Raw genomic sequence first — 56,299 nt, 5'->3', positions numbered from 1 at the left:
CATGTTCCTGCGACCCCAGCATTTTCAGCAGTTGGAGCGGTTCGTCGGTTCACAGCTGGAAGCGCGCGTGGCGGCGCTGGTCCCTCATGGCTATGGTCTGGCGGAGCTGCAGTTGGACCAGGGCCAGCTCAAGGCCGGCAAGCTGGTGCTCACCCGCTGCGCCGGCGTATTCGACGACGGCACGCCATTCCGCGTCCCCGAAGAGGCGGCGCCTCCGCTTCCGCTCGAGGCGATGCGCGACACGCGTGACACGGAGGTCCATCTCTGCATCCCGCAGGCGCGCGCCGGCACCGCCGATGTCGCCCTCGACGCCAGCGCCCAGGCCGAGACTCGGTTCCTTGCGGCGGAATTCGAAGCCGCCGACACTGTTTATGGCGGTGCGTCACGCGTGCCGCTGAACGTCGGCCGGCTGCAGCTCTCTCTCCGCCGCGCCGACGAAGGCCTGGAAGGCTATACGACGCTGCCGATCGCGCGGATCGTCGAGCGCCGCGCGGACGACTCGGTGTCACTCGATCAGGGCTACATCCCGTGCGCGCTGACGATCGCCGCCAGCCCGATCCTGCACGGCTTTGTGTCGGAACTGGAAGGCATGCTGCATCAGCGTGGCGAAGCGATCGCCGGCCGGTTGGGCACGCCGGGCGCCAAGGCGGTCGCGGACGTCACCGATTTCCTGATGTTGATGGCGGTCAATCGCGCTGAAGCGATGATCAAGCACATCGCTGCGATGCCGTTGTTCCACCCGGCCGCGCTGTACGGCGCGCTCTGCGAACTTGCCGCGGAACTGTCGACCTTCTCTGCAAGCTCGAACCGGCCCCAGTTCATGCCGCTCTATTCGCACCGTGAGCAGCGGCTCTGCTTCGACGCGGTGATGGACGATCTCAGGCGGTCGCTCAGCAAGGTCTTTGAACAGACTGCCGTCGCTATCCCGCTGGAGCAACGCGCCTACGGAATCTCGGTCGGGCAGATCAAGGACCGCTCGCTGTTCACTTCCGCCTCGTTCGTGCTCGCGGTTCGCGGCGCCGTCGACAGCGAGCAACTGCGCGCCAATATGCCACGGCGGACCAAGATCGGGTCGGTCGAGCATATTCGCGACTTGGTGATGCGCCAGCTGCCGGGTGCGGACATCTATCCGATGCCGGCGGAACCGCGGCAGATCCCGTTCCGCGCGAACACTGTCTATTTCAGCATCAACACCCGTCACGAACAGTGGAGCGCGGTTCGCACTTCTGGCGCAGTGGCGCTCCATGTCGCCGGCGAGATACCGGGGCTGGAGCTTGAGATGTGGGCGATAAGGGGAACCCAGTCATGACCGGGGCGAACGGCTCGGGCGACGACGAACGGACCGTCTTTCGCCCCGCGGGCGGCATGCAGCCGGGCGGCCAGAGCCCGCAGTCGCTTCCGCCGTCTGGCAGCGCGCCCTACGTCCCACCGCGGCCGCAGCCCGTTTCCGGCATGGCGCCTCCACCGGAACCGGCAAAGGGTCGCCTCGATTTTGCGACCGCCGAGCCGGATCTTTACGGGCCGGAGCCGCTGGTCGCAGCCGCCGGCCGTCTGGTCTACCTCGCAAGCCAGATCAGGTCGATGCCGGTCGGACCGGACCTCGGCGCGCTCAGGCGGCTCGCGATCGAGGAACTGGAAGCATTCGGGCGGCGTGCGCGCAATCTCGGGCTCGAAGACAAGTCGATCCAGCTCGCCCATTACATCCTGTGTGCATTCATCGACGATGCCGTAATGTCGACCCCCTGGGGTGCGAACAGCCCCTGGTCGCAACAGAGCCTGCTCGCCGCCTACCACAACGACACGCAGGGTGGCGACCGCATGTTCCAGTTCGCCGAGCGGATGGAGCAGGATCCGAACCGGGAACCGCGGCTGATGGAGCTGCTGTACCAGTGCCTGTCGCTCGGCTTCGAAGGCCGGGCGGCGCTGGACCCGCGCGGCCAGTCGCTGCTGCATCAACGCCGCGCCAGGCTGGCTGGCGCGATCGCTGGGCGGACCGGCTTTCCATCGGCCGAGTTGTCGCCGCACTGGAGGGGAGTGACCGCCGCGGCGGGGCCCTTCGCGCCGCGCATTCCGCTCTGGGCAGTGCTTAGCGGCATCGCCGCGATTGCCGTGCTGATTTTCGCGGCCTCGCTATTCAGGCTGAGCACACAATCGGACGCCGCGATCGCGCTGCTCGACCAAGCGGTGGGCGGGGCGCAGATCGTGCCGCCGCCGCCTCCGCCCCAGAGCGAGACGCCGACGTTCGACAAGATGAGGGAGATCCTGGCACCGGATATCCGCGCCGGGCGGCTCGACCTGGAGCGCGAAGGGACCGAAATCGTGATCCGGCTCCACAATCAAGGTCTCTTCGGGTCGGGTGAAGCGGACCCCGCCAGTAGCTGGAGCGACGTCTTCGGACGGCTGGCCCAGGCCGCGAACCTGTCCAAGGGCCCAATCCGTATCGAAGGACACACGGACAATCAGGCGATACGGTCGCTGAGCTTCCCCTCAAATCAGGAGCTCTCGCTCGCCCGTGCCAGGTCCGTCGCGAACGCCATCGCCGGGGCTGGGCTGGCCGACTCCTCACGTCTCAGCACGGCAGGTTTCGGCGACACGCGGCCGATCGGCGACAACAAGACCGACGACGGGCGGCGACAGAACCGCCGTGTCGAACTCCGCGTCGCCAACGATATCGCCTGGCGCTAGCGAAGGGGAGGCGTAGCAGTGGAGAAGCTGAAGGCCCTGTTCCGCAATCGCTGGTTCTGGCGCTTCGCCGCCGCGATCCTGCTCGGCTTCATCATCTGGTTCATCGGCCCGCTGATTGCGATCGCTGACGTGCGCCCGCTGGGGAATCGGATCGTTCGCCTCCTCGTCTCGCTGTTGCCGATCATCGCGGTCACGTGTCGCTGGTGGTGGGTCAGGCGAAGCGAAAAGCGCGCCAACGCGGCAATGGTCGATGCCTTGAAGCCGCCGCGAGGGCCTGCCGATCATGACGAGATCTCGGAGAAGCTGTCCGAAGCGCTCGACATGCTCAAGTCCGCGCGGCTCGGCTCGCGGCAAAGCTATGTCTATCAGCTGCCCTGGTACGCGATCATCGGCCCGTCCGGCGCGGGCAAGACGACGGCGCTGCTCAACTCCGGCCTCAATTTCCCCACCGCGGTCGCCGGTGAATACCGGGCGCTGCGGGGGCAGCCGAACACGCCCAACTGCGACTGGTGGTTCACCGACGAAGCTGTGCTGATCGACACGGCGGGCCGGTACGTCACCCAGGATATCGATGCCGACAAGGATGCGGAAGGCTGGCGCAGCTTCCTTGGGCTGCTCAAGCAATACCGGCCGCTGCAGCCGCTGAACGGTATCATTGTCGCGATCCCCGCTCCCGATTTCGCCGACGCAGCCAAAATGTCGTCGCACGCCGCCAACATCCGGGTGCGCCTTGCTGAAATCAGCGGTACGCTGGGCCAGGATTTGCCGGTCTATCTGCTGATCACCAAAGCTGACCTGCTGACCGGTTTTCGCGAGTTCTTCGCCCGCAGCACCGATGCGGAGGCCGACCAGGTGTTCGGTACAACGGCCCCGGGAGACGGCGCAGAGAATTCCGCAGTGCTTGTCGGGTTCGACGAGCTGGTCGCCAGTGTCTCGTCTCGTGTGGTGGACCGGATGCAGGCGGAGCCGCAGCTGCCCCTGCGCGCCAAGATCGCCGCTTTTCCGGCGCAATTGGCGTCGTTGCGAGCGCCGCTCGGCTCGTTGCTTGCGGCCCTCGGCCAGAAGAGCCGGTTCGACGAGCCAGCGCGTGTGCGCGGTGTCTATTTCGCCTCCGGCACCCAGACCGGCAATCCAGTCGATCGCATTTTGCTGAGCGCGGGCATGCCCGCCACGGCTTCCTCGCACGCGGTCGGGCAGGGGCGCAGCTACTTCCTGAAGCGATTCTTTTCCGACCTGGTCTTTCCGGAACAGGGGCTGGCGGGGCGCAACCCGGTCGCGGAGCGCCGTGCGCGCCAGACCTATATGGCCGGGATCGCGGCCGGTGCCGCGGCCCTCGTGTTGGCGGCAGGAATCTGGACCTGGGGGTATTTTCGCAACATGACGCTGATCCGCAGCGTCTATGAGACGGCCTCCGCCTATTCCAACGCTGCAGGCCAGTCGCAGGGCGGCAGCGCATCGGTCGAGCAGGACCTCGCCGCCCTGGGCGTGTTGGGCAAGGCCAGCAGCGACATGCGCGAGGACAGCGATTTTGCGCTCGGATTGGGGCAAGGCGGTCGTCTCGCGGGCGAACTTAACGGCATCTACGGCCGCGATCTGCAACGGCGATTGACCCCGATCCTGGCCGGGCTTGCCGAAGAACGGATGAGTGCGAACACGAATGCCCCGACGGCGCTTTACGACGACCTCAAATCCTATCTGATCCTGGGCGCGCGCGGCCCTGCGCTGGCGGAACAGCTGCTGTCGTGGGTCCAGCCGGCCTGGATTGCGCGGGGCGGGCCCGACGCGGAGACTCAGGCTGGCGAATTGGCCCGGCACACCGCCGCCTTGTTCGACGGCAATTTCAAGCCGGTCGCGCTGGACGACAACCGGATCGAGGCGGCACGCGCGATCCTGCGCGCCCAGCCGGCCGCGGTCCGCGTCTATGGCCGGCTGAAGAGCAAGGCGATGGAAAAGGGCAAGCCGATGTGGACGGCGCGCGAGAATGCCGGTCCGCGCCCCGAATTGTTCTTCGCAAGCGGCGGCGCATTCGCGCCCGGCGCAGGCATCCCGGCCTTGTTCACACGCACCGGCTATACCCGGACGTTTCTGCCGATCGTCGCCAGCGGTCCGGAGTTGCTTCAGGAAGAACAATGGGTGGTCGGCGATACCGGCAGCAGCATTGCTCCTTCCGAGCTTGGGGCTCTGAAGGGCGATTTGGAGCGGCTCTACTTCGCCGAATTCCTCAGTCGCTGGCAAGCCTATCTGGCATCGATCCAGCCGCGTCAGGTCAGCTCGCTCGGCGATAATGTGCAGCGCTTGCGGGACGGCAGCGGCCCGCTCTCGCCGATCGGTCCGCTGCTCCGCGCCGTCGCCAAGGCCACCGACGTGCGCACCGGCCCCGGTGCGCCGAAACCGACCGGCGGCTTCGCCGGCGCCGCGATCAAGCTGGCCGGCGCGGCCGGCGTCGGCACCGGCGGAGGCAATAACGGCAGGCAAAACGTGATCGACGCGTTCGTGCCGCTGCGCATATTTGTAGGCGCGAACGATGCAGCGCCGGCCGCCGCGGGCGCGCCGCCGGCCCCGGCACCTGTCGACGCGCTGATGCAGACGATGGGCCAGCTCGCCGACAAGCTGAACGTGATCGCGGTGCTGCCGGGAGGCGGCGGAGAGACGGGCTCGCAACAGAGCACGGAAGCGAAGGCCATGATCCTGCAGCTGGATCAATCCGCCAACTCGATGCCGCCGCCGGCCGGTCTCTGGGCCAAGGCGGTGGCGAGCGACGCGAGCGTTGCGCTGGGCGGCGCGCGGCTTGCCCAGATGGACCAGGCGCTCAACGCCAGCTTCGGCGATCAATGCACCCAGCTTCTGTCGCGGGCCTTTCCGATCCAGCCGGCCGCCACGGCCGACCTGCCGCTGGACGTCTTCACCCGCTTTTTTGCGCCGGGCGGCCAGTTCGCCACATTCGTGAACAAGGAGCTGGCGGGCTATATCGATACGACCACGCCCGATTGGCAGGCCAGGTCCAATGCGGGCGAGGTCGGGCTGACCGAGGCCAATGTCCGTGCGCTGCAGGCCGCTAATCTGGTCACTCGCACTTTCTTCGGCAGCGACCCCAACGCGCCGCGACTGTCCTACCAGATCGAGCCGGTGGCGCTTACCGGTGCGACCTCGGTCACGCTGAAGATTGACGGCCAGACCCTCAGCTATGACGGCAAGTCGGCCATTCCCGTTGTCTTCGACTGGCCTGGAGCAGGAGGCGCCTCCGTCGAGTTTGCGGTCGCTGGCAGCACCGCGCCCCAAACGCGCGCCTGGCCGGGGCCCTGGGCCGCGTTCCGCCTGATGAAAGTCGCCGCGATCAAGGCCGGCGCCTCGCCCGCAATCGGCGAAGGCAGCCTGACGCAAGCCGGCGCGCGCCTCAATTTCCGCGTGCGGACCTTCGCCGGCACCAACCCCTTCGTGGTAGACCCGTTCGTAAAGATTGCATGCCCGAGCAGTCCGTCTGGCGTCTCTACTGCCTAGAAATCATTTGAGCTGGAGTCGAAGGCGACAGGTAGAATGGAACAGTGCGGCGGAGGACATGAACCGCAAAAATGTGACGAGTGACAGCGCGAAAAGTCCGTCCAATAAACTGCCGACTGCGTTTCCGTAAACTAGCTGGAGGGTCAGGGGAGGAGAGGATAATGCGCGAAGAGTGGCGGAAGGAAGCCGAAGAAGCAGTTCGGCGCGAGGATTGGGCGCTGAATGGCCCGAAGCGCATTGTTAAAGTAACGCCTTTGGATCGCGGCATTGTCGGCGCGGCAGGCGGCTACATAACTTTGGCGAAATTTTTGAACGGCAAGACCCCTCAGGAGGTCGAGAAGGAGCTTGGTTTACCGCTCGGATTTCTGGCTTCGGGAATGGTCGTATCGACATTTGCGCGCTTGCCCATGTCATCTGAGTATGAGTACGAGCTCACGGCCAAGTTTCCTGGGGGGTTGTATTACAACAAGGCCTACAGTGACGAAAATTATCCGCCAGGCTCTAACTCTATTCATCAGTGGAAGATTCGTGAAGGAGTGCAAATCCCTATAGATAAGACTAAGACGGTGTCCGTGTTGCCCCGAACGATTGCTTCACTCTAAATGCACATTGTGTTCGAGGTCGATGAGTGTAAAGATTAACTCCTCACGCATCGCTGCACGACCGTGGCTGTGGCCACTGCGTCGCCCTTAGTACGTCAGCGTCCCAGCATGCGCCACCTGTCTTAATGCTTCGTCCACCGACACTTGATCCCCATAACCTGACGCCGCCCAGTCCGCCGCCAGCTGCGCCCGGTCGCGTGTGCCGTCGAGCAGGGCCAGGAAAGCGCGGGGACCCGGTTCGACAAAGGCCAGCATGCGGTGATCGAGCGTGTACAGAGTGACGTCGCCGCGCACGAGCTGGGCGCGGGCGAGCGGGCTGGCGCACGGCCGCTCGCCGGGATCGAGCGCGGCCGGCAGCGGTGCCGCGTGCAGCGCCACGATCTCGCGCTGGTAGAGCCGGATCAGGGCATCGCAACGTTCAGCTGAGGACGCGAAGCCGGAAAGCGCCAGGCGCCGCGGCCACGCCTCGCCCAGCGCGCCGAGAAAGTCGGCCAGCCAAGCATCCTCGACCTCGAACTCCCTCTCGTCGAAGACGAAGCTGATCTCTCCAGTGCGCTTTGCCGTGGAACTGGCAAAAAGGTTCGCGAAACAGGCCGGGTCGATCCGCCGCCGCGGCCCGCGTCCCGATCGAACCAGCAGCGTCTGATGAAAGAATGTCACGACGTCATAGTCATCCGCCTGCGCCGCATGGACGGTCTCCGCATCGGACAGGTCGCGGCCCGGCAAGCCGTCATAGACCATCGCCGGCAGGGCGTCGGCGAGGAAGCCTAGGCCGTGCGGCGCTGCGGCCGCTACGAACTCGGCCAGCGAGACCGGCGCGTAGCAGTCGCTCAGTTCGTCGTGATAGAGAGAGCCGTTGTTCTTCCTGAGCATCGGTTCGGCGATCTGGCGAAGCGCCGAGATGGCGGGGCGATCCGTCGGACGCGGGGCCGAGAAATCTCTCAACACTTCGCGCGCGCGGGCGACTCGTGCGGCCGGGTCGGCGATGTCGCGGACGTGATGCATCAGCATTTCGCGGATCGCGGTGCGAAGGTGGCCGCCGGGCTGGGCATTGTAGCTCACGAAGGCGACGCCGTTCGGGGAAAGCAGCCGTCCGATCAGCTTTAGCGTGGCGACGCGCACCGGCTCCGGAACCCAGGCATATAGCCCGTGCACGATGATGTAATCGAACGGACCCGCCATCGACTTCGCCGCCTCGATCACGTCGCCCACTTCGACGCGCACGTTACTAAGGCCCGCGGCCTCCGCCAGCGCGCCGCCCCGTGCGACGGCGGCGGCGGAAAGGTCGAAGCTCAGGAACCGCGCGGCGGGCCAGGCAGCGGCCATCGCGATCACGTTGACCCCATCGCCGCCCGCCACCTCCAGCACGTGCGCGGTGGCGGGGTCCGGCGCGGCGAGGCCGTGAATCCGGGCGATCGCCGCCAGCCGGTCGGGCAGCGTCGTCGGATACAGGCCCGCCGGATACTGCACCCGATCGTAGCGCGTGCCTCCGTCCATCGCCGAATCCCCCTGCTGCCGGTTGCACCGTTTTGAAGCCTTGTTAGACATGCGGCAACGCCAGGCTGGAGGTTGGATGCCGCTCGTTCTCACGCCTCGCAGCTCTTCCGTGGCGTCGGGGCAATTGCCGCCGCCGCTCACCATCGACTCCGGCCGTGCGCTGATCGGCCGCGCCAATGGCGTCGACATTCTCCTGTCGCATCCGTTGGTGTCTGCGCAGCACTGCGCGATCACCGGTCAGGGCGGGACGTGGCAGGTGCAGGACATGAGCACCAACGGTACGCTGGTGAACGGCCGCCGCGTATCCGGATCGCAAGCCTTGAACGACGGCGATGTAATCGGCGTCGCGGACATGGAGTTTGCCGTCTCGATCGATGGAGGGCGGGGGAGTGCCCGCTCCCCGGCACCACGCATGAGCCTCGACGATTGGGGGCGCGCGCCCCCAGCCGGCGCGCAGCCTGGGCCTGCTCCGGCGGGGTCCGCGCCTTCGGCATGGCCCGCAGCCGCGGCCGCGGATCCGGTCGGCCAACTGCTTCAGGCAGCCGGGCTCTCCCGGTCGGGGGTCCATGACGGGGACGCCCAGGTAGCCGCGGCCGGCGCGATATTGCGCGCAGGCATCACCGGGCTTGCAATGCTCGCCCAGGCACGCCGGTCCGCGCGACAGGAGCTGAAGGTTTCTCCGGCGGCGGCCGCGAACAATCCGATCACCGACGGGCCTGCTGACGCCGCTCTGTCGCGGCTGATGGCCATGGCGCCGGAACAGGCGGGAGAGGCGGTCGCCGCCGCCTGCCGCGAACTCGACGCGCACCAGCGGGCCGCGCTCGCCGCGATGCAGGCGGCATTCAAGACCGCGCTCGACCAGTTCGCGCCCGCCGCGATCAAGCTTCGTGCAAAGGACGATATCGCCGCCTGGCGCAGCTACGAAAAGGCCTTTGCCGCGAACGACGGCTTCGTTGAGGTGTTCGCGCAGGAATTTGCCAAAGCCTATCAGCGGCTTGCAGGCAGCTGACGCTCAGTTCGGCAGCTCATCCACGAATTTGAACCAAACCATTTCCGCCTTCCAGCCGTTTGCCTTGGCGGCTTGATTGAAGTGCTCGGCCCAATTGGGCGTATTTGAGTTTTCGAGCAGCCCCTGCTCCACGCCACGGCCGGTGATCAGCAGAAAGCTCGACCAGCCCGGGCCGCGCGGCCCGTCAGCGGCAATGCGATACTGCTCTTGTCCGGGCAGCCGCTCGATTTTCCGCGCTGCGGCAGCTTGCTCGAGTTGCGCGCGCGATGCGATCAGCTGCGAAATCTCGCCCGTATCCTCGACACTGTAGAGCGCGAAATCGTCCTTGAGTCCTTCGAGACTCAGCTGGACGATGACCTTGGCGCCGAGCTGCCCGGCATATTCGCCTCCCGTGAACCGCTCGATTTCAAACTTGGGCTGCGGCAGCACGAGTCGTGCGGGACCGGTGGCGCGGATCGGCCGGATGCTGTCCAGCACGGTGCAGAACGAAGGGCTGATGGGCGCAACGCCGGAAAAGTCGATCGCGGCGACCGACGCGCCCGCTGCCTTCGCGGATTTGAACACGCTCGCTTCGGCATCGGCGGGCCGTCCGGCGACTCCGGTGAATGCCAGCTGCGCGCCCGAAGGCGTCTGCGTCGCTCCGGTGAGCGTCAGCCAGGTACAGGCGACGTTCGGCAATTCGGACTGAACGGCCCGGCGCACCGATTCGCTCGTAACCGGTCCCGCGGTCTTGTTGGCGGCGGGCGCGGCGGGTTGCGGGGACCGCTCCGGTCCGCCGCCGAACGCGATCCAGCCGGCAGCGCCCACCACGGCCAGAAGCGACGCCGCGACGCCGCCGATCAGAACCGGCTTGGGCAGCTTTCCTCCGCCGGAGGTCGCTGTCGCCGCGGTCGTGCCTGCGCGACCCGGCAGCGGGGCGTGGCCAATGCGGATCTTGGCGAGCTCTCCGATTACGGCGTCCATGGAGCGCAGCCGCTGTTCGGGGTCGGCGACCAGCATATGGTCAAGCAGCGGGCGAAGTTCGGCTGGGGCGCCGCCGGTATCGATCCCAGCGCGGCGCTTGTTGATGGCATCGACGAATGATCCGCCGATATCGACGCTGCGGCCCTGGGCCACCGCAAGGATTACCAGCGCCAGGCTGTACACGTCGGTCCAGGGGCCGACCTGGCGATTGAAGTCGCCCAGCTGCTCGGGCGCGACGTAGTTCAATTTGCCGGCAAAGCCGTCGCCGATGATCGTGTGCGATCCCGGCTCCACGTTCTTGGCAATGCCGAAATCGATGATCCGCGCGCGCTCCAGCTTGCCGTCCTGCAGCAGCACATTGTCCGGCGAGATGTCGCGATGGATCGCGCCCAGCCCGTGCGCCGCCGCGAGTCCCTCGGCAAGCCGTCGCGTCAGGCCGATCAGTTGCTCGGTCGTGGGGCTGAGCTTGTCGAGCACATCGGACAGGTTCGCCCCGTCGATGAACTCAGTGACGATGTAAAACGTGCCGAGCCGCGGCTCCTGCGCGAGCACGCGATATTGGACAAGCGCCGGATGCGACATGCGCGTCAAGGTCTGCGCTTCCTTGCGGAACATCGCCGTCACGTTCGGGTCCGCGGCGAGTGCGGGTAGGATGACCTTGATCGCTACCCGTTCGTCGGTGTTGACATTGATGCCTTCGAACACTTCGCCCATGCCGCCGCGGGCCAGGAAGCGCTTCACTTCGAAGATGTGATTGAGCAGATCGCCGACCTGCACACCTGCGGCCGAACGCTGCGGCTGTGGCGATATCGCCCCACCGCTCGGCGCCACGGTCACGATGGTGGGGTCGGCCGGCGTCGACGATCCGTTGGCGGGCGGGATCGACGCCGATCCTGCCGGCCGGATCACTGTCTTGTCGTCTTCGTCGCTCACCCGGTGATCCTCGAATTGATCTCGCCGAAGTGAACCAGTGTCGGTTCCGTCGCGGTGATCGCGACCATCGTGATGTTGTCCGGAGCGCCCAGTTCGTGACAGCGGGCGATCATCGCTTCTCCGGCCTCCTCGATGGCTGCGGCATTGATGATCGCCTCCATCTCCGCTTCGCCGAGCACGCCATAAAGGCCATCGCTGCACAGCAGCAGCAGGTCGTCGGGCCGCAGCGTGTCGCTCACCATGTCCAGGTCCAGCGGCGCGCTGATCCCGACCGCCCGCGTCAGCACATTACGCAACGGATGCGTGGCTGCTGCCGCTTCCTCCAGCAGGCCGTGATCGACCAATTCCTGCACTTGGCTGTGATCGCGCGTGAGACGATGGAGTCGACGGTCACGGACCAGATAGGCGCGGCTGTCGCCCACCCAGATGACGCCGAAGCTGTCGTCGCGGACCACGGCGACCACTGCGGTGGTGCCCATTTGCTCCCCCCGCGCTTCGGACTCATCGATGATTGCGCGGTTCGCCTTTTCAAGGGCGGCGGCAGCGCTCGCTACCATCGTGTTCAGGTCGTCGGAGCGCTCGATCGCCGCCAGCGCATCGATGACGCGCGCTGCTGCCCAGTCGCCGCACGACATGCCCCCCATGCCGTCCGCTACCGCCCAGAGCCGCAGAGTCTCGGAAGCCAGATAGCGGTCTTCGTTGACTTCGCGGACCGCGCCGACGTCGGTCATCGCATGCCACTCGGTTTTGAGCGGTATCACCTGCGCTCCCCCTAGCTTGCATATGGTGTAGCTCAAAATCCTTGCCCTGCAACGCTCTGTCTGCGTTGCGTCCCGTCACCGCGGGCGGCATGATTGCAAGACGATCGAAACGAGGGGGCGGAACGTGGCCGGCGTCGTCGAAGACTCCTGGGATCCCCGCGAGTGGGCAAGGAGCTGGACGCCGTCCTCCGAGCGCGGGCGGGTGCAGCACGGCGGTTTTCCGCCAGGTCTGGCCGGTCTTCATGCCGGCCTTGGCGCAGCGGTGCTCATCCTGTTGATCGGCGCCGCATTTGCCTGGTTTTCCCGCGTGCCTCAGGGGCAGCCGCTCGCCTCGTCGAGCGTGGTCACTCCCGCGCGGGCCAGCACCGGCCCGACCCAGGTGCGGCGTACGCTTGTGCTGCCGCAGCGCTCCGACCTGGCCCGGGCCCTGGCCGTCTCAGGGGTGCCGGCCGAGGTTGCCCGGGAGGTCGCCACGGCCGCCCTCCCTGCGCTTGCCCAGAGCGGTGATATCCGGGCGGTGCTCACGCTCACTCAGCTGGCTGACGGGCTGCGGCTCGACCGGCTCGAGGCGTCGAACGGGGACAGCTCGGGCGTGGTTGTTGAGCGCACCCACGACGGGGCGCTGTCGGTGTCCCATGTCGCCGCGCAGTTAAGCCGGCGCATCATGGTCAAGCACGGGACCATGGACGGCGACAGCTTCTATTCCTCGGCCGTGGCCGTCGGCGTTCCGAACAGCCTCATCTCGGATTTCGCCAAGGCCCTCGCGTTCGACTTTAACTTCCAGAGCGAGGTGGCGGCTGGCGATGCGTTTGAGGTTGCCTACGCCCAGTCGGTCAACGCGTCCGGCGAGGCGGTCGGCGCTCCGATCCTGCTCTACGCTTCGCTCACCACCGAAAGCAAATCGGCGTCAGTCTATCGCTTCGCCCCGGACGGGGGCGCCGACGAATGGTTCGATTCGAGCGGGCGGAGCATCGTGCGGGCGTTGATGCGGACGCCGGTCGACGGTGCGCGGGTGACCTCGAAATTCGGCCTGCGCTTCCACCCGATCCTGCATTTCATGAAGTTGCATGGCGGCATCGACTTCGCCGCCCCGATCGGAACGCCCATTTACGCGTCGGGCAGCGGCGTTATCGAATGGGCCGCCTTCAAGGGGGCGAATGGCAACCTTGTCGTGCTCCGGCATGATAATGGCTGGCAGACCCTGTATCTGCACATGAACCGCTTCGCTCCTGGGATCGCGCCGGGCGCGCGGGTCTCGCAAGGCCAGCAGATCGGCGAGATCGGCACGACGGGGCGTTCGACCGGTCCGCATCTTCATTATGAAGTTCATATCAACGGCGAACGAGTCGATCCGCTTGGCATCCAGACCGAAGCGGGAAAGACGCTCGAAGGCGCGCAACTGATCGCGTTCGAAAAGCTCCGCGACCGGATCGACGTCAGCCGCGCCGCGCAGACAAATTAGGGGACGGCCGCCAGCCGAGCGTTGCGGCAATCAGCGCGGCCAGGGCGAAACTTGCCGAAACGCTCGAATTCAATCCTTCGGCGGAGCCACCCCACAATGGCGATCCTCCCAATTCCCAATCAAGCAGAGAGCCGAAGCTGCCCGATCCGGGATTCGGGGCGACCCCGAACAGCATCTCCTCTGCCCAGTTCCACCCGAAGTGCGCGCCGATCGGCAGCAACAGTCCGCCCGACTTGTCGGCGAGGAGGCCAAACCAGAGGCCGCCCAGGAACAGGTTGAGCAGGCTGATCGGATGAAAGTCCCCGCTGACGAAATGCAAGGCCGCAAAGGCAATCGCTGTTGCTGCCAGTCCCGGCCATCGGCCCCAGCCGGATTGTAGCACCGGTTGCAGCCATCCTCGGAAATAGAGTTCCTCGACACTTGTCTGAAATAGAGTGACGATTGTCCCTCCGATCAGCAAAAGGCTTGCGCCGCTCTGCTGGGTCCCGCCGCCCAATGCGCCCGCGATTGCCGACAATTCGATCGACAGCCATAGGCCGAGGATTCCAAGCGCCGCGCCGGCAGGGAAGCCGAGGGAAGGCATCCGGCCCGCAGCGACGCGTCCGTCGTTCAGCCATAGTCCGAGCCCCGCAGCGAGCGCCAGCAGTCCGAACAGTGTTCCGGTAAAGGCACTTTCCTGCGCCGCGGCTGACCAGAGTGCGAACGAAGGTGACTGGACAAGTCGGCCGAAGCCCCATTGCACGATGAAGATGATCACGGCCGCGACGAGCACGGCCACAGGGAGAATGGCCGCCGCTTTGGTCGCGGGGTTTCGCGCCTCTGCCATCCTGCCCTCCCACCGACTATCGTGCGAGTCTTGTCCATTTTCCTGATGCGGGCAAGTTCGGCCAAGTCTTTTTTTCATCCTGTGACAATCGTCACTACGAATCCTCTCGAAGCAGATTAGACGAAGAGACAGGTTGGTCGGCCAGCGACTCTCGCCGGAGTCCCGGATTTGGACGCGAGATACGCAAAACCGGTCGGCAAGCTTGTTGTTCGAGTGGCTTAGCTGTAGAGTTGGCGTTCGCGACTCGGCATAGTCTTCAAGGCAGGGTGGAACATGAAGACGCTCATCACCGTTTCGATCGCTCTCAGTGCGATGGCGCTTCCTGCGAACGCATTTGCGCAGAGCGGAGAGAAAGTCACGGAAGACGAAGCGCGCTGCTTCATTTCCGGTGTTTGCAAGGTCGAAGCCGAGAAGAAGTTCTCGCTCGCCAATATCAACACATCTGCGCATAGGGCGGCCGCGACGGATACCCCGGCTTCCTTGCCGGTCAGCCGACAGGCTGCTCCGGAGCCCCGTCGTGGCAAGGCGGTGCGCACGGCGAGCAGCGACGTTCGTTCGCCGCATGCGGTGGCAAGGCCGGCCCGCCGATCGCTCGATATGCGGCTGACGTTCGACCTTAACTCCGCGGAGTTGACGCCAGAGGCGATGGCGCAGGCGGATATCTTCGCCAAGACGCTGCAGGAAAGCACCGCGGCGGCAGGCACCTTCGTGATCGAGGGCCATACCGACTCCATCGGCTCGCGAGCCAGCAACCTCGATCTGTCGCGTCGTCGGGCGCAGAGCGTGGTCGCTTATTTGACCGAGCATGGCGTGCCCCCCTCGCGTCTCAAGGCTATCGGTTACGGTTTCGATCATCCGCGCGATGGCCTGCCTGCCTCCGACCCGAGCAATCGCCGGGTCGAGATTGTCAAATACTGATCAGAGCGGGGCGGGCACATCATGAGCGCGGCAAACGCCCAGGGCGCCCAGCTTCGGACCGCCCAGGCGCGGTTCGTCCAATGGTTCAGTGCGGCGATGGACGTTTCGCGCGAGGTTGCGCTTCAGCTGTGGTGCAAGGTCAACGGGATATTGGCCTCGAACACTGCCCTTGCGCGGGTTCAGCTAGGCTCGGGATCGGGGGCTGAGGCGGAACGCTCGTTCGATTCCGTCCAGCGCGGCATCGGGCCCTATGTAAAGGACATTCTGGTACCGGTGCTGGGCGCGCTTGCTGCCGGGACAATCTTTCTCGCGCTCGATTTTGCGGCGCTGCCGGCCGCGATCGCTGCACTTGTCGTATTTGTGGTGTTGTTGTTCCGTCGCGGCGGCTCGATCGACGGCTTTCGAACGTGGATCGACGACAAGCTCGAAGGACTCAAGAAATTCGGGTTCTAGGCGACTCGCGGAAATAGAGCAGGCGTTCCGCGCCGAAACTGTCGGTTATCGTCCAGGCGACCGGTCTAACGCGGCGCAAGATGGGAGACTGTCAGTCTAGCCGGGGGAGGTAAAGAGCTGAAACGGGCAAGCGCTCTTGCATCAAAGGATCGATCAATGGCTATGCCGGCAAGGCGGAACACGCGGCGTGACCTTGACCGTCGTTTGTGGGCGCCAAGTGCATTTGCAGGCGGATTTGACCTTTTCGATGCCTGTAGTCCGTAGACGTTTGGCCGATCACGCCGGCGGATCGGTTCGGAGGGGGGAGAATGGACGACGCTCTGGATTTTGGCGCGGACTTGGTCGAAGCAAAGAGGTCAGTCCGGGCGAGCAACCCGGTACTCAAGCGGATGGACAAAAGGGACCCGCTCATTCGGTTTGGGCCGACGGGAACGGAAACCCGCCGTGCAATCACGGCGCTGTCCGTTTGCCGGATCGGTCGCGACGCGGGAAACGACGTCGTCCTGTCGGATGCCGGCATTTCCCGGACACATGCGATGATCCGGCGCGACATTTCGGGCATCTGCTTCCTCTCCGATGTCGGAAGCCGCAACGGCACGCAGTTGAACGGGCTGCCGATCAGCGCGCCGGTGGCGCTTTCGCATGGCGACCTGATCAAGATTGGCGGAGAGCTGCTGACGTTTGAGCAGGAAGCTCCGCCGGTTCCGGTTGTGGAACCGAACCGGGGCGGCGAAACCCAGGCCTATATGACGACCAGCTTCGTCACGGTCCTGGTGATCGACATTCGAGGCTATACGGCGCTGGCGCGAGAAATCGGCGAAGAAAAGATCTCGAAGCTGCTCTCCACTTTTTTCGGAGGCGTCGCGGATCTGTTGAGACGCCGCCGCGCCTGGTACCACAAATATATCGGCGACTGTTTCATGGCATTATGGGTTCACGACCGCCGCGAAGTGGATCATGCTGTTTTTGCCGCCGTTCTCGACGTGATATTGGCTACGCAAGAACTGGTCGCCCCGCTGCAAAGTCGATTCGGCCTGTCGGGGCCGGTGCGGTTTGGGGTGGGCATGAACTCCGGTCTGGCGGCGATCGGAAATCTCGGGAGCATCGGTGCCGCCGATTTCACAGCGGTCGGAGACACGGTCAACAAGGCGTTCCGCCTGGAATCGGCCACGCGGACCTGTGGTCACAGCGTCCTCATCGGTCGCGAAAGCATCGACATGTTGCGGCCTGCCGTTGCCGTGCCCGCAAGCATCGAATGCTTGGCGTTGGCACTCAAGGGCTATGATTCGCCGCAAGAAGCATACAGCCTGGATTTCGGCGACATAGCGGCCCTGGCTGGCGAGATGATGGTCGCCGCTCACGCGAATTCTGCGCGACCCTGATCATTCGGCGCGCTTGAGCGGGACATCGGGGGCAGCTGCGCCGATCCGGCCGGGATCGTAGCGCGCAAGCCATTCCGGGCCGGTTGGTGATCGCTGCCAAGGCGCGATCGCAGCCATGGTTATTTCTTTGTTTACCTTAGCTCTCGATAACCCCGGCCGAACTCGCACGGTGGATCGAAGAATCATGCGGCAGCTGCCGGACAATCCGTTTCATTCCGTTCTCGCGCCCTGAGCTGCCCAAGATGCGCATCCTCTTCTATCTCCCCGTCGTCACGCCCTGGTGGTTCGAACATATCCTGGTGCCGATGATCGATGCGGCCGGCCGCGCGGCCGAGGTCCACATACTGGCCCCGGAACCCTGGTCGGGAACCGGGATCGGAAACGAGCAGCTGGCGCGAGCCTCGAACCTTCCCGACGTGCATTGGCATATCATCGGCGGCCCGGATCATCAGAGCCTGCGCACCGCGCCGCGAAATCCTCAGCCGCTGATCGACTTCGTTGGCCAGATCGCGCCGGATCACGTCATTTGCCGCAGCGCCGACCGCGAGACCCCGCGACATTTCCCGGGTCGGGTGCATTATCTGATGGAGGGGGGAGTTGCGCCCTTCCAGTTGCCCGCGACCCTGGTGTGGCTCGCCGACGACCTGTTCGACCACGGCGTGATGCCGACACTTGAAGCAGGGCATCGGGACGAGCTTGCCGCCTGGCTGGCGCCCGCCTGGGAGCGGCATCGCTCATCGAACGCGGCCGAGCCTGCGGTTGATCCGGCCGGCGGCGGCGAGCCGCGGATCACGATCCTGATGCCTCTGGAATATGAGCATCCCGAGAATTTCTTCCTGATGCACCGGCCCGGGCCGACGCCGAACAGCCGGCTTGTGGCCGAGCTGGCGGCGCAGCTGCCCGATCACGTCCGCCTTATGGTGACGGACCATCCGCTGAACCATCTGCACGTCGACCGGCGGGAACTGCACGAGACGGTTGCCGGGCTTCAGGGACGGGTCAGCCTGCTGGACAAGGGCCTGTCCACCATGGCCGTGGCGCGGAGCTGCGATGGCATGATCGTGGGTGATTCGAAGGCGTTCGGGATTGCCGCCTTCTGGGGCAAGCCGCTCTGCCGCTCGACCCGCTTCCGCTCAGCCGGCTGGCTCGACGCCTATGGCGATGTCGGCGCGTTCGTGGACGATCTCGGCGCCGGCCGCGCGCGCGCGCCGTGCCCCGACGATGCGCTGTTCTTCGCCGCCTACCACCTCGCGAACAATGCGTTCGATCCGCAGGCGCCGGATTTTGACGCCGAAACGCTGTTCGAAAGGCTGGAGCGCGCCGTCGATTCGAGCCGCTGGCAGGCCGGCATGGCCCGCGCCGAGCGCGCGATGGGAGGCTTGCAATGACGTCCGCTGCGATCCGTGCGATCAAGCCGGCTCTTGCCCGCGAGCCGCGGTCCGAGGAGGTCGTCGCGAACGTCCTCCGGGCCGAAAGCGAGGCCATTGCCGAGGCCCAGCTCTCCGTGGCGCCCGCCGCGGCGCGGGCAGCCGAGCTGATCGCCGCGCACGACCAGCCGGTCTTCTGCGTCGGAGTCGGCAAGTCCGGGCTTGTCGCGGCCAAGGTCGCGGCGACCCTGTCGAGCCTCGCGATTCCCGCCTTTTTCGTCCATGCCGGGGAGGCCGCGCATGGCGATCTCGGCGCCGTCGGCTCGGGTTCGATCGTGCTGCTCTTTTCCAACAGCGGATCGACCGAGGAGATTCTCCGCATCCTGCCGTCGCTGGCGGAACGCGGCTGCCGCCTCGTCGGCATCGTCGGCCGGCTCGACTCGCCGATCGCCGCACGCGCGGAGATCGTGGTGCCGGCGACGGTGCGCGCCGAAGCTGACGGGCTCGGCCTCGCCCCGACCGCCAGCACCACGCTGCAGATGGCGATCGGCGACGCGATCGCGGTCGCCGCAAGCCGGATTCGAGGCGCCTCGCGCGAGGATTTCCTGAGGCAGCATCCGGCGGGCCTGCTGGGCCGGCAGCTTGTGCCGATTTCCGGCATCATGCGCATGGGCGCGGACCTGCCGGTGGTGCTCGCCTCGGCATCGATCGCCGAGCTGCTCGCCGTGATGTCGGCCAAAAGGATGGGTGCGGTCTGCGTCACCGACCATGGCGGGAATCTGCTCGGCCTGATCGTCGACGGAGACATTCGCCGCCATATCCAGGCCCGCCGCGATCTCTACAGCGCGGCGGCCGGCGAGATCATGCGCGCCGATCCCGTGACCGTACGCCCGGGCGCGACGCTCGGCGACGTGCTCGGGATCGTGCGCGAGACCGGCGGGCTGCTGGTCATGCCGGTCACGGACGAAGACGGCCGGCTTCTCGGCCTCGTCCATGTCAACGACCTCCTGACAATATGAGACAAAGATGAAGATCGTGGCTTTCATTCCCGCCAAAGGGCAGAGCGAGCGGGTTCCCGACAAGAACCTGCGCGTCTTCGACGGGGAGCATCTGTTCAAGCGCAAGCTTCGCCAGGCGCTGGCCTGCCCGGCGATCGGCGAGGTGTGCCTGGATACCGAGTCCGACGCGCTCGCCGGGCTGGCCGCGGACCTGCCGGTGACGCGTCTCGCGCGCCCGGCCGAACTCGCGTCCAACGCGACGGACGGCCATGCCCTGTTCGCTTGGGAATGCGCGCAGCGGCCCGACGCCGATATCTGGGTCCAACTGCTGTGCACCGCGCCGTTCGTCTCCGCCGACACGATCCGCCGCGCGGTCGAGCGCCTGCTCGCCGACCCGGACGCGGACAGCCTGGTCGGCGTCTATTCGACCAAGCAATATGGCTGGTCGGCCGGCGAGCCGCTCTATGGCCGCGGGCGCATCCCGAACAGCGTCGACCTGCCGCCGACCGTCATCGAGGCGATGAGCCTTTACATGGTGCGTCGCCCCGCCGAGGGCGGACTTCCTGATCAGCGCTTCGGCACGCGGCCGATCCTGTTCGAGCTCGATCCGCTGGAGCAGATCGACGTCAACACGCCCGCCGATCTCGCCCTTGCCGAAGCCGTCGCGGCCGGCCAGCGCGCGACCGAGGTGGCCCGCTTCCGCGCCATGCGCGCCCATCTTTCGTCGACCATCCTCGCCGACATCATGAAGGAGCGCGGGCACCGCGCCGTGGTCCGGCCGAAGCTTCGTCCGACCAGCCCGGGCACGATTTTCGGGCGGGCCAAGACGCTGCAGCTCGGGCGCCTTCCGGATGCGTCCGCCCGCCGCCCCGACGACTGGAAGGGCATTTATGGCGCGCTCGCGTCCTACAGTTTCGTCCGGCCCGGCGACGTGATCATGGTCGGCACGGAGCTTCCCGAATATGCCTATTTCGGGGACCTCAACGCGAACCTCGCGGTGCGCGCGGGCGCCGTCGGCGTGGTCGTCGACGGCTGCACGCGCGACGTGCGCGACGTGCGCGCGCTCGACCTGCCGGTTTATGCGCGGGAAGCAAATTGCGACGACATCAAGTTCGAAGGCACGCTGGTCGCGATGAACCAGCCGACTGTGATCGGCGGCGTCACCGTCTGCAACGACGACGTCGTGTTCGCGGACGAGGATGGGATCGTGGTCGTCCCCGCGACCATGTGGCCGGAGGTCGAGGCGGCTGCCTGGCAGCTCATGTCGAACGAGGCGCGGATTCGCCTCTACGCCGCGCAAGGGCGCGACGTGCACGAGATCCTCGCCGAATGCGGGGCGTTCTGATGGCGGGCGCGCGCTCCGTGGCGATTGGCGAACTCGTCGTCGGCAACGATCGCCCGTTCACGCTGATCGCCGGCCCCTGCGCGATGGAGAGCCGCGACCACGCGCTCGAGACGGCCGCCGCGCTTGTCGAGATGTGCGGGCGGCTCGGCATCGGCCTCATCTACAAATCGTCGTTCGACAAAGGGAACCGCACGTCCGGCGATGCGCCGCGCGGGCTCGGCCTCGATCGCGCGCTGCCGATCTTCGCCGAGATAAGGAGCCGGTTCGGCTGTCCGGTGGTGACCGACGTGCATGAGGCGTCGCAGTGCGAACCGGTCGCCGAAGCGGTGGACGTGCTGCAGATTCCCGCGTTCCTCTGCCGCCAGACGGACCTCCTCGTCGCGGCGGCGCGGACAGGCCGGGCGGTCAACGTGAAGAAGGGGCAGTTTCTCGCACCCTGGGACATGAAGCAGGTCGCGGCCAAGCTTGTCGCCGCCGGCAACGAGCGCATCCTGCTGTGCGAGCGGGGCGCGAGCTTCGGCTACAACACGCTGGTCAGCGACATGCGCGCGCTTCCGATCATGGCCGAAACCGGCTTTCCGATCGTGTTCGACGCCACCCACTCGGTCCAGCAGCCGGGAGGGCAGGGGACGCATTCCGGCGGGCAGCGGCAGTTCGTGGCGCCGCTCGCCAGGGCGGCGGTCGCGGTCGGCGTCGCCGCGGTCTTCATCGAAACCCATGAGGACCCCGATCGGGCGCCGAGCGACGGTCCCAACATGGTGCCCCTGTCCGAAATGCCGGCCCTGCTGGCGGAGCTCCAGGCCTTCGACGCGCTCGCCAAGGCACGGGTGAAGGCCGTCTAGCGCAGTCGCAACAACTCGTCGGCGATGTCCGGCGAGCGCGCCAGCATCAATCCCACGCCCGGCCGTACCGGCGAATAGTCCGTTCCGTCGAGGCGGCAGACGATCCCGCCGGCTTCCCGTAGCAGCAGGGAGCCCGGGGCATGATCCCACACCAGGGTGCGCCAATAGATCGCGAAGTCGCACGCGCCTTTCGCGACCATGGGATATTCGGCGCCGGCGCAGCGACGCGTCGGCGTCACCCGCGCGGCTTCCTGCTCGACCCGCTTCACGAACGGCGCGCGCTCTTCCGGCAGGCAGAACCGGCTGACGATGCCGGAAAGCTTTTCGCCGCCATATGCGCTTGCCGCCAGGCGCTCGCCGTCGAGCCAGGCGCCGGAGCCCCGTTCCGCGCAGGCGGTCCCGCCGGTCAGCGGATCGTGGATCCAGCTCATCACCACCTCGCCGTCCTGCAACAGCGCGACCATGGTGGCGAAGGGCGGGCGGCCGGCCACGAAATTGCCGGTGCCGTCGATCGGATCGACGACCCACACCGCGCCTGTGTGAAGCCGGTCCAGGAAGCGAGGGTCGACGCTGCAGGCCTCCTCCCCGACCACGCAGGAGCCGGGCATCAGATCCAGCAGATGCGCAGCGATCGCCTGCTCCGCCTCGCGATCGGCGATCGTCACCAGGTCGGCCGGCCCCTTCTCCTCGATCTCCTCGGTTCTGAGCCGTCGATAGCGGGGAAGAATGATCGAGGCGCCGACGTTACGCAGAAACGACGTGACTTCCTCAATCATCGCGAGCCCCACAGGACGACTTCGCTGCTTCCACCCGGGCCATCTTCGGCTCGCTGCCGACCCTGTCGCCGATAGTCAACGCTGGGGCGCCTTTTCCGGCCTGGCATTCGTCTCGCCGTCAGGCGGCGTGGCGGAAGTCCGTCAGCTTGGCGACGAAAGCGTCCGAGCCCATCGGCTTGCCGATCAGATAGCCCTGCACCGTGTCGCATCCGGCCGCGGCGAGGAAGTCGAGGCACGGCTGATCCTCGACTCCTTCGGCGACGACTTTCAGCTTCAGCTGGTGCGCCATGTCGATCGTCGAGCGGACCAGCACGGCGTCTGCCGCCTGCAGATGGGCGTGCTGGACGAAGCGCCGGTCGATCTTCAGCTCATCCAGCGGCAGCTGCTGCAGATAGGAGAGCGTCGACTGGCCGGTGCCGTAATCATCGAGCGATACCTTGATCCCCATTGCGCGAAAGGCGTGCAGCGCCTGCACCGCGCTTTCAGGGTCGCTGAGCGCTGCCGACTCCGTGACTTCGAAGATCAGCCCGCCGGGAACGAAGTCGTCCCTCTTCGTGGCGGCGACCACCGCCTCGAAAAAGTCCGGGGATGCGACCAGCAGCGAGGAGATATTGACGGCGACCGACACGGAATGGCCGCGCGCGCGCCATTCGGCGGCATCGGCGAGCGCACGGTCCAGCACATAAGCGGTCAGCGGACGGATGCGGTCGTGGCGTTCGGCCAGCGGCACGAAGCTGTCCGGGCTGAGCGGGCCCAGCACCGGGTGATGCCAGCGGACCAGCGCTTCGGCGCTGACGATCCGGCCGGATTTCAGGTCGAGCTTGGGCTGGTAGGCGACTTTCAATGTGCCATCGCGGGCAGCCTCGTCCAGCTCGCCCAGCAGCGACAGCTCGCGGTCCAGCTGGGCGTGGTCGTCCTGGTGATGGATGTACCAGCCGGAATGGGTCTCGCGCGCCTGCTCGGAGGCGAGGCCGGCAAGGGCGATCAGCTGCGCGGGCGTGCCATGATGGGCGTCGGCGATGCCGAAATGCAGCGTCACGTCGGCGCGCCGGCCGCGAACCTCGATCGGATTCAGCATCGTCGCCCGAAGGGCTGCCAGCCGCTCGTCGAGGACGGTGCGGTGCTCCGTGGTCGCCGGCCAGGCGAGCGCCGCCTGCTCGATGCGGAACACCGGCGCCCCGTCGACGGCCAGGCCGACTCGGTCGTTCAGGCGGCGGATGGTCTCGCCCATCTGGTCCGCGCCCAGCGCCGCCGCGAGCCGCTCGAACTCGGCGATGCGGGCGACCACCACGGCGTCGAACGGGTTGCGCTGCAGCCAGCGCAGCATCGCCGCCTTGTTCGGCAGGCCCGATTCCGCGTCGAACAGCTGGCGCCGCTCCGCTTCTGCCGCTGCTCGGACGATCGCCGAGGCGATGGCGGCGAGGGCAATCACCGACAAGGCGGGCGCAAGCGGTACGATCGCGCGCAGCCACTGCTCGGCGGCCAGCGAGGCGCCGAACAGCAGCGCGACGCTTGCCGTGGCACCGAGCGCCAGCAGCCTGGCGGACCGAAGACGGAGCAGGCCGGCCGCGAGCAGAACGGCGGCGAGGAAAGGGATCGACCAGGATACCGGCCGCAACACGCCTGCGGTCAGGGTTTCGGCGGCAAGTGCCTGGATCACGACGCCGGGGATCACGCCGTAACGCGGCACCGCGTAATTATCGCCAAGCTCGATCGCCGTCGCGCCGATGATGACGCGCTTGCCCTTGAGCGCGCCCGGCGTAACGCGGCCTTCGAGTATGTCGATGACGCTGTGGCGCGGGATGGTCTGCGGATCGATCGAATAGTCGACACGGAAGCTCTCGCCGGCGCGGCCGCTCGTCTGTGCGACCATCGCCGAGAGGGACGGGCGCGGCAGGCCGCGCGTGATCGTCGCAACCGGCATCTGGCGCACATAGCCATCCGGGTCGGGCCGCACGCTGACGGCGGCCAGCACCGACTGCTCGCGCGCCTCCGGAAAGGGCAGGGAGTCGATCCAGCCGGCCTGCCCCGCACCCGAACGCTGGCGAAAGGTCGGCAGCACGACGCCGCCGCCGGCGCGGGCGAGCGCGTCGACCAGGGCGGCATCTTCGGCCGGGCGCGAGCGGGCGGAAAAGTCGACGTCGAACGCGATCGTGGCCGCGCCGGCGCGATGCAGATTGTCGATCAGGCGGGCATGGATGCTGCGCGGCCAGGGCCAGCGCGCGATCGCGGCGACGCTGCGGGCATCGATCTCGACGATCTGGATCTGGCCGCTGGCGCCATGGCTGCGCAGCGCCCACCGCTGCTGCTGCAGCAGCACGTCCAGGCCGTGGCCGGTGCCGGACAGGCCGCACAGGATTCCCGCGCATGCCGCCACGGCAACGACGACCAGGCGCCAGCGCTGACGGATCCTTGAAACCAATTCGGGGCGCTCCTCGAAACCTTCCGTCCCTTAGCGCCGATCCGCTAATGAATGGTTGGCTTCGTCAGGCGCCGTCGGCCGCGACGATCGTCGCCAGCTCCGATTGAACCAGTGGCTTGTCGAAGCGGATTCCGAAGCGGCGCGCATCGACCCAGCGCACCGTGCCCGATGCCGAGACCGAAGCGCAGTCGAGCGTGATGCGGATGCCAAGGTCCGGCGCCTGGCTTGCGTGAAGCCGGGCGCCGAGTTTTGACACATCGAGTATATGAACCTTGAACGGCACGCCGTCGGCCCGGGCCCGGCCGAGCCTGAACACCTTCAGCCGGGGTTCGGCGCGGCCGTCACGGTCCAGCCCCTGCGAGGCCATTCGCCGGGCTCCGGCGCGCTCAGTTCTTGCCTTTGCCCTTGCCGGCCTGATCGAGCAGGTTCTTCAGCACCTCGATCGGGCCCTTGTCCTTGCCGCTGTTGCCGCGGTCGTCCGGGCCATGATTGCCATTCCCGGAACCCGAGTTGCCGGAGCCCTGGCCTTTCCCGGAACCGGAGGAGTCGGCGACGTCGACGATGTCGCCCGCCTTGGTCGCATCCTTGGCGGCCTTGTCGGCCTCGCGTGCGGCGCGTTCCGCGTCCTTGGCGGCCTGGTTCGCCGCGTCCCTGGCGGCCTTCTCGGCTGCCTTGGCGGCATCGGCGGCCTGTTTCGCCTGTTCGCGAGCGGCATCGTCGGCGGCCTTGGCCGCGTCGCGCGCCGCCTTTTCCGCAGCCTTGTCGGCTGCTTCCTGAGCCGCCTTCGCGGCGTCCCTGGCGGCCTTTTCTGCCTCCTTGTCGGCGTCCATCCGCGCCGCCTCTCGCGCCGCGCGGTCAGCCTGCGCCCGTGCCGCTTCGTCGGCAGCGCGCTGCGCTTCGCGAGCCGCCGCCTCGGCCGCCTTGTTGGCGGCCTCCATCGCGGCCGCGTCGGTGGCGTTCTTCTCGGCGGCCTCGGCCGCCTTCTGCGCCTCCATCGCCGCGGCGGCCTGCGCCTGCCGGCTCGATTCTTCCGCGGCCGCGCGTTCGGCCTCCGCAGCCGCCACACGGGCCATCTCAGCCGCCTGGGCGGCCTTGGCCTGGGCCTCGGCCGCGGCCGCGTCGCTTGCCGCCTTCGCTGCCGCGGCTTGAGCCGCCGCAGCCGCCGACTGGTCGGCTGCATTCGATGTCTGCTCGACGGTCTTCGCGGCCTCGGCTGCATCCGCCTTGACGGCGCTGGCCTGCGCCCGTGCCGCCTCGGCATCGCGCGCCGCCTCGGCAGCCTTGGCGGAAGCGGCGGCGGCCTCGATTGTATCGACGGCGGCGCGCGAGCTCTCGCTGACCATCGCAAACTGCGTTTGCACCTCGCCGCCGATCGTGCCTTTCACCAGCCCGTTCGTCGTCTCGGCCAGCGAGACCGGCTTCTCGACGATCGTCGTGGTGATGGTATTCTCGGGCGCCGATACGGCGACGGCGGCGGCCGCGGGAGCGGGGGCCGGCGTCACCGTAGCCGGCGGCGGCGCTGCCGGGCTCTGTGCCGGCGCAGCGGGCGAGGTGAGGGTGCGCGCGACGCCGTCGCCTTCGATGCGCAAGCGGTAGCGGTCGCCGGCCGCCACCATCGCCACGGCGCCAGGCTTCAAGAGGTCGTGCGCACCGCCGTCCACGGTCGCCACGTCCACGGCGCCTTCGATCACCTGCACCGAGGTGCCGGTGTCGGTGACGGATACGCTGAACGTCGTCCCCTTCACCACCGCCGCCAGATAGGGCGTCGTCACCTGGAAATGCGGTGTCAGCTTCTTCTTGATCATGAAGACGACGTTGCCGACGTCCTGGAAGATCTTGGTTACGGTGCCGGACTGTTCCTCGGCGGGCAGCCGCAGCTGCGACGAGGGCGCGACCATCAGATATTCCTCGCCACGCGTGATGACGGCGCGGGAGCCGCGGCCGGTCACGATCGTGTCGCCGGGCGCGACGATGCCGCCGCGCACCGCGGCCTTGCTCAGGCCGGCATGCAGCAGCTGCACGTTCCCGCTGGATTCGCTGATCTGCCAGTTCAGCTCGGCGGCCATCAGGGGCGACCAGGCCACCGCGCCAAGCGCCAGAGCCATGAAACGGATCTTCGTCATCGGAGCAACTCCGCCTACAGGTGAACAAGCGATTAGGGCGAATGTCGTTACCGAAGCTTCAGCAGGCGCGGTTAAGCGCTCCGCAACCATGATCTAAACCAAATCTCAAGGAACGAGAGATAGTTGCGGCCTGAATAGAGGACGCACGCCGCCCATGAGATTGCGAATAAATGCCGTTCTGCTGATCGCGTCCGCGCTCGCTTCCCCCGCGCTGGCCCAGGTGAAGCTGGACCGTGCCGATCCGGCCGTCATCGAGCGCGATCTCCGGCGCGCGGAGGATGCCCGCCCGCAACAGGTGGGTCCACGGCCGACCACGGAAACGCAGGCGGCGGGCGGCGAAAATGTCAGCGTCACCGCAGGCGCGATCATCGTCGACAGCAGCGTCTTTTCCAACGACGCCTTCGCGCAGGTCATAGCGCCCTATCTCGGACGCACGCTGGACGCCGACGCGCTCAAGGAACTGCTGTCGCAGATCGCCGGTGTCGCCCGCGCGAAAGGCTATCTCTTCGCCACTGCCTCGATCGCGCCGCAGGCCGTCTCGGCCGGCGTCTTGCGCATCAGCCTGGACGAAGGCCGGATCGACGCCGTCCGCAGCCTGGGTGCGCCCAACGCGCAGGTTGATGCCATCCTGCATCGGCTGGTCGGCAAGGGCCCGGTGCGCGCCGTCGACTTCGAGCGTGCGCTGCTGCTGGCGGGTGACGTCGCCGGCGTGCGGGTCACGGACGCCCGCTACGTGCGCGAGAACGGGTTCGGCATCCTGCTGGTGACCCTGGCCGACGATCGCACCAGCTTCTTCGTCCAGATCGACAATCGCGGCACCGATATCGTAGGGCCCGTACGTGCGACCGCGCTGGCGAGCGTGCGGGGCATCGCGGGCAAGGGCGACGAAGCGTCACTGCTGGTCGCCAGCACGCCGTTCGACCCGCAGGAGCTGGTCTTCGCCCAGTTGAAATATGGCGCTCCCCTCAACGATCGCGGCGACGTGATCTGGTCGAGCGCGGCGTTCGGCCATACCCGGCCCGGCGCCAGCCTCAAGCAGTTCGACGTGAGGGGCGACAGCTATTCGCTGGCCACCGGCCTGTCGCATCCGCTGGTCCGCTCCCGCAGCGCCAGCCTGTGGGGCACGGTCGAGCTGCGCGGCCTGTGGCTGGACCAGGAGATACTGGGCGTGCGCGTGCGGCGCGACCGCGTCGTCACTCTCTCCGCTGGCCTCGAAGGCGCGGCGAAATGGGCCGGAGGGGTGGTTCGCGGTAACGGCGCGATCGTGGCCGGCCTGCCGTTCGACGGCGTCACGCGCATGGGCGACCCGCTCGCCTCGCGCGGCGACGGTGACGCGCGCTTCGCGCGGGCAGAGCTTTATGGCGACTGGACACGCAGCATCGCGACCGACGTCAGCATCCGGGTCGCCGGCGCTGCACAGCTGGCAACACGGCCGCTGCTCGCCAGCCAGGAGCTGGGCTTGGGCGGGCGGCTGTTCGGCCGCGCCTATGACGACAATGAGCGCAGCGGCGAAAACGGCATCGCCGGCTCGTTCGAGGGCCGTCTGGACGTGCCGACGGCGTCGGGCCTGATCCGGCGCGTCCAGCTCTACGGTTTTGCCGACGCCGGTTATGTCGACAATGCACGACGGGGCCTGGGCAGCGGCGGCCTGTATTCGGCCGGTGCCGGGCTCCGCTTCGGGCTCGGGCCCAATCTCAACGGCGAGGCGGAAATCGCCGCGCCGATCGGCGCCGACCGGATCTCCACCGGCAACCGTCACCCGCGGCTATCGCTTCGCCTCAGCGCGGCTTGGTAGCGGGGCTTGCCTCCGCCGCAATTCGCGGGGAAGGGGGGGCATGTCGAGCGCGCGGGACATCGGTCCCCATATCCAGCGGTTGCGCAAGGAGCGTCGGATGACGCTCGACGATCTCGCGCGCGCGTCGGGCGTCTCGCGCTCGATGCTCTCGCAAGTGGAGCGCGGCCAGGCCAATCCCACGCTCGCGACGGTCTGGGCGCTCGCGGACGCTTTCGGCGTCGGCGTTTCCGAGCTGATCGACCAGGTCGGGCCCGAGCGGGCGATCCAGGTCAGCCCGGCCGCGCAGATCCCGGAAATGCGCAGCGACGATGGCGGCTGCGTGATCCGCGTGCTGAGCCCCGGCGACAGCGTCGGCCGGCTCGAATGGTATGAGCTGGCGTTCCAGCCGGGCAGCGTGCTCGCGTCCGAAGCGCATGCCCGCGGCAGCCGCGAGCACCTGACCGTGCTCGACGGCACGCTGACCGTCCATCTGGAAGGGCATCACCAGCAAGTCGGCGCCGGCGCGACGGCGCGCTATCCGGTCGACAGCGCCCATGCGATCGAGAACGCCACCGACCGTCCGGCGCGCGCGTTGCTGATCGTCGCCTTTTGAGATTTCCAATATACTGGACTTCGCGTCCAATATAGCGCAACGGCGTCCACGCAATCGAGGGACGAATCCGTGCCGAATCCATTCTACGACCGCATGTCTGCCGAGCTGTCGGCGATCGAAGCCGAGGGGCTGTGGAAGCCCGAACGGGTGATCCAGTCGCGTCAGGGACCGGCGGTCCAGGTCGGCGGCAAGGAAGTGCTGAATTTCTGCGCCAATAATTATCTCGGCCTGGGCGGCGACGAGCGGATCGTCGAGGCGGCGATCGAAGCGACCCGGCGCTGGGGCGCCGGCCTCGCTTCGGTGCGCTTCATCTGCGGCACGCAGGAGATCCACAAGGAACTGGAAGCGTCGATCGCATCCTATCTCGGCAAGGAAGACGCGATCCTGTTCGCGGCCGCGTTCGACGCCAATGGCGGCGTGTTCGAGCCGCTGCTGGGCGAGCAGGACTGCATCGTCTCCGACGCGCTGAACCACGCCTCGATCATCGACGGCGTCCGGCTGTGCAAGGCGGTGCGGAAGCGCTTCGCCAATGGCGACATGGATGAGCTGGAAGCGCGGCTGAAGGAAGCGCGGGCCGAGGGCGCGCGCACGATCATGATCGCGACCGATGGCGTCTTCTCGATGGACGGCCATGTCGCAAAGCTGGACCGCATCACCGAACTGGCCGGCCGCTACGAGGCGCTGGTGATGGTCGACGACGCCCACGCGACCGGCGTGATCGGCCCCGGCGGCCGCGGCGCGGCGGCGTTCCACGGTGTCGAGGACAAGGTCGACATCCTGACCGGCACGTTCGGCAAGGCGCTGAGCGGCGCGATGGGCGGCTATATTGCCGGCAGGAAGGTCGTGATCGACCTGCTGCGCCAGCGCGCCAGGCCCTATCTCTTCTCCAATTCGCTGGCGCCCGCCGTCTGCGGCGCGGCGCTGAAGGCGATCGAGATTTCGAAAGGCCCCGACGGCGAGGTGCTGCGCGATAAGCTGGCGCACAACGCGAAGCGGTTCCGGTCGGGCATGGCCGCGGCCGGCTTCGACCTGATCGAGGGCGGTCACCCGATTATCCCGGTGATGCTCTACGACGCGCGGCTGGCGCAGCAGCTCGCCGCAAAATTGCTGGAAACCGGCGTCTATGTGACCGGATTCTCGTTCCCGGTCGTTCCGAAGGGACAGGCCCGCATCCGCACCCAGATGTCGGCGGCGCACGACGACACCCATATCGACCGCGCGCTCGCCGCTTTCGCAGAGGCGGGCCGCGCCATTGGAGCCGTAAAATGAGCACCTCCCCGCGCCTGATCGACAGCGCCGCGCACACGATGAAGGGCCTCGCCAAGCTGGAAGCGCGCGAAGGCATCTGGATGACCCAGGCGCCGGTGCCGGAGCCGGGCCCGAACGACGTGTTGATCAAGGTCAAGCGCACCGCCATCTGCGGCACCGACATCCACATCTACAATTGGGACGCCTGGGCGTCGAAGACGATCCCGGTGCCGATGATCGTCGGCCACGAATTCTCGGGCGAGATCGTCGCGATCGGCTCCGAGGTCACGCGGCCGCTGACAATCGGCGAGCGCGTGTCGGGCGAAGGCCATATCATCGACATGAACTCGGCCGCCGCGCGCGCCGGCCGCTTTCACCTCGATCCGGGCACGCGCGGCGTCGGCGTCAACCGGCAGGGCGCGTTCGCCGAATATCTGTGCATCCCGGCGTTCAACGTCGTGCCATTGCCGGACGAAGTCAGCGACGATGTCGGCGCGATCCTCGATCCGTTCGGTAACGCGGTCCACACCGCCCAGCAGTTCGACTTGCTGGGCGAAGACGTGCTGGTGACGGGCGCAGGCCCGATCGGCATCATGGCGGCCGCGGTCGCACGCCATGCCGGCGCGCGCTCGGTCGTGCTGACCGACGTCAACCCCACACGGCTCGACCTCGCGACCAAGCTCGCCGACGTGCGGCCGGTCAACGTCGCGGAAGAAAACCTTCGCGACGTGATGGCCGCCGAGAAGATCGCCGACGGCTTCGGCGTTGCGCTCGAAATGTCTGGCGCGCAGCCGGCGATCCGACAGGCGATCGACGCGCTGACGATGGGCGGCAAGCTCGCGATGCTCGGCATCCCTTCGGGCGCGATGGACGTGGTCTGGTCGGACGTCATCATGAAGGCGCTGACGATCAAGGGCGTCTATGGCCGCGAGATGTTCGAGACCTGGCGCAAGATGTTCGGCCTGATCAAGGGCGGTCTGAACCTTGAGCCGCTGATCACGCATCGCCTCCCGGTCGAGAAGTTCCAGCAAGGCTTCGACGCGATGCGCTCGGGCCAGTCCGGCAAGGTGGTGCTCAGCTGGTAGTGATCACGCGCTCCGCTCCGACCGCGGCCAGGAATGCCGTGTCGTGGCTGACGACGATCAGCGCGCCGTCATAGGCCTGCAGCGCCCGCTCCAGCTCCTCGATGCTGGCGAGATCGAGGTGATTGGTCGGCTCGTCGAGCAGCAGCAGCTGCGGCGGGGCGGCTGACGACATCACGCAGGCGAGCCCGGCGCGCAGCCGCTCGCCGCCGCTGAGCTCGCCGGCAACGCGCAGCGCGTCACTGTTGCGAAAGCCGTAGCGCGCCAGCGCGGCATAGGCCTGGTTGGCGGTCAGCTCGGGCTGGCGCCGCCGCAGGTTGTCGAGCAGCGACAAACGGTCGTCCAGCAGCCCGACCTGCTGGTCGAGATAGGCGCAATCGACGCCGCGCTCGACCGTCCCGCCGGTTGAAGCCAACTGGCCGGTGACGAGCTTCAGCAGGCTGGTCTTGCCCGAACCGTTCGGGCCGGCGATCGCGATGCGTTCGGGACCACGAACCGTAAAGCTGAGCGGCCCGAACAGCCGTCGGCCGCCGCGATCGAGCACGACGTTGTCGAACCTGAGCACGATGCGGTTCGCAGGCAAGCCTGTCGCCGGCAGCGTCATGGTGAGCGGCGTCACGCGCTCGACATCGGCGCGGGCCTCGTCCAGCGCTTCCTGCGCTTCCTCGACCAACCGGGTGGACAGCCGCTCGCTTTTGCCTGCGGTCGCTTCGGCACGCCGCTTGGCCATGCCGAGCACGATGCGCGGGGCGCTGCCGCTTGCCGCATAGGCCCGGCCGCCCGAATCCCGCCGCCCTTGGCGCTCGCGTGCGGCCTGGGCGCTCCGCGCGGCGGTTCGGGCGGTGGCTTGGCTCCGTTCGAGCGCCTGCTCTGCCCGTGCCCGCTCTGCCTCTTGCGCCTCGGCAAAGGCCGACCAGCCGCCGCCGAACACGGTCACGCAGACCGGCGAGAGCGCGACGATCCGGTCGACCTGCTCCAGCAATTCGCGGTCATGGCTCGCGATCAGCGCGCCGCCTTTCCAGCCGCCGATCAGCCGCGCCACCGCGTCACGGCCGTCGCGATCGAGATTGTTGGTCGGCTCGTCGAGCAGGATCAGGTCCGGCTCCTCGATCAGCAGCCGCGCCAGCGCGAGGCGCATGCGTTCGCCGCCGCTGAAGCTCGCGGCGGCCCGCTCAAGGTCGATTCCGTTCGGCCCCAGATCGGCCAGTGCCGTCTCGATCCTGCCGGGCAGCGACCAGTCGGCCGCGTCGAAATCCGCCTCGGTTCCTTCACCTGTTTCGATGCGCGCCAGCCGCGCATGTGCTTCGGCCACGCCGAGCAGATCGAGCGCGGATGCTGCGTCGCCGGGATCCTGCCGCAGGGTGGTGAGCCGGCCGGAGACGGTGATCGTGCCTGAGGCAGGCGCCAACTCGCCTGCGATCGCGCGCAGCAGCGTCGATTTGCCGGAGCCGTTGCGGCCGACGAGGCCGACCCGTTCGCGACCGACCGCGAGCGTCAGATCGGAAAAGAGAAGCCGCCCCTCAGGAGTGGCGAGCGAAATGCGGTCGAGGGTGAGAAGCGCGGACATGATGAACCCGGACAAGGGAGAAGGGACTGGGCGTGCGGTTCCGGTCCTGGTCCATCTCGTCCTCCGCGTTTGGGTGCACCGGCGATCTAAGGCCTGCGTGCCGCGACGGCAAGGCGCTGCCGCAGGTTGGGAAATTTTGCCAATCCTTGGCGAGCGCCTGGTGCCACTCGCTGGCCCTTCAAGCTCCGTTAAGTTCCGCTCCTCTATAAAACAGCCACTTACCGACATTGGCACGGCGTCTGCATTGCATCCCGCGACACAGCGGGGCGCTCGGCCTCGCCTCGCCAAGGAGTTTACCGATGCAAGCGACCCGTTTCTCGTTCATCACTCGCGAAGACACGCTGCTCGGCGTCTGCGCCGCGCTCGGCGAGGATTTCGGCTTCAATCCGCTGTGGCCGCGCATGGTCTTTGCGGTGCTGCTGCTCTGGAACCCGGTCGTGGTGCTGAGCACCTATTTCGGCCTGTTCGCGCTGGTCGTCGCATCCCGGCTCGTCTTCCCGAACGCGCGCCGTGCGGAACAGCCCAAGGTCGAGGCGGCGGCGCCCGTCCAGGACAATGACACGCCGGTCGAGCTGCCGCTCGCCGCCTGAGCTCCCTCTGCCCCGCTCGGCCTCATGCCGGGCGGGGATTTTTCATTCAGCGCCGGACGGTGCGGATCTCGAACAAATAGGGCCAGTTCTTCCCGGTCACGAACAGCCGGTCGCCCTTGGCGTCATAGGCGATGCCGTTCGGCACGTCGTCGATGCCGCGCCGCGGGACTTTGGCAGTCAGCGGCGACAGGTCGATCCATGCCTTCACCCGGCCGGTGGCGGGATCGATCCGCGCGATCCGGTCGGTCTGCCAGACATTCGCAAGCACCTCGCCTTTCACCCATTCCAGCTCGTTCAGGCGCGCCACGCGGCTGCCGTTGGCAGTCACGGTCAACCGGCGCAGCTCCTTCAGCGTGTCAGGATCGAGAAAGCGCAGCTGCGGCGTGCCGTCGCTCATCACGATCTCACGCCCGTTCTGCGTCATGCCCCAGCCTTCGCCGGGATAGCGCCACTCGCCGGTCCGCTTGAGCGTTGCGCGATCCCAGATGAAGCCGAGGCCGTGCTGCCAGGTGACGCTGATCAGCTTGGTGCCCCAATTGACGATTCCCTCGCCGAAATATTGCGGCGGGATCGCGGCCTGGCGGATCACCTTGCCGTCCTCCAGCCGCACCTCACGGATGAAGGAGCGGCCTTCCATGCCCGTGCTCTCGTAAAGCTTGCCGTCGAGATAGAGCAAACCTTCGGTGAAGGCGCCGGTGTCGTGCGGGAAGGCGCGCACGATCTGGGCGCGTTCGACCGGCACGCGTTCCGGCTGCGCCGCGCCGACCAGGAGCAGCGGGAGAAGGGAAAGGAGCGCTTTCACGCCAGCGCCTCTGCCAGCCAGGCCGGAACGATCGGCGCGCCCCAGGCAAGCGGCTTGCCGAGATCCTCGACCCGCAGCCGCGCGACGGCGAGCCCCAGCTCCGGATACCAGCCGTTCGCCGCCTCGCCGGGATCGCCGTCCGTCTTCACCACCACCAGCCTCCGGTTCACTTTCTGCCGCCAATTCATGCGGGCGGTGTTTTCCTGCCCGACATAGCAGCCCTTGTCGAAGCTGACCCCGTTCAGCTCCGCCGCATTGCATTCGAGCCACAGCGTCGCGTTTTCGCCGAGCTCCGCGCGTCCCTCGGCGACGCCCAGCCGCAGCCGGTGCTCGCGCCATCCGACCGCCGGCGCGTCCGCCGCCGCCAGCCAGCGCAGTCCGAGTTCCGGCAGCCGCGGGTCCCGCGGACCGTCGCCGTCCGCCAGCCAATGAACCGCGAGGCTGTCGTCCTGCGCGATCGTGATCGGACGGCGCAGCCGGTACATGGTCAGCCGTCTGGCGAGCGCGTCGGCCGCTTCGGCTTCGCAGTCGATCAGCAGGTCGTCGCCGTCGGCCCAGACGATGAAGTCGAACAGCGCCTTGCCTTGCGGGCTCAGCAGGCCGGCCCAGACGGGGAGAGCGCCCGACACGTCGTTGGTGACAAGGCCCTGCAGGAAGCCGCGCACGTCCTCGCCGGAGAGCCGCAACAGGGCTCGATCGCTAAGGGTGGTCCCGCTCATGCAGCTCAGTTAAGGCCGCGCGCATGGAATCCCAAGCCCGACTGACGATCCGCCGCCCCGACGACTGGCACGTCCACCTGCGTGACGGCGACATGCTGACGGCGGTCGCCCCCTACACCGCCCGCCAATTCGCCCGCGCGATCGTGATGCCGAACCTGGTGCCGCCGGTGACCAGCGTGACCGCGGCTGAAGCCTATCGCGACCGTATCCTCGCGGCGGTGCCGGAAGGGAGCGGCTTCACGCCGCTTATGACCTGCTACCTGACCGACAATGCCGATCCGGCCGAGATCGCGCGCGGGCATGAAACGGGCGTGTTCACCGCCGCCAAGCTCTATCCGGCGAACGCCACGACCAATTCGGCCTTCGGCGTCACCGATATCCGCAACATCCATCCGGCGCTGGAGACGATGCAGCGGATCGGCATGCCGCTGCTGGTGCATGGCGAAGTGACTGACCGCGACGTCGACGTGTTCGACCGCGAGGCGGTGTTCATCGACCGCGTGCTGGTGGGCCTGGTCCGCGACTTTCCCGGGCTGAAGATCGTGTTGGAGCATATCACCACCGCCGAAGCGGCGTCGTTTGTGGCCGAAAGCGGACCCCTGATCGGTGCCACGATCACGCCGCAGCATCTGATCATCAACCGCAATGCGATCTTCGAGGGGGGCATTCGCCCGCACGCCTATTGCCTGCCGGTCGCCAAGCGCGAGGCGCACCGGCTGGCCGTCCGCCGCGCCGCCGTGTCGGGCTCGCCCAAATTCTTCCTGGGCACCGACAGCGCACCGCACGCGATCTCCGCCAAGGAATCCGCCTGCGGCTGCGCCGGCATCTTCAATGCCCCGTTCGCCCTGGAAAGCTATGCGACCGTGTTCGAGGAGGAAGGGGCGCTCGACCGCTTCGAGGCGTTCGCCAGCGAGAACGGCCCGCGCTTCTACGGCTTGCCGCTGAACCAGGGCACAGTGACGCTGGCGCGCGCCGAGGTTGAGGTCCCCGACGCGATCACCGCCGCCGGCACGTCGCTCGTGCCGTTCCACGCCGGGCAGGTGATGCGGTGGCGGCTAGAAGGGTAGCCAGCGCGCCTTCTCAGTGAACTTCATATAGCCGACGTTCGCGCCCAGCCGCAGCCCGGCGCCGACGCGGATCGGGATCAGCACCACGTCGCCGGAGCGCATATAGCTCGCGGTCAGGCCGCCGATGAAATAGGCGTTGCCTTCGCCGGCCGGGAAGCGCTGGTACAGCTCGTGCGCGTCGTGGAGATTGTAGACGAGCACGAAGGTGCTGCCGGCATTGGCCCCCGCGTCGAAGCCGACGGACGGGCCGGTCCAATAGACGGGCAGCTTGCCTTCGACCTTGTGATACAGCGTGCCGGAGCCATAGCGCAGGCCGACGACGAACGCGCCGCCTGCCTCGCGCCCGGCGATGTAGCCGGTCGGCTCGCCTTGGTCCTTCAGGATTTTCTCGATCAGCTCGGCCAAGCCCTTCGCGCCCTTGCCGAACACGCCCTCGGCGGCCGCGATCAGGTCGTCCTTCTTGTAGGTTTGCGGCGCGCCGGGCACGGGTGCGGCGGCCGTCGCGGTCGCCGGAGCATCGGCCGGCGCTGCGGGCGCGGGCGGCGGGGCGGGAGCGGGAGCCGTCGTGTCGCCATAATAGACCGGATCGGACGGGGCGGGACCCGTCTGGGCAGGGGCGGCCGCTGCCGGCCCGAGATCGGCATCGATGGCCGTGTTGGGATCGATCGACTGGATCTGGGCGATCGTCGGCGCGGAAAGGGCCGCCAGCCCGAGCACCGCGCCCTGCCGAATCCACTTCATCCTGTTGCTCCCCGCGCTCTATCCGTCTGGAACCTTAGCGGGAACCGGCCTTTCGCCACAATGAACGCGCGGCAGGGCGAATCGAAATCGCGCCGGATCGAATCGTCCCGCCCCCCGTTGATCGCCGCCCAAGCCCCTGCTATCGCCGCGCTTCGCCGCAGCCGGAGACGTGGGTGAGTGGCTGAAACCAGCGGTTTGCTAAACCGCCGTAGGGGGACTACTCCTACCGAGGGTTCGAATCCCTCCGTCTCCGCCAGTTCCACCGTGCCGAAGGCTTTCCGATCTAGCGGTGATCGGCCGTGATCAGCGGCAGCGTCTCGAACTGGTGGAATGGCGGCGGGCTGGGCAGCGTCCATTCCAGTGTCGTCGCGCCTTCGCCCCACGGATTGGCTTCCGCCTTCCTGCCGGCGAACAGCGACCAGAACAGGTTGACGAAGAAGACCAGCACGCCGGTCGCCATCACCACGAAGCCGAGCGACGCAATGTGGTTCCAGAACGCGAAGCCGTCGGGGTAGTCGGGAATGCGGCGCGGCATCGCCTGCATGCCGAGGAAATGCATCGGGAAGAACACCAGGTTCACGCCGACGAAGAAGATCCAGAAATGGATTTTCCCCAACGTCTCGTTCATCATCCGGCCGAACATCTTCGGGAACCAGTAATAGAAGCCGGCAAACAGGCTGAACACCGCGCCCAGCGACAGCACATAGTGGAAGTGGGCGACGACGTAGTAGGTATCCTGCAGCAGGTCGTCGATCCCGCCGTTCGCCAGCACCACGCCGGTGACGCCGCCGATCGTGAACATGAAGATGAAGCCCATCGCCCAGAGCAGCGGCGTGTCGAAGCGCAGCGAGCCGCCCCACATGGTCGCGATCCAGGAAAAGACCTTGATGCCGGTCGGCACCGCGATCACCATCGACGCGGCCGAGAAATAGAGCTTCACGTTGACCGACAGGCCGACGGTGAACATGTGGTGCGCCCACACGATGAAGCCGATCAGCCCGATCGCGATCAGCGCGAACACCATGCCCAGATAGCCGAACACCGGCTTGCGGCTGAACGTCGACACGACCTGACTGACGATGCCGAAGCCGGGCAGGATCATGATGTACACTTCCGGGTGGCCGAAGAACCAGAACAGGTGCTGGTAGAGGACGGGATCACCGCCGCCCGAGGGATCGAAGAAGGTGGTGCCGAAATTCCGGTCGACCAGCAGCATCGTGATCGCGGCCGCGAGCACCGGCAGCGCGAACAACAGCATGAATGCGGTGACGAGGATCGACCAGACGAACAGGGGCATGCGGAACAGGCTCATGCCCGGCGCGCGCATGTTGAAGATGGTGGTGATGAAGTTGATCGCGCCCAGGATCGAGCTCGCCCCGGCCAGGTGCATCGACAGGATCACCATGTCGACCGCGGGTCCCTGGCTGCCGGTCGTCGACAGCGGCGGATAGAGCGTCCAGCCGGTGCCGGCGCCATTCCCCGTTCCGCCCGGCACCATCGTCGAGGTGATGAACAGAATGAACGCCGCGACCAGCAGCCAGAACGAAATGTTGTTCATCCGCGGGAAGGCCATGTCGGGCGCCCCGATCATGATCGGCACGAACCAATTGCCGAACGCCCCGACCATCGCCGGCATGATCACGAAGAAGATCATGATCAAGCCGTGCGCGGTGACGAGGACGTTCCAGAGGTGGAGCGCGGCCGCCGGATCGCCGCCGCCGGCCCAGAGCGGCAGATACTGGATGCCCGGCTGGGCGAGCTCGAGCCGCATCAGACCGGAGACGGTCGCGCCGATAATGCCCGCCGCCATCGAGAAGATCAGGTAGAGAGTGCCGATGTCCTTGTGATTGGTCGACAGGAACCAGCGCGGGAAGAAGCCCGGACGGTGGTCGCTGTCATGATGCGGGGCGGCCTCCGGCCCCTGGAACGCGCTCGCCCCTGCCGCCGTGTCCGTCATCGCCGCCTCCAGCTAAAGACTGGCGAACGCGCTCCGATGGCTTGTCGTGTGTGCGTCCCGAAAGGCTCTACCGAGCTCTTGCTTTTCGCGTTCGTCGTTTCGTGTCCGAATTATCAGCACCGGACAATTTCTGAAAACGAATATTATTGCGAATATCAAGCAACGATTCTGCTTGATCTACATCGACGCGGCCGCCGCGGCGCGAAGCCCGGCGCGGATGCGCGCCATGACCCCGGTATCCGCCTGCGTGGAATGCACGGCATAAGCGGGATAGGAGAATTCCGGACTGTCCGGCACCAGTTCGAGCCGCCCGTCGTCGAGATAGGGCCGGACGGCGGTCATACGGAAATAGCCGCTGCCGCCGTGCGCCAGCAGATAGTCAAGCGCGAGCGGGCCGTAGCTGATCGAGACCACGGCGTTGCCCGCATCCGGGAAGGCGGCATGATAGCTGGCCGCGAAAGGCTCGCCCCAGTCGACATGGATATGGTCGTCGGGACCGAGCGGCGTGGCGGCAGGCGGCGTGCGGACCAGCACCAGCTTTTCCTCGAACAGCAGCTCGGACACGACGCCCGGCCGCACCGGCGCGGCATAGAGGATCGCGATGTCCAGCGTGCCTTCCTGGACCTGCGCCATCAGCCGCTCGGCCGTGTCGATCGTGGCGCTGATCGCGATTTCCGGGCACTCGCGCCGCATCCAGAGCAGCCAGTTGCGCATCAGCGGATTCCATTGGCTCAGCTCCGCCCCGATCGTCACGACCGTTTCGTGTCCCGGCGCCAGCGCGACGGAGCGGCGCGCCCGGTCCCAGACCTGCACGAGCGAGGTGGCGAAGCGGAGGAACTGGTCGCCCGCAGGCGTCAGCCGGGCGCCCGCCTTGTTGCGGATGAACACTTTGCGGTCGAGCTGCTCCTCGAGCACGCGGATCCTGGCGCTGACCGCCGTCTGCGTGACGTTCAGGTTCGCGGCCGCATTCACGAAGCTGCCGGTCTTCACGATCTCAAGGAACGTGCGCGCGACGTTGATGTCCATGGTTCTTCCCGTAAAGATGCAATAATTGATGCGTTATCGTGCAATACTATTCCTTTGCGTAATCTCAAGCCAATCACCATTCTCCATTCGGGCGTATCGCATGGCGAATGCGCCAGGAGCCGCGGATCAGATCGCGGCGGGATGGAGGAGATATGTCGTACGCGCAGAAGCCGACATGGTCTGAAGAGCTGCAGGGTCGCCTGGGCGATGCGGTCGGGCGATGGGCCAGGGGCCTTGTTTCCAGTGTCAGTCTCACGTGGAAGCTCAGCGCCGACGTGCTGCGCCGGGCGCTGCTGAAGCCACGCACGGTCAGGATTCTGGAAATTCCCGCGGGAAAGGATGGAATGCGGCCGGCCCGCATGAGCGTCATCCCGAAAGCCGATGCGTGGCTGCGCGAAAACGAGGCTGGCCGCGTGCCGCCGCTGCCGCTGCCGTGAAGCCGAGACGGTTCCGCCCCGCGGGGCTTTCGCTCGCCGGGCTGTGGCGCGCGGAAGGCCCGGCGCGCCTCGGCTCGCGGGAAGCCGCGGATCTCAATGCCGTGGCAGACCTGTGCGACGGCGCGATCGGGCCGAGCCGCGAGATTGACACGCGCATCGCCCTGGCCGTTTCGCCGCATTTGCGGCTGCTCGCGAGCGTCGCGCCCGGCCTGTGGGCGAATCCTGACGGATCGCGCGTCCGGGCGCCGCGTTACTCGTCGCTGAGCGCGGCGGCGCTGACTCTCGTGCCCGACAGCCATTCGGTGGAATTCAATCCGCGCGCCGGCGGGCAGGTGGAAATCCTGGGGCCGGACGGCCGGCGGGAGATCGGCTGGGGGCGGAACCGCCATTTCCCGCTCGCCGCAGCGGCCGCCGCGCTGCGTGCCCGTGCATGGCTGGCGAGCGCGCGCACGCAAGATGGCCGTTCGAACGAAGGGCCGATCCAGGCCGGGGCAGGCGTGATCGCGACAGCTCAAGCCGGCCCCTAGCCGCTACCCGTCGGAGCCTGTTCCATGGCGAACGATATCCCGGCCGCGAACGTCCGTTTGAAGCGCGCCTATGAGCCTGTCGAGGCAGGCGACGGCTTTCGCGTGCTCGTCGATCGGCTATGGCCGCGCGGCGTCAGCAAGAAGGACGCCCGCATCGACGAATGGGTCAAGGATATCGCGCCCAGCGCCAGGCTGCGGACCTGGTTCGGGCACGATCCCGCGCGATGGACGGAATTCCAGCACCGGTATCTTGACGAGATCCGGGCCGATCCGGACCGGCTGGCGCATTTGCGCGCATTGGCCCGGAAAGGGCCGATTACGCTGGTTTATGGCGCGCGCGACGAAACCCATAACGATGCGGTCGTGCTGCGGCGGGCGCTGCTGGGCCGGATGCGGGTCACGCCCGGCTGAGCGCGGTCGTCGGTCTGTCCTGCTCCGTCACCCGGATCGATTCTTGCGGGTGCTCCAGATGAGGAAGGTCGCGACGAAGGCCAGGCAGCCGCAATCGCGGTCCGTCCATTCCCTCTCCTTTTTCGACTGTTTTCGCACGATCCGGACGGGCGCGGATTTCCGGCCAGAGGGTGCAATCCGGCCGGAGACGCGCAGCAGCATCACGCCGCGCATCTTGCGCGCGCGATCTGCTCGTACAGCGCGAACAGGTCGCGGAAATGGCCATCCATCGTTCTGGGACGCGCGCATTTGGTCGGTCGCTGCCGGTCGGCAAACAGGCGCAGGATCGCGGCGGCGGCATCGGCGGCCGATCCCGAGCGGAACCGGATGTCCCCGGATCCCCGGGCGTGATCGGACGCCCCGCCGCGATCCGGCGCGATCAGCCTCAGTCCCGACGCCTTTGCCTCGGCCGCGACCATGCAGAAGGTTTCGGCCTCGCAGCCGTGGATAAGCGCGTCGGCACTCGCCATCAGCCGGGCGAAGCGCGGGCGGTCCGCGACCGCGTCCAGCAGACGGATGTGCGGGTTGCCGCCGATCTGCCGAAGAAGCCTGGTGCGCTCACGGCCCGCGCCGACGATCATCAGCCCCACGCGGGCCTGGCAACCGGCCGCCGATGCCGCCTCGATAATCATGGGCCATCTTTTTTCGGGAGCGAGGCGCCCGGCGCCCAGGAGCAGCATGGCGTCCGGTCCGAGACCGCATCGGGCAAGCAGGGCCCTGCGCAAGGCTTCGTCGCGCAGCTTCGGCGAGAAAATGCCTGGGTCGACCCCCATCGGGATCGTCACGACCTTGCAAAGGCCGCCGTCGGTCAGCCTGCGCGACAGGTCGCCGCTCGCGCTGACCACGCACGCGACCCGCTCGTCCACCCGCCGCAGGTGTCGCCAGAACCAGCCGAAATGGCGATCGATCGTCTCCCGCGACGCGACACCGTCGAACCAGCGATAGGCATAGGCCGACAGCGGATCGGAGTGCATGATCAGCGCGCTGGGCGCCCGGCCGCGCCATTCCGCGACCATCGCCGCGCTGCGCCACGGAGAGGAGACCTCGACCATGTCGGGCCGTTCGGCATCGAGTGCGTCGTGCAGCGCGACCGGATCGCCGAAATAGCGGTAATTGCGGTCGAGCGGGAACGCCGGCGACGCGATCCATCGGATCGAGGCTCCCGGCCCGCGCCGCTCCAGTTCGTCGCAGGGACCCGGCGCGATCACCGTCAGTTCGTGACCGAACCCAGGCGCTGCGGCGAGCTTGCGGTCGATATAGGTGCGCACGCCACCGCCCTTCGGCGCGTAGAAGGCGCAGACGTCGACGATCTTCACGAGCGGCCGTCCCTGACCGGTCCGAAGGAGAACAGGCCGCGACGATAGTTCATCCGCACGCTGAGCCGCCTGATTCCGGTGCCCACTTCGGCGCTCGCCTGCGCCGCGTGCGGCTTGCCCAGGCCGATGCGCGGATTGCCTGGAAAGCCCACGCCATCGGTCGACAGGCCGAATTTGCGGTTGCCGTCGCGGTCGTGGAGCAGCGACAGCGCATAGCTCCCCGGCGCGGGAGCACGGATGCACAGCTCGACCGGCCCGCTCTGCGGCACCGGCCGCTCGACCCGCGCGAACGGCTTGCCGGCCGCGATCAGCACATTGTCGTCGGCCAGGAAATCGCGATCGTCGGCCGGATACAGCTCGACCCGGATCAGGCCCTTGCGGTCCTTAAGCCCGGTCACGTCGATGATGAAGGCCGGGCCCGGCTCGTCCCGGCGGCAGCGGCCTTCGGCGAGGCCGAGGTCGGGCGTGGAGCGCGGCAGCGTCGCCGAGGCGAGGGCGGCCGCCAGCATCATTTGCGCCCCCAGCTCGCGATCTCGGAGCCGACCAGCGCAGCGCCGACCGCGACATGGGCGGTCAGCATCAGCGTCGCGATCATCGTCATCATCGTGCCGATCTCGACGTCATGGCCCAGCAGCAGGACAGCAATGCCGGCGAACACCAGGTCCTTGTTCGGGAGCAGCGGCAGGCGGGAGATCAGCAGCCGGACGGTGGCGAGCAGCAGCCACAGCCCGACCGGCTGGCCCGGCAGCACCACATGCCACATCAGCGCGGCCAGCGCGGTCTTCAGCGCCAGCCGCGCGAAATGCACGGCCGAGACGAACAGCAGGTCGCCCCGCGACAGGCCGAACAGCCGATTGCGAAGCAGCATCATCGCCAGCGACGTGACCAGCACGATGCCGACGGAAACGGCGAAGGTCCGCCCGCTGACCCCCAGGTGCAGCGAGCCGAATGCCGGCCAGGCTAGCGCCAGCATCGCCAGGGTGACGGCGTTGCCGACCAGCGCCGACAGGATCGCGACGTCCTTGATCGCGCCGAACGGCGCCCCGGGCAGGTCCGCCCGCGATCGTGCCCAACTGTAGAAATAGAGTTCGCCCGAATAGCCGAGCAGCAGCTCGTTGCCGATCATTTTGCGCGTCAGCGCCGCGAATCCGGCCGCCGGGATGCGCCAGAGCCGGCGGAAAATGACCCAATCGGCCAAAGGGGCGGTGCAATAGGAAACGACGAACAGCAGCCAGAACAACGGGCTGGCGGGAATGTCGTCGATCACGTCGCGCAGGTTAAGCGTACGCAACTGCCACAAGACCGCGGCGAGGACGCCGAGCGTGACCGCGGCGCCGATCCAGGCGATCGGGCCGCCCGCCTTCAGCCGGTCGAGCGGGCCGGACCGTTCCGCGCCGCCCAGGGAGATGATCGTCGGAGGAGCCGTCAGAGTGGCTTCGGGCAGGTACACGCGCACCCTCGCTATTGCTGTCGGGCAAGAGACGCCGCGGGCTCCGCGGACCCGCACATCGGCTGAGATGCCGCGAGCGTGACGGCGCGGAACAGGCCCAGATATTCGGCCGCCCCGCGCTCGACCGTAAAGCGCGCGGCGCGTGCGCGCGCCTCGGCCGGGCGTGCCGCCGGCGCCGCGTCCATCGCGGCCGCGAGGGCCGCTTCGTCGCGCACCGGCACGATCGACCCGAGCCGTCCGTCGTCGAGCAGCGACCGGATCGACACACCGCAATCGGTGGTGACGATCGGAACCGCGGCGGCCAGCGCCTCGACCAGCACCGCCGGCACGCCTTCATAGTCGGAGGAGAGGACGAAGCAGTCGCTCCCGACCAGCCACGGCCCCACCGGCTCGACGTGGCCGGGCAAGTCGACGCGGTCCCAGATCCCGAGAGTCTGGGCGAGGGTTTCGAGCCGGGCGCGCTCGGGGCCATCGCCCAGGATCGCCAGCCGGTCGCCGGCGCGGCCGATCCGCGCGAATGCGCCGAGCAGCAGGTCGAAGCGCTTCTGCGGCACGAGCCGCCCCACCGCGAGGAACCGCCGCCCCGCGCCCGAGCGCTCGATTGCGTCGCGCTGGGCGGCAAGCCGGTCCAGCTCGGCGCGTGACAGCACGGGATTGTCGACGATTGCGATCCGGTCCGGCGCGACCCGCATCGCGCGCGCGATCTCGTCGCGCATCGGCTCGGCCAGCCCGACGAAGCGGTCGATCAGCCGGCCCTGCAGGCGGAGCCACTGGCGATAGAAGGGGCGCACCAGCGGGTGCAGGTCCGCCCGGGCAAGATCGTTGCTGACCTTTAGCACGATCGGCGGGCAGCGGCGGCCGAGCAGCAGCTTCACCACCGCGCCGACCACCGCATAGCTGTTGCCGGCGCAGAACAGCACATCGGGCCGGGTGGCGCGGATGCGGCCCGGCAGGCGCGCGATCATCCACAGCGTCTCGAACGCGGCGGTGGAGATCGCGCCGCGCTCGAGCACGTCATAGGCAAGCGGCGGCGCGGCGGATCGCGCGATGCCGTCGCTGCGGCCGAGCACGATGTGCGGCTGGCTGCCGGCAGGAGCCCAGGCCGCGGCAAGGCGAAGCGCGACGCGCTCGACCCCGCCGGGTTCGAAGCTGTGCAGGGGAACGAGGATACGCATGCCGCGCTAGACGGCGGCGCGCGCTCCTTCCCGCACCAGGTCGGCATAGCCGGCCGGACGATGCGTGCGGGCAAAGCGGCGAAGCGTGCGGTCGATGCTCCGCAGCAGCGCCGGGACGCCGGTGTCGCCGGGGTGGAGGGCGACCCGCACCACCCTCTGCGGCCCGAGCGCCGCCCGCGCCAGCCCGGCGAAGGCGAGGGAGCTGGCGATCCGTGCCGGGCTGCGGCTCGCCCAGCTGATCACCGGCCCGCGCGCGAGCACGGCATTGTCGGCCGGCCGCCAAACGCGGAAATGATCCTCCGCCAGCGGAAAGCTGAGCGCGGTCAGCGCCGTCCGCGCCGCGTCCCCGTACAGCCAGGCCGGCGCGATGAAGCCGGTCAGCGGCCGGCCGATCACGTCCTCCAGCAGCTTGCGCCCCTCGACCAGCCGCCGCTCCGCCTCGGCCTGGCCGAGGTGCAGGAACTCGCCTTCGCCGGCGGTCAGGTGGCGCGCCCTGAAGCCGGATGGGCGATCGTCGCGGTGCCGCCAGCCGTGCAGGAACATCTCCACGCCGGCGTCGGCCCAGTCGCGCAGCCGGCGCTGGAAGGCCGGATCGGCGGCGATCGGCGCCCTGTCCCAATGGTCGGGGACGACCAGCATCGCGAAACGGGCGCTGCCGGTGGCGCGCTCGATCCGCTCCGTCAGCCTGTCCACCTCGCGCTCGAAGCGCGGGCTCACGTCATGGATGGAGCTGAGCAGCAGCTTTTCAGAACCGGCCATCGATCGCGATCCTGAAGGTGCGCGGGCGCAGCGGCGTGACCTGGTCGCGCGCTTCGATCGCAAAGGGGTTGCCGAACGCGAAGCGGTTGCCGCGCACATTGGTGAGGTTGGCGACCGACAGCGACAGTCCGGCGCGGTCGCTGCCGATCCGGGCGCTCAGCGTCGCCTCGGCGAAACCGCCCTGGCGCACGTCCACCGGCGCGCCGATGCCGAGTCTCGAATGGCCGACATAGCGGACCGATCCGCTCGCGCTCAGCGCCAGTCGATCCGAGAGGCGGTGCCGGTACACGATCCCGAGCCGCCCGCCCGCTTCGGCGACGTTGGGCAGATCGCGCTCCTCGGCATCGGCAAAGGCCGGGCTCGGCTCGTCCAGCGCGGAGGTGTTGAGGAACAGCGCCGCCTGCAGGCTTACGGCATCGGTCGGCCGCCAGTCCGCTTGCGCTTCCAGGCCCAGCACATGGCCGTCGCCGATATTGGTGGTGAAGGGCAGGCCATTGGGGCGGATCAGATCGGCCTGGATGCGCTTCCACCACGAACCTGAGGCCGTCACGGAGGCGGCGAACCGGTCGATATCCGCGTCCCCGAAGCGAAAGCCGGCTTCGACCATGGCGATGGAATCGGAGCGGAATTTGTCGGCCGTCATCGGGCCGGTGATCGAAAGCCCGCCGGCGCGAAAGCCTTCCTGGTAGTGGGCAAAGAACAGCCAGCGCGCGCTCGGCCGCCAGGCGATCGCCGACATCGGCAGCCAGCGCAGGTTGCGGCGCTTCGGCTCGGATCGCTCGGGCACCCGGTCGCCGATGACCTGTCCGCTGGCTTCGTCGTAATTGAGGCGCGCGCCCAGCGTCAGCGTCACGTCGTCGAGCAGCGGCACCGATGCCTGGCCGAACAGCGCCGCCTCGCCATTGTCGTTCTTGACGCCGAGCAGCGGCACGGCGGCGCCGTCCGGGCCGACCTGCCGTTCCGCCCGCGTCACATTGTGGAGCGCGCTGACGCCTGCCACCCAATTGAAGCCGCGCGCATCGCCGCCGGAAATCCGCGTCTCATGCGTCAGCAACGTGATCCGCAGATCCTCGAGATAGGCAGCCCTGGTGCCGAATTGCGGGGAGGCGTCGAACACCGTCTCGAGATCGTGCCGGACGAAGCCCGTCGTCGAGGTCAGCTGCGCGCCGCGGACTTCGGTCGCGACGGTCAGGTAGGCGAGGCGGTAGTCGTTATCGAAAGGCTGGGCGATCGCAGAGTTGCGGGTGAGCGGCGGCAGCCCACGCTCGGCATATTGGCTGTCGCGGCTGCCCAGGTTCTGCAGCACCGCGCCGGCATCGATCGTCAGCCGGTCGGTGGGCGCGTAGCGGATCGCGATGCGCCCGCCATAGCTGGTCGTGCGGTTCACGTCGGTCAGGCCACGGCCGATATCGTCGATATAGCCCGGATCGCGCGCGCCATAGCCGACGGCGCGGATGGCGATGTCCGCCCCCAGCGGCAGGTTCAGCATCGCGGCCGCATCGCCGCCGGTGCCGCCCTGCTCGGTCTGGACAAGCCCGGCGATGCCGGAGCCCTCGGTCATGCCGAGCTTCGGGACTCGGGGGATCAGGCGGACGATGCCGCCCAGCGCCGCGCTGCCGTACAGCGTGCCCTGCGGCCCTTCCAGAACCTCCGCCTCGGCGATGTCGTACAGGTTCAGGTCGGGATCGGGCGCGGCGTAATTCAGGCGCACGTCGCCGAAATATTGAGCGACGGTGGCGGGCGTCGGGCCGTTGAAGCTGCTGTCGGCGATGCCGCGGACGAACAATTTGTCGCGGCCCGGGCCCAGGTGCGTCGACGACAGCGTCGGCAGGCCGCCGACCAGCACCTGCGTCCCGGCCGAACTGGCTTCGCCGGTCCGGTCCAGGTCCAGCCCGGCCCGGGCCACGGACCCGGGAAACTGGGCGAGAGGGATGGCCTGTTTGCTGGCCGTGACGACGATCTCCCGTTCGGGAACCGCATCGGCCTCGGCCTGAAGGACAGGGCGAAGCAGGTTTGCTCGCCGCGAAGGCGCCGCGACGATACGCACCGTCTCGTCGTCCAGGAACTGATAGGTGGCGCCGGTGCCGGCCAGCAGGTGGCGGAGCGCCGATTCGCTCGTCAGCAGGCCCTGCACGCCGCGGGTGTGGCGCCGGGCGATTCGCTGATCGGTCAACCCGACCGAAACGCCGGCCTGCTCGCCATAGCGCACGAGCGCGCCTGCCAGCCGGCCGGAATCGATGTCGAACCGCCGCGGCCCGGCCGCCTGGGCGTCGCCGGCGCAGAGCCATGCTCCCGCCGCGAGGAGAAGCAGGTCAGCGGGCTTCACGCGTGCGCGGTTCGAATATCCATCCCGAACCGTTGCGCCTGACCGACACGTCGAGCAACTCCGCGACACGGTGTACAACGCGCTTGCGGTCGCGCTCGATCCGGATCGTGCCGGTGAAGCTCAGGGACGCGATTTCGGGCGCGACGGCGATCGGCATGCCCATCGTCCGCGCCAGGTCACCGGCCACGCGGTCCAGCGGTTCCTGGTCGTAGCTCAGCCGCCCGCTGGTCCAGCCGCCGATCGACGCGGGCGGCCGCCGTCCGACGCGCACTGGGTCGTCGCCCGCGGGATCGACCAGCGTCTGCCCGGCCTTCAGCGAAACATTCTCGCGGCCTGGATTGTAGCGGACCTGGCCCTGGGCGACCTCTACCCGGTTGCCGGCCTTGTCGCGCACCACGTCGAACACCGTGCCGACATCCTGCACCACCGCATCACCCAGCTGCACCCGGAACGGCGCGTCAGCATCGTGGACCACAGCGAACTGCGCCTCGCCCGTTTCCAGCCGGGCCAGGCGCGGGTTGGAGCGCTCCAGCCCGATCCGCGTGTCGCCGTTCAGCGTGATCCGGGTGCCGTCGGAAAGCGCGATCTGCCGCTGCTCGCCGGGGCCGGTCTCGATGACATAGTCGCCCGGCCGCAGCATAGGCGCGCCGACCACGACCAGCACGATCGCGGCAGCTGCCGCGCCGAAGCCGACCCAGCGCCGCCCGGGCCGCGGCGCGTCGTCGTTCGCAGGCGCCGGGATCGGCGGCAGCGCGGCGAGCGCCTGCACGGCGTCGGCCTCGCCCAGCGCCACCCGGTCATAGGCGCGGCCGTGGTCGGGCGACTGTTCCAGCCACGCGACAAATTCTTCCCAGGCCACGGCGTCGCCGTCGGCCAGCCGGATGCGCCAGGCGATTGCCTGTGCCCTGATGCCGTCCTCAGCTGCCATCCTGCCCATCATCGCACGAAGGACGTCGCGGCGTCTCGTTTTCCGCATCCAGCCGCGCGCGAACGTCGGTCACTGTCCGATAGGCGCGCTGGAGGTGCTTCTCGACCGCGCTCAGGCTGATGCCGAGGCTGTCGCCGATCGCCCGCTGGGATTCGCCGTCGATCCGGAACCGCCGGAAAATCTCGACCGTCCGCTCGGGCAGCGCGGCCAGCGCGGCCGAAACGATCGCGAGCCTTTCGCGGCCGATCAGCTCGCGCTCGGCCGTCGGCCGCGGCTGGCTGTCCTGCTCGCCCCAGCGTTGCTCGCGCGCCGCGCGCCGGGTCTCGGCGCGTCTGCGGTCCAGGAACAGATTGTCCGCCATCCGGTACAGATAGGCCCGGGGTTCGCCGACAGGGCCGATCGCCTGCGTCTCCAGCCGGATGAACAATTCCTGCAGCAGGTCCTCGGCCTCATCGGGCGCGGCGCCGCGTGCAGACAGCATCCGCAGCAGCGCCGCCCGCATTTCGAACAGCAGCTGCTTCAGCCCTGCATCGGCCACCATCAATTCGCGCTCGCTCGGGACAGGGCTGCCACCCCTTAGCTTCGGCTGCATGAGCGGGCAAATTTGTCGAACGCCGCCGGCGCGCGCAAGACGTGCGGTTATGATGCGGATTCGGGTGCGGGCGCTTGTCGCCCTGGTCGCGTTGCCGGGTGCCGCCTGGGCGGGGCCGCCCTACGTCACCGACGACCCGCAGCCGACCGACCTCGATCACTGGGAAATCTACGCGTTCGGCGCCGGCCAGCGCGCGCATGGAAGCTGGGACGGCGCTGCGGGCCTCGATCTCAATTATGGCGGATTACCCGGCGTGCAGCTGACGGCGACGCTGCCGGTCGATCTGTCGCACGACTCAAGCGGCACCCACGCGGGGGGCGGCGATGTCGAGCTCGGCGTCAAATATCGTTTCCTGCACCGCGAAGCGGCCGGCCTGGACATCGCCGTCTTCCCGCGCGTGATCCTGCCGACTGCGAGACGGCGTTTCGGCACCGGCCGCGCCCAGGTCCTGCTGCCGGTCTGGGCTGAGAAGGATTGGGGGCGCTGGTCGCTGTTCGGCGGTGGCGGCTACACCATCAATCCGGGCGCCGGAAATCGCGACTTCTGGCAGGGCGGCGCCGCGCTGACGCGGACCGTCTCCGAACGGCTGAGCTTGGGGGCCGAAGCGACGCTCGAAGGGCCTGACGCGGTTGGCGGACATGCGGTTGCGGGTCTGGGCGTCGGCGGAGTCTTTCGGCTCGGCGGCCCGTTCGCGCTGCTGGTGTCCGGCGGCCCGATCCACGAGCACCATGGGCCGACCGGCTGGCGTGGCTATGCGGCGCTTGGGATCAATTTCTGAAGGGGGGAGCGGATGGCGACGGGCGACGAGGTGCTGAGCAAGGTCCCCGCGGTCACGCTCGGGTTCTGGATCGTCAAGATCCTGGCGACGACGCTGGGGGAGACGGGCGGCGACACGGTGTCGATGACGATGGAGATGGGTTATCTGGTCGGTACCGCGATCTTTCTCAGCATCTTCGTCCTGCTCGCTGCCTGGCAGATTTCGGAGAAGCGCTTCCATCCGTTCCTCTACTGGGCAACGATCATCGCCTCGACCACTGCCGGCACGACGATGGCCGATTTCGCGACCCGCTCGCTCGGCATCGGCTATGCCGGCGGCTCGCTGCTGCTGCTTGCGCTGGTGCTTGCTTCGCTCGGCGCCTGGAAGCTCGCGACCGGCTCCGTGCGGATCGAGACGGTGCGGGCGCCGAAGACGGAGGCCTTCTACTGGCTGACGATCACTTTCTCCCAGACCCTCGGCACCGCCCTGGGCGATTGGGCGGCGGACGATGGCGGCCTCGGCTATGGTGGCGGTGCGTTGCTGTTCGGCGCTGCCCTCGCGGTCCTTGCGGGCCTCTATTTCTGGAGCCGGGCGAGCCATGTCGCCCTGTTCTGGGCCGCCTTCATCCTGACCCGCCCGCTCGGCGCGACGGTCGGCGACTTCATCGACAAGCCGCTCGATCATGGCGGTCTCGCCTTCAGCCGGCCGATGGCGACGGCCGTGCTCACGGTGGCGATCCTGGCGCTTGTGCTGGTGCTTCCCCAGAAAGCGGCCGTGCTTCGCGGAACCGCAACGAAGCCGCCGCGCTGAACGCCGCAGCGCGGCTCACTCGAGTCCGAGCAACCAGCGATCCAGCCGCACCGCGCGAACCGCGCCGCCGGGCAGGGCGCGGTGCAGGTCAGCGCGTTTGGCCATGATCCATTCCAGACAGCTGAGCTGGCTGTCGAACGTGTCGAATTCCTCGCGGCTGGCGCTCAACGAACGGGCATTGACGAGGAAGCGCGCGCCCCTGCGGCAGCCGGGGGCAGCGGGCCAGTCGCGTTTCGGCGACACGACTGCCGCCACCCAATAGGCTTGCCGCCGGTCCAGGCGGTCGATCTCGTGCCGGTGCATCCTCTCCGTCCTTCCGGCCAGTCGCTGTCCGGCCGCTGCACCGCAGGCGCGGCGGCCGGATCAGTTGGCGCTCAGTGGCGCCTTAGGTCGAAGCGGTCGGCGTTCATCACCTTGGTCCACGCTTTCACGAAGTCCTTGACGAACTTCTCGCCGGCATCGGCCGCTCCATAGACCTCGCACAGCGCTCGCAGCTGCGCGTTGGACCCGAAGGCGAGGTCGGTGCGGGTCGCCGTCCATTTCGGCTCGTTGGTCCGCCGGCAGGTGCCGACGAATGTCTCGTCGCCCTGGCCGTCCACTTCCTTCCACGCCGTGCCCATGTCGAGCAGGTTGACGAAAAAGTCGTTGGTCAGCTGTCCCGGCCGGTCGGTGAACACGCCGTCGTGCGAGCCGCCATGGTTGGCGCCGAGCACGCGCAGGCCGCCGACCAGCACCGTCATCTCGGGCGCGGTGAGGCCGAGCAGCTGGGCGCGGTCGACCAGCAATTCCTCGGTCGGCACGTTGAACGGCACCTGCAGGTAATTGCGGAACCCGTCCGCCCGCGGCTCCAGCGGGGCGAAGCTGGCGGCGTCGGTCTGTTCGCCGGTGGCATCGCCGCGGCCGGATTCGAAAGGCACCGTCACGTCGTACCCGGCGGCCTTCGCCGCCTTTTCGATGCCCATCGATCCGCCGAGCACAATTAGGTCGGCGATGCTGACCTTGCCGCCGAAATCGTTCCGGATGCCTTCATAGACCTGCAGCACCTTGGCCAGCTCGGCCGGTTCGTTGACTTCCCAGTCCTTTTGCGGCGCAAGACGGATGCGTGCGCCGTTGGCGCCGCCGCGCTTGTCGGAATCGCGGAAGGTGGAGGCGGAGGCCCAGGCGGTCTTCACCAGCTGGGCGACGCTGAGGCCGGAATCGGCGATCCTTCCCTTCAACGCCGCTATGTCCGCATCGCTGAGCCTGGTGCCGGCGGGAACCGGGTCCTGCCAGATCAGGTCTTCCGCGGGCACTTCGGGACCGAGATAGCGGGCCTTCGGCCCCATGTCGCGGTGGGTGAGCTTGAACCATGCCCGCGCCCAGGCGTCCGCAAAGGCCTGCGGGTCCTTGTAGAAGCGCTCCGAGATTTTCCGGTATTCCGGGTCCATCTTGAACGCCATGTCGGCGGTGGTCATCATCGTCGGCACCCGCCGGTCCGGGCTGTGGGCGCCGGGGGCCATGTCCTCCGGCTTCTGGTTGATCGGCTGCCATTGCTGCGCGCCGGCGGGACTGCGCACCAGCTCGTATTCATAGTCGAGCAGCATCCGGAAGTAATTGTGCGTCCAACGATTGGGCGTCGGCGTCCATGCGCCTTCGAGGCCGGAGGTGATCGTGTCGTCGCCGACCCCGCTCTGGTGACCGCTCTGCCAGCCTAGGCCCTGCTGCGCGATGTCGGCACCTTCGGGCTCGGCGCCGACTTTCGACGCGTCGCCGGCGCCGTGGCATTTGCCGAAGGTGTGGCCGCCGGCGGTCAGCGCGACCGTCTCCTCGTCGTTCATCGCCATGCGCGCGAAGGTCTCGCGGATGTCGCGGGCCGATTGCAGCGGATCGGGATTGCCGCCGGGGCCTTCCGGGTTGACGTAGATCAGGCCCATCTGGATCGCGGCGAGCGGTTCCTCCAGCACCATTTCCTTTTCCGGCTGGATGCGGGTCTCGTTCTTTTCATGGCCGACCCAGAACTCCTCGGTGCCCCAATAGACGTCCTTTTCGGGCTCGTAGATGTCCTCGCGGCCGCCGCCGAAGCCGAAGGTCGGGCCACCCATCGACTCGATGGCGACGTTGCCGGCCAGGATCAGCAGGTCCGCCCAGCTGAGTTTACGTCCGTATTTATGCTTGACCGGCCACAACAGCCGCCGCGCCTTGTCGAGGTTCGCATTGTCCGGCCACGAGTTGAGCGGAGCGAAGCGCTGGTTGCCCGACGAGGCGCCGCCGCGGCCGTCGCCGGTGCGGTAGGTGCCCGCCGCATGCCAGGCCATGCGGATGAAGAAGGGGCCGTAATGGCCGTAATCGGCCGGCCACCAGGGTTGGCTGTCGGTCATCAGCGCGGTCAGGTCGCGCTTCAGCGCCTGATAGTCGATTGTCTGGAATTCTTTCGCATAGTCAAAATCATCGCCCATCGGATTGCCGGAGCGCCCGTGCTGGTGGAGGATTTCCAATGAAAGCTGGTTCGGCCACCAATCGCGATTGGTGCGGCCCAGCAGGCTTCTGAGTGCCGCCGGCTGTTTGCGGGGATTGTGCAAGGGGCTGCCGCTGGTCGGTGCGTCCATCTGATCCTCTCCCGTTTTGATAGGCGAAGCTAGGCACAGCGCGGAGCGAAGGAAAAACGACTAAACTCCATCAGAGCATCGGGCAAAATCGATCAAGGAGGCCGGAGCGCCCGGTAGCGGTGCTGCACCCAAGCCGCTGTTACGGTGCCGAGCAACTCGTCGCGCAGGGTACGGAGCGGCGCCGGGAGACGCTCGGGCGGCGGCATGACGGCGCCATAGCCTTCAGGGAGCAGGATCGGCGCGGTGGAGGCCATCAAGGACAGGTCCGCAAGCGTCAGCCGCTCGCCTGCCAGAACGTCGCGCCCGGTCGCAAGCCGCTGGTCGACATCGCTGAACGTCCGGACAATGCGAGTGCGCGCAGCAGCCGCACGTTCGGGCCCGAGCCGCAGCAGCAGGCGGAACAGCAGCCGTGTGGGCCGATAGACGTGCGGCATGATCCGCGCCTCCCGCGGCGGCAGCGGCGCCTGGAACACCTGCGTCATCAGCTCGCGCTCCGGCAGCAGGTGAAAATAGGCAAAGGTGGCAACATCGATCGCCAGCTGGCCATTGAAGCGATCGGTGTCCGCCCCGACCTGCGCGGCGAGCGGTCCGTTCGCGGGGATGAGCCGCCGGTCCGCCGGTGCCGCCGCATCAAGCCGCGCCGCGATCTTCAGCGGCCCCGTCGCGCGGAAACCGCCGCCGTGCAGCAGCGGAATCCGGCCATAGCCGCCGCGAAACAATGTCAGCAGCGAAACCCAGCCGAAGAGATGGTCGCGCTCCTGATAGGCGACCCCGTGATGGCCCAGCACCAGCCGCGAAAGCTCGCTGTCGACCATCGGCGCAAAGGTCAGCAGCACGGGCGGCCCGGCGCTCACGGCGCCACGCAAAGCCAGTCCACGAGCCGCTTGCCGGGCAGGAAGAAATAGCCGCCGCCACGCATGGTCGTGAAACGCGGCATCGGCTCCAGCCGGACCGGGCCGCCCCGGGTCGGGATCGTGAACCCGCACGCACCCTTTTCCGCGTCGCCAAGCACCGGGTCCTTCTCGCAGGCAAGCCCGTGGAACGAGGTGCTGGTCAGCCAGGTCTGCTGCAGGAACTCGAACTGCCGCTCGATATCGGCGGTCAGGCACATGAACAGCAGACCCGGATCCTCGCCTTCCTGTTCCTGATACACGCGGCCGACGCGGATGATCCGGTGACGGTTGGAGATCGCGATCGAGTCCGCCTGCCCCGGCCCCAGGCTGTCGCGCGGATTGGCGCGGCGGATATGGGCGCCGAACGGGCAGCGCAGCGCCTCCGGGTCCTCGGTGCCGGGCAGGAAATCGTTGTCGGGGACAATCGATTGCTCGATTGGCCGCGCCGCGGGGACGGACTCGGCGGCGGTGTTCGGCTTTGGACGCGCCATCGGACCGTCCGCCCGCCCAGCGCGCGGGCGCGAGGCAGGTTCGTAGGGATGCCTTGCGAGCGAAGATCCGTCTTTCCAGCGGCCTACAAGCTTTGCGCCGACGAATTCCGGCGTGACGACATAGGGTTGCGGGAATCGGTCCTGCGCTTCGAGGCGGGCGGCCTCGGTCTCGCAATAGGCGCCGAACGCGGCAACGTGCTGCTCGAGTTGGCGGATCACCAGATAGGTTCCATTGAACCCCAGGTCCCGGGGCAGGTCGACGACCGTGCAGTCGAACCCTTTCGGCGCGCCGGCAAGCGGCAGCAGATTGTCGGGATCGGCAGTCCCGGCGAGCCGGGGACCGGGCGGAACGTCGCCGCGATTGTCGGGATAGCCGAGGATGAACTCGCCGGCTTCGACCAGGTGGATCGGGTCCGCGTTGCGGAAGCCCTTGTAGGTGCCGCGGATAACCGGCTGCGAGACGCCGTCCACGAACCCAAACGGTTCGGTATGCGGCCACGCGACGCGCTTCAGCGGAATCAAATGCGGCGCCGCCATGCCGGCTGCCTCCGCCGCCGCCTCGACCGTCGCGCGGAGCGCCGCGACCGCCTCGTCGTCGACTCCGTAGATCAGCAGCGCCAGGTCGGGCCGCTCGGCGCCCCAGACCCAGTGCTCCGCCGCATTATCGCCGGAGTCGCCGAGGATGCGCGCGCGCGCTTCACCGATCATGCCTTCGAGAAAAGCGAAGGAGAAGCTTTCGAGCGCATCGTCCGGCA

At 67.7% G+C, this 56,299-nt stretch carries 51 protein-coding genes and 1 tRNA gene (2 of these 52 cut by a window edge); 25 read left to right on the top strand and 27 right to left on the bottom strand.

Going from position 1 to position 56,299, the window contains the following annotated elements; all coding sequences use genetic code 11:
• From tssK to GON01_RS02385, 4 genes are all read left to right on the top strand, one after another.
• On the top strand, positions 1-1,309 hold the 3' portion of the coding sequence (gene tssK, locus GON01_RS02400) for a type VI secretion system baseplate subunit TssK (RefSeq protein WP_309503761.1). It extends 35 nt beyond the left edge of the window; 1,309 of the gene's 1,344 nt are visible here — the last part of the coding sequence; the start codon falls outside the window, past its left edge; the stop codon is at positions 1,307-1,309.
• On the top strand, positions 1,306-2,685 hold the full coding sequence (gene icmH, locus GON01_RS02395; protein ID WP_157025605.1) for a type IVB secretion system protein IcmH/DotU: 1,380 nt from the start codon (positions 1,306-1,308) through the stop codon (positions 2,683-2,685). Before tssK ends, icmH begins: the two co-directional genes overlap by 4 nt.
• An 18-nt stretch (positions 2,686-2,703) precedes the next feature.
• Positions 2,704-6,183 carry a type VI secretion system membrane subunit TssM gene (gene tssM, locus GON01_RS02390; protein ID WP_157025603.1) on the top strand — a complete coding sequence of 1,160 codons (3,480 nt, stop codon included), beginning with the start codon at positions 2,704-2,706 and terminating at the stop codon, positions 6,181-6,183.
• Positions 6,184-6,344: 161 nt separating this feature from the next.
• Positions 6,345-6,785 (top strand): hypothetical protein, encoded by a 441-nt coding sequence (locus GON01_RS02385; RefSeq protein WP_157025601.1) that lies wholly within the window; start codon positions 6,345-6,347, stop codon positions 6,783-6,785.
• An 87-nt stretch (positions 6,786-6,872) separates the two neighbouring features.
• On the opposite strand, the gene GON01_RS02380 is transcribed toward GON01_RS02385, so the two are convergent.
• Positions 6,873-8,282: a class I SAM-dependent methyltransferase gene (locus GON01_RS02380; protein ID WP_181600188.1), complete on the bottom strand. Its 1,410-nt coding sequence runs from the start codon at positions 8,280-8,282 to the stop codon at positions 6,873-6,875.
• A gap of 76 nt (positions 8,283-8,358) precedes the next feature.
• On the opposite strand from GON01_RS02380, the gene GON01_RS02375 reads away from it, so the two are divergent.
• Entirely contained in the window at positions 8,359-9,291 is a 933-nt protein-coding gene (locus tag GON01_RS02375) for a type VI secretion system-associated FHA domain protein (RefSeq protein WP_181600187.1), read from the top strand.
• A 3-nt stretch (positions 9,292-9,294) separates the two neighbouring features.
• Here the strand turns inward: GON01_RS02375 and GON01_RS02370 are convergent, their stop codons facing one another.
• Positions 9,295-11,187: a serine/threonine-protein kinase gene (locus GON01_RS02370; RefSeq protein ID WP_157025596.1), complete on the bottom strand. Its 1,893-nt coding sequence runs from the start codon at positions 11,185-11,187 to the stop codon at positions 9,295-9,297.
• A complete protein-coding gene (locus tag GON01_RS02365; protein ID WP_157025594.1) occupies positions 11,184-11,918 on the bottom strand; it encodes a PP2C family protein-serine/threonine phosphatase in 735 nt (244 codons plus the stop codon). Before GON01_RS02365 ends, GON01_RS02370 begins: the two co-directional genes overlap by 4 nt.
• A gap of 154 nt (positions 11,919-12,072) precedes the next feature.
• On the opposite strand from GON01_RS02365, the gene GON01_RS17300 reads away from it, so the two are divergent.
• Positions 12,073-13,410: a M23 family metallopeptidase gene (locus GON01_RS17300; RefSeq protein ID WP_157025592.1), complete on the top strand. Its 1,338-nt coding sequence runs from the start codon at positions 12,073-12,075 to the stop codon at positions 13,408-13,410.
• Here GON01_RS17300 and GON01_RS16535 read toward each other — a convergent pair.
• Positions 13,385-14,236, bottom strand: coding sequence for a CPBP family intramembrane glutamic endopeptidase (locus tag GON01_RS16535; RefSeq protein ID WP_181600186.1), 852 nt, complete (start codon positions 14,234-14,236; stop codon positions 13,385-13,387). The genes GON01_RS17300 and GON01_RS16535 overlap by 26 nt on opposite strands.
• Positions 14,237-14,509: 273 nt before the next feature.
• On the opposite strand from GON01_RS16535, the gene GON01_RS02350 reads away from it, so the two are divergent.
• The 7 genes from GON01_RS02350 (at position 14,510) to kdsA (ending at position 21,541) form a co-directional block, all read left to right on the top strand.
• The gene (locus GON01_RS02350; protein WP_157025753.1) at positions 14,510-15,154 is read left to right on the top strand and encodes an OmpA family protein; all 645 of its coding nucleotides are present in this window, start codon (positions 14,510-14,512) and stop codon (positions 15,152-15,154) included.
• A gap of 21 nt (positions 15,155-15,175) precedes the next feature.
• Complete coding sequence (locus tag GON01_RS02345) at positions 15,176-15,607, top strand: hypothetical protein (RefSeq protein WP_157025588.1); 432 nt, start codon at positions 15,176-15,178, stop codon at positions 15,605-15,607.
• A 308-nt stretch (positions 15,608-15,915) separates the two neighbouring features.
• On the top strand, positions 15,916-16,989 hold the full coding sequence (locus tag GON01_RS02340) for an adenylate/guanylate cyclase domain-containing protein (protein ID WP_157025586.1): 1,074 nt from the start codon (positions 15,916-15,918) through the stop codon (positions 16,987-16,989).
• A gap of 242 nt (positions 16,990-17,231) precedes the next feature.
• A complete protein-coding gene (locus GON01_RS02335; RefSeq protein WP_157025584.1) occupies positions 17,232-18,377 on the top strand; it encodes a hypothetical protein in 1,146 nt (381 codons plus the stop codon).
• The gene (locus GON01_RS02330) at positions 18,374-19,375 is read left to right on the top strand and encodes a KpsF/GutQ family sugar-phosphate isomerase (RefSeq protein ID WP_157025582.1); all 1,002 of its coding nucleotides are present in this window, start codon (positions 18,374-18,376) and stop codon (positions 19,373-19,375) included. The genes GON01_RS02335 and GON01_RS02330 overlap by 4 nt, the downstream gene beginning before the upstream one ends.
• Positions 19,376-19,382: 7 nt before the next feature.
• Positions 19,383-20,699: an RraA family protein gene (locus GON01_RS02325; RefSeq protein WP_157025580.1), complete on the top strand. Its 1,317-nt coding sequence runs from the start codon at positions 19,383-19,385 to the stop codon at positions 20,697-20,699.
• Positions 20,684-21,541: a 3-deoxy-8-phosphooctulonate synthase gene (gene kdsA, locus GON01_RS02320; RefSeq protein ID WP_198159758.1), complete on the top strand. Its 858-nt coding sequence runs from the start codon at positions 20,684-20,686 to the stop codon at positions 21,539-21,541. The genes GON01_RS02325 and kdsA overlap by 16 nt, the downstream gene beginning before the upstream one ends.
• Here kdsA and GON01_RS02315 read toward each other — a convergent pair.
• From GON01_RS02315 to GON01_RS17145, 4 genes are all read right to left on the bottom strand, one after another.
• Positions 21,538-22,317, bottom strand: a complete 780-nt coding sequence (locus tag GON01_RS02315) for an inositol monophosphatase family protein (RefSeq protein WP_157025576.1) — start codon at positions 22,315-22,317, stop codon at positions 21,538-21,540. The genes kdsA and GON01_RS02315 overlap by 4 nt on opposite strands.
• A gap of 118 nt (positions 22,318-22,435) precedes the next feature.
• Complete coding sequence (locus tag GON01_RS02310) at positions 22,436-24,739, bottom strand: putative bifunctional diguanylate cyclase/phosphodiesterase (protein ID WP_157025574.1); 2,304 nt, start codon at positions 24,737-24,739, stop codon at positions 22,436-22,438.
• A gap of 64 nt (positions 24,740-24,803) precedes the next feature.
• On the bottom strand, positions 24,804-25,106 hold the full coding sequence (locus tag GON01_RS02305) for a PilZ domain-containing protein (RefSeq protein WP_157025572.1): 303 nt from the start codon (positions 25,104-25,106) through the stop codon (positions 24,804-24,806).
• 19 nt (positions 25,107-25,125) lie between these two features.
• A complete protein-coding gene (locus tag GON01_RS17145) occupies positions 25,126-26,862 on the bottom strand; it encodes a FecR family protein (RefSeq protein WP_181600185.1) in 1,737 nt (578 codons plus the stop codon).
• Between the two features lie 154 nt (positions 26,863-27,016).
• Between GON01_RS17145 and GON01_RS02295 the strand changes: the two genes are divergently transcribed.
• The 4 genes from GON01_RS02295 to tdh all read left to right on the top strand — a co-directional run bounded on the left by GON01_RS02295 (position 27,017) and on the right by tdh (position 31,582).
• On the top strand, positions 27,017-28,657 hold the full coding sequence (locus GON01_RS02295; RefSeq protein ID WP_157025569.1) for a ShlB/FhaC/HecB family hemolysin secretion/activation protein: 1,641 nt from the start codon (positions 27,017-27,019) through the stop codon (positions 28,655-28,657).
• A 40-nt stretch (positions 28,658-28,697) separates the two neighbouring features.
• Positions 28,698-29,249, top strand: a complete 552-nt coding sequence (locus GON01_RS02290) for a helix-turn-helix domain-containing protein (RefSeq protein ID WP_157025566.1) — start codon at positions 28,698-28,700, stop codon at positions 29,247-29,249.
• A gap of 69 nt (positions 29,250-29,318) precedes the next feature.
• Positions 29,319-30,518, top strand: coding sequence for a glycine C-acetyltransferase (locus GON01_RS02285; protein ID WP_181600184.1), 1,200 nt, complete (start codon positions 29,319-29,321; stop codon positions 30,516-30,518).
• On the top strand, positions 30,515-31,582 hold the full coding sequence (gene tdh / locus GON01_RS02280; RefSeq protein WP_220128474.1) for an L-threonine 3-dehydrogenase: 1,068 nt from the start codon (positions 30,515-30,517) through the stop codon (positions 31,580-31,582). Before GON01_RS02285 ends, tdh begins: the two co-directional genes overlap by 4 nt.
• Here tdh and GON01_RS02275 read toward each other — a convergent pair.
• On the bottom strand, positions 31,572-33,146 hold the full coding sequence (locus tag GON01_RS02275; protein ID WP_157025565.1) for an ABC-F family ATP-binding cassette domain-containing protein: 1,575 nt from the start codon (positions 33,144-33,146) through the stop codon (positions 31,572-31,574). The genes tdh and GON01_RS02275 overlap by 11 nt on opposite strands.
• A gap of 299 nt (positions 33,147-33,445) precedes the next feature.
• Between GON01_RS02275 and GON01_RS02270 the strand changes: the two genes are divergently transcribed.
• Positions 33,446-33,736: a PspC domain-containing protein gene (locus GON01_RS02270; protein ID WP_157025563.1), complete on the top strand. Its 291-nt coding sequence runs from the start codon at positions 33,446-33,448 to the stop codon at positions 33,734-33,736.
• 46 nt (positions 33,737-33,782) lie between these two features.
• On the opposite strand, the gene GON01_RS02265 is transcribed toward GON01_RS02270, so the two are convergent.
• Positions 33,783-34,538 carry a glutaminyl-peptide cyclotransferase gene (locus tag GON01_RS02265; RefSeq protein WP_181600183.1) on the bottom strand — a complete coding sequence of 252 codons (756 nt, stop codon included), beginning with the start codon at positions 34,536-34,538 and terminating at the stop codon, positions 33,783-33,785.
• The gene (gene ygfZ / locus GON01_RS02260) at positions 34,535-35,257 is read right to left on the bottom strand and encodes a CAF17-like 4Fe-4S cluster assembly/insertion protein YgfZ (protein WP_157025561.1); all 723 of its coding nucleotides are present in this window, start codon (positions 35,255-35,257) and stop codon (positions 34,535-34,537) included. Before ygfZ ends, GON01_RS02265 begins: the two co-directional genes overlap by 4 nt.
• A 23-nt stretch (positions 35,258-35,280) precedes the next feature.
• Here ygfZ and pyrC point away from each other — a divergent pair, with 23 nt between their 5' ends.
• Positions 35,281-36,324 (top strand): dihydroorotase, encoded by a 1,044-nt coding sequence (pyrC, locus tag GON01_RS02255; RefSeq protein WP_157025559.1) that lies wholly within the window; start codon positions 35,281-35,283, stop codon positions 36,322-36,324.
• On the opposite strand, the gene GON01_RS02250 is transcribed toward pyrC, so the two are convergent.
• Positions 36,313-37,065, bottom strand: a complete 753-nt coding sequence (locus tag GON01_RS02250; RefSeq protein ID WP_157025557.1) for a DUF1134 domain-containing protein — start codon at positions 37,063-37,065, stop codon at positions 36,313-36,315. The genes pyrC and GON01_RS02250 overlap by 12 nt on opposite strands.
• A gap of 163 nt (positions 37,066-37,228) precedes the next feature.
• Between GON01_RS02250 and GON01_RS02245 the strand changes: the two genes are divergently transcribed.
• Positions 37,229-37,321: transfer RNA gene (locus tag GON01_RS02245), tRNA-Ser, on the top strand.
• A 27-nt stretch (positions 37,322-37,348) separates the two neighbouring features.
• Here GON01_RS02245 and ctaD read toward each other — a convergent pair.
• Together ctaD and GON01_RS02235 are read right to left on the bottom strand one after the other, a co-directional pair.
• Entirely contained in the window at positions 37,349-39,022 is a 1,674-nt protein-coding gene (gene ctaD / locus GON01_RS02240) for a cytochrome c oxidase subunit I (protein WP_157025555.1), read from the bottom strand.
• Positions 39,023-39,199: 177 nt separating this feature from the next.
• Positions 39,200-40,048 carry a LysR family transcriptional regulator gene (locus GON01_RS02235; protein ID WP_157025552.1) on the bottom strand — a complete coding sequence of 283 codons (849 nt, stop codon included), beginning with the start codon at positions 40,046-40,048 and terminating at the stop codon, positions 39,200-39,202.
• Positions 40,049-40,200: 152 nt separating this feature from the next.
• Here GON01_RS02235 and GON01_RS02230 point away from each other — a divergent pair, with 152 nt between their 5' ends.
• From GON01_RS02230 to GON01_RS02220, 3 genes are read left to right on the top strand one after another with little or no spacing between them, the layout of a single operon-like run.
• Positions 40,201-40,485, top strand: coding sequence for a hypothetical protein (locus GON01_RS02230; protein WP_157025551.1), 285 nt, complete (start codon positions 40,201-40,203; stop codon positions 40,483-40,485).
• Positions 40,482-41,012 carry a hypothetical protein gene (locus GON01_RS02225; RefSeq protein WP_157025548.1) on the top strand — a complete coding sequence of 177 codons (531 nt, stop codon included), beginning with the start codon at positions 40,482-40,484 and terminating at the stop codon, positions 41,010-41,012. Before GON01_RS02230 ends, GON01_RS02225 begins: the two co-directional genes overlap by 4 nt.
• A gap of 24 nt (positions 41,013-41,036) precedes the next feature.
• Positions 41,037-41,423 carry a DUF488 domain-containing protein gene (locus GON01_RS02220; protein ID WP_157025546.1) on the top strand — a complete coding sequence of 129 codons (387 nt, stop codon included), beginning with the start codon at positions 41,037-41,039 and terminating at the stop codon, positions 41,421-41,423.
• A gap of 27 nt (positions 41,424-41,450) precedes the next feature.
• On the opposite strand, the gene GON01_RS02215 is transcribed toward GON01_RS02220, so the two are convergent.
• From GON01_RS02215 to GON01_RS02175, 9 genes are read right to left on the bottom strand one after another with little or no spacing between them, the layout of a single operon-like run.
• Positions 41,451-41,627: a hypothetical protein gene (locus tag GON01_RS02215; RefSeq protein ID WP_157025543.1), complete on the bottom strand. Its 177-nt coding sequence runs from the start codon at positions 41,625-41,627 to the stop codon at positions 41,451-41,453.
• Entirely contained in the window at positions 41,624-42,778 is a 1,155-nt protein-coding gene (locus tag GON01_RS02210) for a glycosyltransferase (protein ID WP_181600182.1), read from the bottom strand. The genes GON01_RS02215 and GON01_RS02210 overlap by 4 nt, the downstream gene beginning before the upstream one ends.
• A complete protein-coding gene (locus GON01_RS02205) occupies positions 42,775-43,290 on the bottom strand; it encodes a DUF2141 domain-containing protein (protein ID WP_157025541.1) in 516 nt (171 codons plus the stop codon). The genes GON01_RS02210 and GON01_RS02205 overlap by 4 nt, the downstream gene beginning before the upstream one ends.
• Positions 43,287-44,228, bottom strand: a complete 942-nt coding sequence (locus tag GON01_RS02200; RefSeq protein ID WP_309503751.1) for a hypothetical protein — start codon at positions 44,226-44,228, stop codon at positions 43,287-43,289. Before GON01_RS02200 ends, GON01_RS02205 begins: the two co-directional genes overlap by 4 nt.
• Positions 44,229-44,239: 11 nt before the next feature.
• The gene (locus GON01_RS02195) at positions 44,240-45,403 is read right to left on the bottom strand and encodes a glycosyltransferase (protein WP_157025538.1); all 1,164 of its coding nucleotides are present in this window, start codon (positions 45,401-45,403) and stop codon (positions 44,240-44,242) included.
• A gap of 6 nt (positions 45,404-45,409) precedes the next feature.
• Positions 45,410-46,162, bottom strand: a complete 753-nt coding sequence (locus GON01_RS02190) for a DUF2334 domain-containing protein (protein ID WP_157025537.1) — start codon at positions 46,160-46,162, stop codon at positions 45,410-45,412.
• A complete protein-coding gene (locus GON01_RS02185) occupies positions 46,149-48,488 on the bottom strand; it encodes a TonB-dependent receptor domain-containing protein (protein ID WP_181600181.1) in 2,340 nt (779 codons plus the stop codon). The genes GON01_RS02190 and GON01_RS02185 overlap by 14 nt, the downstream gene beginning before the upstream one ends.
• Positions 48,475-49,416 (bottom strand): FecR family protein, encoded by a 942-nt coding sequence (locus tag GON01_RS02180; RefSeq protein WP_181600180.1) that lies wholly within the window; start codon positions 49,414-49,416, stop codon positions 48,475-48,477. Before GON01_RS02180 ends, GON01_RS02185 begins: the two co-directional genes overlap by 14 nt.
• Complete coding sequence (locus GON01_RS02175) at positions 49,406-49,957, bottom strand: RNA polymerase sigma factor (protein WP_181600199.1); 552 nt, start codon at positions 49,955-49,957, stop codon at positions 49,406-49,408. Before GON01_RS02175 ends, GON01_RS02180 begins: the two co-directional genes overlap by 11 nt.
• A 100-nt stretch (positions 49,958-50,057) precedes the next feature.
• Between GON01_RS02175 and GON01_RS02170 the strand changes: the two genes are divergently transcribed.
• Positions 50,058-50,786, top strand: coding sequence for a transporter family protein (locus tag GON01_RS02170; RefSeq protein ID WP_157025532.1), 729 nt, complete (start codon positions 50,058-50,060; stop codon positions 50,784-50,786).
• Positions 50,787-50,798: 12 nt separating this feature from the next.
• Complete coding sequence (locus GON01_RS02165; protein WP_157025530.1) at positions 50,799-51,575, top strand: COG4705 family protein; 777 nt, start codon at positions 50,799-50,801, stop codon at positions 51,573-51,575.
• A 15-nt stretch (positions 51,576-51,590) separates the two neighbouring features.
• On the opposite strand, the gene GON01_RS02160 is transcribed toward GON01_RS02165, so the two are convergent.
• From GON01_RS02160 to GON01_RS02145, 4 genes are all read right to left on the bottom strand, one after another.
• Entirely contained in the window at positions 51,591-51,878 is a 288-nt protein-coding gene (locus GON01_RS02160; protein ID WP_157025528.1) for a hypothetical protein, read from the bottom strand.
• A gap of 71 nt (positions 51,879-51,949) precedes the next feature.
• Complete coding sequence (katG, locus tag GON01_RS02155) at positions 51,950-54,160, bottom strand: catalase/peroxidase HPI (protein ID WP_157025526.1); 2,211 nt, start codon at positions 54,158-54,160, stop codon at positions 51,950-51,952.
• A 92-nt stretch (positions 54,161-54,252) separates the two neighbouring features.
• Positions 54,253-55,014 carry a glutathione S-transferase family protein gene (locus GON01_RS02150; protein ID WP_157025524.1) on the bottom strand — a complete coding sequence of 254 codons (762 nt, stop codon included), beginning with the start codon at positions 55,012-55,014 and terminating at the stop codon, positions 54,253-54,255.
• A protein-coding gene (locus tag GON01_RS02145; protein WP_198159756.1) for a Dyp-type peroxidase crosses the window boundary here: on the bottom strand, positions 55,011-56,299 show its 3' portion. The gene runs 1,660 nt beyond the window's last position; only the last 1,289 of its 2,949 coding nucleotides appear in the window; its start codon lies off the right edge, out of view; its stop codon occupies positions 55,011-55,013. Before GON01_RS02145 ends, GON01_RS02150 begins: the two co-directional genes overlap by 4 nt.

The sequence above is a fragment of the Sphingomonas horti genome, assembly GCF_009753715.1.
Classification (GTDB): domain Bacteria; phylum Pseudomonadota; class Alphaproteobacteria; order Sphingomonadales; family Sphingomonadaceae; genus Sphingomonas_B; species Sphingomonas_B horti.
The sequence above is the reverse complement of the archived record's forward strand: the minus strand, read 5'-3'. Positions and strand labels throughout refer to the sequence as shown.

Excerpts from the sequence above, each read along its gene's own strand:
- GON01_RS02190 (WP_157025537.1), bottom strand. The coding sequence starts at position 46,162 with ATGGCCGGTTCTGAAAAGCTGCTGCTCAGCTCCATCCATGACGTGAGC.
- GON01_RS02205 (WP_157025541.1), bottom strand. The coding sequence starts at position 43,290 with ATGATGCTGGCGGCCGCCCTCGCCTCGGCGACGCTGCCGCGCTCCACG.
- GON01_RS02235 (WP_157025552.1), bottom strand. The coding sequence starts at position 40,048 with ATGGACATCAACGTCGCGCGCACGTTCCTTGAGATCGTGAAGACCGGC.
- GON01_RS02170 (WP_157025532.1), top strand. The coding sequence starts at position 50,058 with ATGATGCGGATTCGGGTGCGGGCGCTTGTCGCCCTGGTCGCGTTGCCG.
- GON01_RS02385 (WP_157025601.1), top strand. The coding sequence starts at position 6,345 with ATGCGCGAAGAGTGGCGGAAGGAAGCCGAAGAAGCAGTTCGGCGCGAG.
- GON01_RS02220 (WP_157025546.1), top strand. The coding sequence starts at position 41,037 with ATGGCGAACGATATCCCGGCCGCGAACGTCCGTTTGAAGCGCGCCTAT.
- tdh (WP_220128474.1), top strand. The coding sequence starts at position 30,515 with ATGAGCACCTCCCCGCGCCTGATCGACAGCGCCGCGCACACGATGAAG.
- GON01_RS02195 (WP_157025538.1), bottom strand. The coding sequence starts at position 45,403 with ATGCGTATCCTCGTTCCCCTGCACAGCTTCGAACCCGGCGGGGTCGAG.
- GON01_RS02180 (WP_181600180.1), bottom strand. The coding sequence starts at position 49,416 with ATGGCAGCTGAGGACGGCATCAGGGCACAGGCAATCGCCTGGCGCATC.
- GON01_RS02275 (WP_157025565.1), bottom strand. The coding sequence starts at position 33,146 with ATGTCCGCGCTTCTCACCCTCGACCGCATTTCGCTCGCCACTCCTGAG.
- GON01_RS02315 (WP_157025576.1), bottom strand. The coding sequence starts at position 22,317 with ATGATTGAGGAAGTCACGTCGTTTCTGCGTAACGTCGGCGCCTCGATC.
- GON01_RS02325 (WP_157025580.1), top strand. The coding sequence starts at position 19,383 with ATGAAGATCGTGGCTTTCATTCCCGCCAAAGGGCAGAGCGAGCGGGTT.
- GON01_RS02295 (WP_157025569.1), top strand. The coding sequence starts at position 27,017 with ATGAGATTGCGAATAAATGCCGTTCTGCTGATCGCGTCCGCGCTCGCT.
- pyrC (WP_157025559.1), top strand. The coding sequence starts at position 35,281 with ATGGAATCCCAAGCCCGACTGACGATCCGCCGCCCCGACGACTGGCAC.
- GON01_RS02290 (WP_157025566.1), top strand. The coding sequence starts at position 28,698 with ATGTCGAGCGCGCGGGACATCGGTCCCCATATCCAGCGGTTGCGCAAG.
- GON01_RS02165 (WP_157025530.1), top strand. The coding sequence starts at position 50,799 with ATGGCGACGGGCGACGAGGTGCTGAGCAAGGTCCCCGCGGTCACGCTC.
- GON01_RS02380 (WP_181600188.1), bottom strand. The coding sequence starts at position 8,282 with ATGGACGGAGGCACGCGCTACGATCGGGTGCAGTATCCGGCGGGCCTG.
- katG (WP_157025526.1), bottom strand. The coding sequence starts at position 54,160 with ATGGACGCACCGACCAGCGGCAGCCCCTTGCACAATCCCCGCAAACAG.
- GON01_RS02230 (WP_157025551.1), top strand. The coding sequence starts at position 40,201 with ATGTCGTACGCGCAGAAGCCGACATGGTCTGAAGAGCTGCAGGGTCGC.
- GON01_RS02160 (WP_157025528.1), bottom strand. The coding sequence starts at position 51,878 with ATGCACCGGCACGAGATCGACCGCCTGGACCGGCGGCAAGCCTATTGG.
- GON01_RS02250 (WP_157025557.1), bottom strand. The coding sequence starts at position 37,065 with ATGAAGTGGATTCGGCAGGGCGCGGTGCTCGGGCTGGCGGCCCTTTCC.
- GON01_RS02305 (WP_157025572.1), bottom strand. The coding sequence starts at position 25,106 with ATGGCCTCGCAGGGGCTGGACCGTGACGGCCGCGCCGAACCCCGGCTG.
- kdsA (WP_198159758.1), top strand. The coding sequence starts at position 20,684 with ATGCGGGGCGTTCTGATGGCGGGCGCGCGCTCCGTGGCGATTGGCGAA.
- GON01_RS02350 (WP_157025753.1), top strand. The coding sequence starts at position 14,510 with ATGAAGACGCTCATCACCGTTTCGATCGCTCTCAGTGCGATGGCGCTT.
- GON01_RS02345 (WP_157025588.1), top strand. The coding sequence starts at position 15,176 with ATGAGCGCGGCAAACGCCCAGGGCGCCCAGCTTCGGACCGCCCAGGCG.
- icmH (WP_157025605.1), top strand. The coding sequence starts at position 1,306 with ATGACCGGGGCGAACGGCTCGGGCGACGACGAACGGACCGTCTTTCGC.
- ygfZ (WP_157025561.1), bottom strand. The coding sequence starts at position 35,257 with ATGAGCGGGACCACCCTTAGCGATCGAGCCCTGTTGCGGCTCTCCGGC.
- GON01_RS17145 (WP_181600185.1), bottom strand. The coding sequence starts at position 26,862 with ATGACGAAGATCCGTTTCATGGCTCTGGCGCTTGGCGCGGTGGCCTGG.
- GON01_RS02340 (WP_157025586.1), top strand. The coding sequence starts at position 15,916 with ATGGACGACGCTCTGGATTTTGGCGCGGACTTGGTCGAAGCAAAGAGG.
- GON01_RS02335 (WP_157025584.1), top strand. The coding sequence starts at position 17,232 with ATGCGCATCCTCTTCTATCTCCCCGTCGTCACGCCCTGGTGGTTCGAA.
- GON01_RS16535 (WP_181600186.1), bottom strand. The coding sequence starts at position 14,236 with ATGGCAGAGGCGCGAAACCCCGCGACCAAAGCGGCGGCCATTCTCCCT.
- GON01_RS02330 (WP_157025582.1), top strand. The coding sequence starts at position 18,374 with ATGACGTCCGCTGCGATCCGTGCGATCAAGCCGGCTCTTGCCCGCGAG.
- ctaD (WP_157025555.1), bottom strand. The coding sequence starts at position 39,022 with ATGACGGACACGGCGGCAGGGGCGAGCGCGTTCCAGGGGCCGGAGGCC.
- GON01_RS02270 (WP_157025563.1), top strand. The coding sequence starts at position 33,446 with ATGCAAGCGACCCGTTTCTCGTTCATCACTCGCGAAGACACGCTGCTC.
- GON01_RS02175 (WP_181600199.1), bottom strand. The coding sequence starts at position 49,957 with ATGGTGGCCGATGCAGGGCTGAAGCAGCTGCTGTTCGAAATGCGGGCG.
- GON01_RS02365 (WP_157025594.1), bottom strand. The coding sequence starts at position 11,918 with ATGACCGACGTCGGCGCGGTCCGCGAAGTCAACGAAGACCGCTATCTG.
- GON01_RS02375 (WP_181600187.1), top strand. The coding sequence starts at position 8,359 with ATGCCGCTCGTTCTCACGCCTCGCAGCTCTTCCGTGGCGTCGGGGCAA.